The 57,671-nt window shown below is 41.5% G+C and carries 49 protein-coding genes and 1 tRNA gene (1 of these 50 running past the window's edge); 32 read left to right on the top strand and 18 right to left on the bottom strand.

Features of this window, described 5'->3' with window-relative positions:
• Positions 1 to 113: 113 nt before the first annotated feature.
• On the bottom strand, positions 114 to 710 hold the full coding sequence (locus ABJF57_RS11130; protein ID WP_462229011.1) for a mobile mystery protein B: 597 nt from the start codon (positions 708 to 710) through the stop codon (positions 114 to 116).
• A complete protein-coding gene (locus ABJF57_RS11125; RefSeq protein WP_462229009.1) occupies positions 701 to 1,162 on the bottom strand; it encodes a mobile mystery protein A in 462 nt (153 codons plus the stop codon). The genes ABJF57_RS11130 and ABJF57_RS11125 overlap by 10 nt, the downstream gene beginning before the upstream one ends.
• A 363-nt stretch (positions 1,163 to 1,525) precedes the next feature.
• Between ABJF57_RS11125 and ABJF57_RS11120 the strand changes: the two genes are divergently transcribed.
• Positions 1,526 to 1,774: a helix-turn-helix domain-containing protein gene (locus tag ABJF57_RS11120; RefSeq protein WP_462229007.1), complete on the top strand. Its 249-nt coding sequence runs from the start codon at positions 1,526 to 1,528 to the stop codon at positions 1,772 to 1,774.
• A 280-nt stretch (positions 1,775 to 2,054) separates the two neighbouring features.
• Here ABJF57_RS11120 and ABJF57_RS11115 read toward each other — a convergent pair whose 3' ends face one another.
• The 9 genes from ABJF57_RS11115 to ABJF57_RS11075 form a co-directional block, all read right to left on the bottom strand.
• Positions 2,055 to 2,354: a type II toxin-antitoxin system RelE/ParE family toxin gene (locus ABJF57_RS11115; protein ID WP_462229005.1), complete on the bottom strand. Its 300-nt coding sequence runs from the start codon at positions 2,352 to 2,354 to the stop codon at positions 2,055 to 2,057.
• Positions 2,354 to 2,584: a ribbon-helix-helix domain-containing protein gene (locus tag ABJF57_RS11110; protein ID WP_462229003.1), complete on the bottom strand. Its 231-nt coding sequence runs from the start codon at positions 2,582 to 2,584 to the stop codon at positions 2,354 to 2,356. Before ABJF57_RS11110 ends, ABJF57_RS11115 begins: the two co-directional genes overlap by 1 nt.
• Before the next feature lie 287 nt (positions 2,585 to 2,871).
• Positions 2,872 to 3,177: a HigA family addiction module antitoxin gene (locus ABJF57_RS11105; RefSeq protein WP_462229001.1), complete on the bottom strand. Its 306-nt coding sequence runs from the start codon at positions 3,175 to 3,177 to the stop codon at positions 2,872 to 2,874.
• A gap of 13 nt (positions 3,178 to 3,190) precedes the next feature.
• Complete coding sequence (locus ABJF57_RS11100; protein ID WP_462228999.1) at positions 3,191 to 3,472, bottom strand: type II toxin-antitoxin system RelE/ParE family toxin; 282 nt, start codon at positions 3,470 to 3,472, stop codon at positions 3,191 to 3,193.
• Positions 3,473 to 3,676: 204 nt separating this feature from the next.
• Complete coding sequence (locus ABJF57_RS11095; RefSeq protein WP_462228997.1) at positions 3,677 to 5,212, bottom strand: NFACT RNA binding domain-containing protein; 1,536 nt, start codon at positions 5,210 to 5,212, stop codon at positions 3,677 to 3,679.
• A gap of 64 nt (positions 5,213 to 5,276) precedes the next feature.
• Positions 5,277 to 6,038, bottom strand: coding sequence for an MBL fold metallo-hydrolase (locus tag ABJF57_RS11090; RefSeq protein ID WP_462228995.1), 762 nt, complete (start codon positions 6,036 to 6,038; stop codon positions 5,277 to 5,279).
• Positions 6,035 to 6,310: a hypothetical protein gene (locus tag ABJF57_RS11085; RefSeq protein ID WP_462228993.1), complete on the bottom strand. Its 276-nt coding sequence runs from the start codon at positions 6,308 to 6,310 to the stop codon at positions 6,035 to 6,037. Before ABJF57_RS11085 ends, ABJF57_RS11090 begins: the two co-directional genes overlap by 4 nt.
• The gene (locus ABJF57_RS11080) at positions 6,300 to 6,674 is read right to left on the bottom strand and encodes a response regulator (protein ID WP_462228991.1); all 375 of its coding nucleotides are present in this window, start codon (positions 6,672 to 6,674) and stop codon (positions 6,300 to 6,302) included. Before ABJF57_RS11080 ends, ABJF57_RS11085 begins: the two co-directional genes overlap by 11 nt.
• Positions 6,667 to 9,924 carry a PAS domain S-box protein gene (locus ABJF57_RS11075; RefSeq protein ID WP_462228989.1) on the bottom strand — a complete coding sequence of 1,086 codons (3,258 nt, stop codon included), beginning with the start codon at positions 9,922 to 9,924 and terminating at the stop codon, positions 6,667 to 6,669. The genes ABJF57_RS11080 and ABJF57_RS11075 overlap by 8 nt, the downstream gene beginning before the upstream one ends.
• Positions 9,925 to 9,959: 35 nt before the next feature.
• On the opposite strand from ABJF57_RS11075, the gene miaA reads away from it, so the two are divergent.
• From miaA to ABJF57_RS11040, 7 genes are all read left to right on the top strand, one after another.
• Positions 9,960 to 10,874 carry a tRNA (adenosine(37)-N6)-dimethylallyltransferase MiaA gene (gene miaA, locus ABJF57_RS11070; protein WP_462228987.1) on the top strand — a complete coding sequence of 305 codons (915 nt, stop codon included), beginning with the start codon at positions 9,960 to 9,962 and terminating at the stop codon, positions 10,872 to 10,874.
• Positions 10,875 to 10,907: 33 nt separating this feature from the next.
• A complete protein-coding gene (locus ABJF57_RS11065) occupies positions 10,908 to 12,188 on the top strand; it encodes a glycosyltransferase family protein (protein ID WP_462228985.1) in 1,281 nt (426 codons plus the stop codon).
• Positions 12,185 to 13,192 (top strand): Gfo/Idh/MocA family protein, encoded by a 1,008-nt coding sequence (locus ABJF57_RS11060; RefSeq protein ID WP_462228983.1) that lies wholly within the window; start codon positions 12,185 to 12,187, stop codon positions 13,190 to 13,192. Before ABJF57_RS11065 ends, ABJF57_RS11060 begins: the two co-directional genes overlap by 4 nt.
• The gene (locus ABJF57_RS11055; RefSeq protein WP_462228981.1) at positions 13,185 to 14,027 is read left to right on the top strand and encodes a hypothetical protein; all 843 of its coding nucleotides are present in this window, start codon (positions 13,185 to 13,187) and stop codon (positions 14,025 to 14,027) included. Before ABJF57_RS11060 ends, ABJF57_RS11055 begins: the two co-directional genes overlap by 8 nt.
• Positions 14,020 to 14,832 carry an N-acetylmuramic acid 6-phosphate etherase gene (gene murQ / locus ABJF57_RS11050; protein ID WP_462228979.1) on the top strand — a complete coding sequence of 271 codons (813 nt, stop codon included), beginning with the start codon at positions 14,020 to 14,022 and terminating at the stop codon, positions 14,830 to 14,832. The genes ABJF57_RS11055 and murQ overlap by 8 nt, the downstream gene beginning before the upstream one ends.
• 140 nt (positions 14,833 to 14,972) lie before the next feature.
• Positions 14,973 to 18,227, top strand: coding sequence for a TonB-dependent receptor (locus ABJF57_RS11045; protein WP_462228977.1), 3,255 nt, complete (start codon positions 14,973 to 14,975; stop codon positions 18,225 to 18,227).
• Between the two features lie 82 nt (positions 18,228 to 18,309).
• Positions 18,310 to 18,879 (top strand): hypothetical protein, encoded by a 570-nt coding sequence (locus ABJF57_RS11040; RefSeq protein WP_462228975.1) that lies wholly within the window; start codon positions 18,310 to 18,312, stop codon positions 18,877 to 18,879.
• Here the strand turns inward: ABJF57_RS11040 and ABJF57_RS11035 are convergent.
• Entirely contained in the window at positions 18,876 to 19,685 is an 810-nt protein-coding gene (locus ABJF57_RS11035) for a ParA family protein (protein ID WP_462228973.1), read from the bottom strand. The genes ABJF57_RS11040 and ABJF57_RS11035 overlap by 4 nt on opposite strands.
• 89 nt (positions 19,686 to 19,774) lie before the next feature.
• Positions 19,775 to 20,383, bottom strand: a complete 609-nt coding sequence (locus ABJF57_RS11030) for a SprT-like domain-containing protein (RefSeq protein WP_462228971.1) — start codon at positions 20,381 to 20,383, stop codon at positions 19,775 to 19,777.
• A 117-nt stretch (positions 20,384 to 20,500) separates the two neighbouring features.
• Here ABJF57_RS11030 and ABJF57_RS11025 point away from each other — a divergent pair, with 117 nt between their 5' ends.
• The gene (locus ABJF57_RS11025) at positions 20,501 to 21,652 is read left to right on the top strand and encodes a hypothetical protein (protein WP_462228970.1); all 1,152 of its coding nucleotides are present in this window, start codon (positions 20,501 to 20,503) and stop codon (positions 21,650 to 21,652) included.
• Position 21,653: 1 nt separating this feature from the next.
• Here the strand turns inward: ABJF57_RS11025 and der are convergent, their stop codons facing one another.
• Genes der through era form a run of 4 tightly spaced genes read right to left on the bottom strand, consistent with a single transcriptional unit; the run spans position 21,654 to position 27,557 of the window.
• Entirely contained in the window at positions 21,654 to 22,958 is a 1,305-nt protein-coding gene (der, locus tag ABJF57_RS11020) for a ribosome biogenesis GTPase Der (protein WP_462228968.1), read from the bottom strand.
• A gap of 51 nt (positions 22,959 to 23,009) precedes the next feature.
• Positions 23,010 to 24,755, bottom strand: a complete 1,746-nt coding sequence (locus ABJF57_RS11015) for a DUF885 domain-containing protein (protein WP_462228966.1) — start codon at positions 24,753 to 24,755, stop codon at positions 23,010 to 23,012.
• Between the two features lie 55 nt (positions 24,756 to 24,810).
• Positions 24,811 to 26,658, bottom strand: a complete 1,848-nt coding sequence (locus ABJF57_RS11010) for a S41 family peptidase (protein ID WP_462228964.1) — start codon at positions 26,656 to 26,658, stop codon at positions 24,811 to 24,813.
• Between the two features lie 14 nt (positions 26,659 to 26,672).
• Complete coding sequence (era, locus tag ABJF57_RS11005; RefSeq protein WP_462228962.1) at positions 26,673 to 27,557, bottom strand: GTPase Era; 885 nt, start codon at positions 27,555 to 27,557, stop codon at positions 26,673 to 26,675.
• A gap of 207 nt (positions 27,558 to 27,764) precedes the next feature.
• Between era and ABJF57_RS11000 the strand changes: the two genes are divergently transcribed.
• Positions 27,765 to 27,837: transfer RNA gene (locus tag ABJF57_RS11000), tRNA-Met, on the top strand.
• Between the two features lie 36 nt (positions 27,838 to 27,873).
• Here ABJF57_RS11000 and ABJF57_RS10995 read toward each other — a convergent pair.
• Positions 27,874 to 28,893 (bottom strand): metallophosphoesterase, encoded by a 1,020-nt coding sequence (locus ABJF57_RS10995; RefSeq protein ID WP_462228960.1) that lies wholly within the window; start codon positions 28,891 to 28,893, stop codon positions 27,874 to 27,876.
• 202 nt (positions 28,894 to 29,095) lie between these two features.
• On the opposite strand from ABJF57_RS10995, the gene ABJF57_RS10990 reads away from it, so the two are divergent.
• From ABJF57_RS10990 to ABJF57_RS10885, 22 genes are all read left to right on the top strand, one after another.
• Positions 29,096 to 30,208, top strand: a complete 1,113-nt coding sequence (locus tag ABJF57_RS10990; protein WP_462228958.1) for a hypothetical protein — start codon at positions 29,096 to 29,098, stop codon at positions 30,206 to 30,208.
• Between the two features lie 53 nt (positions 30,209 to 30,261).
• The gene (locus tag ABJF57_RS10985) at positions 30,262 to 30,951 is read left to right on the top strand and encodes a hypothetical protein (RefSeq protein ID WP_462228956.1); all 690 of its coding nucleotides are present in this window, start codon (positions 30,262 to 30,264) and stop codon (positions 30,949 to 30,951) included.
• A gap of 101 nt (positions 30,952 to 31,052) precedes the next feature.
• Positions 31,053 to 31,622, top strand: a complete 570-nt coding sequence (locus ABJF57_RS10980) for a Pvc16 family protein (RefSeq protein WP_462228954.1) — start codon at positions 31,053 to 31,055, stop codon at positions 31,620 to 31,622.
• Positions 31,619 to 32,458 carry a hypothetical protein gene (locus tag ABJF57_RS10975; protein WP_462228952.1) on the top strand — a complete coding sequence of 280 codons (840 nt, stop codon included), beginning with the start codon at positions 31,619 to 31,621 and terminating at the stop codon, positions 32,456 to 32,458. The genes ABJF57_RS10980 and ABJF57_RS10975 overlap by 4 nt, the downstream gene beginning before the upstream one ends.
• 24 nt (positions 32,459 to 32,482) lie before the next feature.
• Positions 32,483 to 34,063, top strand: a complete 1,581-nt coding sequence (locus ABJF57_RS10970; RefSeq protein WP_462228950.1) for a phage tail sheath family protein — start codon at positions 32,483 to 32,485, stop codon at positions 34,061 to 34,063.
• A gap of 37 nt (positions 34,064 to 34,100) precedes the next feature.
• The gene (locus ABJF57_RS10965) at positions 34,101 to 34,562 is read left to right on the top strand and encodes a phage tail protein (protein ID WP_348278137.1); all 462 of its coding nucleotides are present in this window, start codon (positions 34,101 to 34,103) and stop codon (positions 34,560 to 34,562) included.
• A gap of 4 nt (positions 34,563 to 34,566) precedes the next feature.
• Positions 34,567 to 35,025: a phage tail protein gene (locus ABJF57_RS10960; RefSeq protein ID WP_462228947.1), complete on the top strand. Its 459-nt coding sequence runs from the start codon at positions 34,567 to 34,569 to the stop codon at positions 35,023 to 35,025.
• Between the two features lies 1 nt (position 35,026).
• Positions 35,027 to 35,194 carry a DUF5908 family protein gene (locus tag ABJF57_RS10955; protein WP_462228945.1) on the top strand — a complete coding sequence of 56 codons (168 nt, stop codon included), beginning with the start codon at positions 35,027 to 35,029 and terminating at the stop codon, positions 35,192 to 35,194.
• Positions 35,194 to 35,853, top strand: coding sequence for a CIS tube protein (locus tag ABJF57_RS10950; RefSeq protein WP_462228943.1), 660 nt, complete (start codon positions 35,194 to 35,196; stop codon positions 35,851 to 35,853). The genes ABJF57_RS10955 and ABJF57_RS10950 overlap by 1 nt, the downstream gene beginning before the upstream one ends.
• A gap of 4 nt (positions 35,854 to 35,857) precedes the next feature.
• Positions 35,858 to 37,648, top strand: coding sequence for a type VI secretion system tip protein VgrG (vgrG, locus tag ABJF57_RS10945; protein ID WP_462228941.1), 1,791 nt, complete (start codon positions 35,858 to 35,860; stop codon positions 37,646 to 37,648).
• Between the two features lie 5 nt (positions 37,649 to 37,653).
• Positions 37,654 to 37,953 carry a PAAR domain-containing protein gene (locus ABJF57_RS10940; RefSeq protein WP_462228939.1) on the top strand — a complete coding sequence of 100 codons (300 nt, stop codon included), beginning with the start codon at positions 37,654 to 37,656 and terminating at the stop codon, positions 37,951 to 37,953.
• A 1-nt stretch (position 37,954) separates the two neighbouring features.
• Positions 37,955 to 38,380: a GPW/gp25 family protein gene (locus tag ABJF57_RS10935; RefSeq protein ID WP_462228937.1), complete on the top strand. Its 426-nt coding sequence runs from the start codon at positions 37,955 to 37,957 to the stop codon at positions 38,378 to 38,380.
• Positions 38,381 to 42,379 carry a hypothetical protein gene (locus ABJF57_RS10930; RefSeq protein WP_462228935.1) on the top strand — a complete coding sequence of 1,333 codons (3,999 nt, stop codon included), beginning with the start codon at positions 38,381 to 38,383 and terminating at the stop codon, positions 42,377 to 42,379.
• A complete protein-coding gene (locus tag ABJF57_RS10925; RefSeq protein WP_462228933.1) occupies positions 42,376 to 45,000 on the top strand; it encodes a hypothetical protein in 2,625 nt (874 codons plus the stop codon). The genes ABJF57_RS10930 and ABJF57_RS10925 overlap by 4 nt, the downstream gene beginning before the upstream one ends.
• Positions 44,997 to 48,245 carry a contractile injection system tape measure protein gene (locus ABJF57_RS10920; RefSeq protein ID WP_462228931.1) on the top strand — a complete coding sequence of 1,083 codons (3,249 nt, stop codon included), beginning with the start codon at positions 44,997 to 44,999 and terminating at the stop codon, positions 48,243 to 48,245. Before ABJF57_RS10925 ends, ABJF57_RS10920 begins: the two co-directional genes overlap by 4 nt.
• A complete protein-coding gene (locus ABJF57_RS10915) occupies positions 48,242 to 49,576 on the top strand; it encodes an ATP-binding protein (protein WP_462228929.1) in 1,335 nt (444 codons plus the stop codon). Before ABJF57_RS10920 ends, ABJF57_RS10915 begins: the two co-directional genes overlap by 4 nt.
• A gap of 42 nt (positions 49,577 to 49,618) precedes the next feature.
• Positions 49,619 to 52,465, top strand: coding sequence for a hypothetical protein (locus ABJF57_RS10910; RefSeq protein WP_462228928.1), 2,847 nt, complete (start codon positions 49,619 to 49,621; stop codon positions 52,463 to 52,465).
• A 21-nt stretch (positions 52,466 to 52,486) separates the two neighbouring features.
• The gene (locus ABJF57_RS10905) at positions 52,487 to 53,329 is read left to right on the top strand and encodes a hypothetical protein (protein ID WP_462228926.1); all 843 of its coding nucleotides are present in this window, start codon (positions 52,487 to 52,489) and stop codon (positions 53,327 to 53,329) included.
• A gap of 22 nt (positions 53,330 to 53,351) precedes the next feature.
• The gene (locus tag ABJF57_RS10900; RefSeq protein WP_462235924.1) at positions 53,352 to 54,287 is read left to right on the top strand and encodes a hypothetical protein; all 936 of its coding nucleotides are present in this window, start codon (positions 53,352 to 53,354) and stop codon (positions 54,285 to 54,287) included.
• 6 nt (positions 54,288 to 54,293) lie between these two features.
• Complete coding sequence (locus ABJF57_RS10895; protein WP_462228922.1) at positions 54,294 to 55,394, top strand: hypothetical protein; 1,101 nt, start codon at positions 54,294 to 54,296, stop codon at positions 55,392 to 55,394.
• Between the two features lie 14 nt (positions 55,395 to 55,408).
• Complete coding sequence (locus tag ABJF57_RS10890; RefSeq protein WP_462228920.1) at positions 55,409 to 56,803, top strand: eCIS core domain-containing protein; 1,395 nt, start codon at positions 55,409 to 55,411, stop codon at positions 56,801 to 56,803.
• Positions 56,804 to 56,835: 32 nt separating this feature from the next.
• A protein-coding gene (locus ABJF57_RS10885) for an eCIS core domain-containing protein (protein ID WP_462228918.1) crosses the window boundary here: on the top strand, positions 56,836 to 57,671 show its 5' end (the start). The gene runs 943 nt beyond the window's last position; the window shows 836 of its 1,779 coding nt (coding positions 1-836); its start codon is at positions 56,836 to 56,838; the stop codon falls past the right edge of the window.

Below are 57,671 nucleotides of genomic sequence, written 5' to 3'. Positions count from 1 at the left end.
TCCCTCGATACGAAAATTGAAGACTTCTTTGGGCTTGATGCCTGATCATTGACAGGTGACATCTATGTTCTCGCATATGAGTCGTTTTTAATGACTTATGGACATTGTTGGCTTTAGTTTTTTGCAAATTCTATTAGTGGTTCTACATTCCCATTATCGGCTTCCTTCAAGGCATTTATATATTCCTTCCTAGTTTCATCCTCTTTAACCATATTTGATTGATGCCAAGCAAATAAATCTTCATCAAAAATAGACTCCATAATGATATCAGCCATCATTCTGGAATGTCTTCCATTGCCATTCGGGAAACAGTGAATTGAAACTATTCGATGTTTAAACCTTATGGCTATTTCATCTGGGGAATAGGTGTTATTTTCAATCCAATATTTCGTGTCTTCCAGCAAGTTTTTTAATTCAATTCCTATTCGGATCCATGAGATGCCGATGTTTTTTTCAGATTTACGGAATTCTCCAGCCCACTTCCATACATCGCCATACATTTTTTTGTGTAAACCTTTCACAAAGTTTTCAGTCAATATTTTCTCAGGATTTAGTTTAGCATGGATAGTCCATTCTACGGCTTTTTCAATGTTTAACTGCTCAAATTCATCCAGTTCTCCTTGAGTTGTAATCGACTTGATTTTTAGGCCTTCCTTTTCTTCATCATCTAAGGGGGTCTGTCCACCTTCATGTTTTAGCTCTAATCCCATAGAGATTTTCTTACCTCTCTTTTTATTTCATAAGCAAGGTCTTTAATTGTTTCATTTATCTTTTCATCTCCAATTCCTTGATTCTCTAATTTCATATTTTGATTGGTTCTCATGACTATTTTTCGAGCCAACTTTTCTGATTGTACACTAATTAAATTATCAATGGATCCCTTATTTGGAACAAACCCATAAACAAATTTCATATCCAATGCTTGACCCACATCCCTCATTTTGTTAATGGTTATTTGACCTGAAGCTTCTCGTTCCTCAATCTTTTGTATAGCTCCTTTTGTCATTTTAAGTTTGGTTCCTAACTGGTCCCGAGTCATATTAAGACTGGTTCGAATAGCATTTACCCATCCCTTGGATGGGACCAGTACCATTGCTGAATTTTTAAAATTCTCCAATTTTTGATCCAACTGTTCTATCAGAAGTTGTTTCTTGTTTCTCATCGTTCTTTAAATAAAATACGTATTAGTATAAAATTTTATATAAAAGTATACAAATATGTATAATAAAAATATATAAAAACATACAAATAAGTATTCTTTAATTACTGAAAACTGCTTTTGAAACTATTCTGTGGTGGAAACTTCATCCAGAAAGTCAAACAGGAACTTCATGTCTTCAATGAATTCGCCATAGTCAGAGGGTAATTCTTCATGCTCGTTTGTCAAATAGTAAAGAAGCAAACTTCTGAGCCGTCTCCTGAACTTAGGAATCTCAACCAGTCCTAAGAAGTCGTCAAAAGCAGAAATTGATTTGGGCGTTGCGAAGACAGGTTTGGTTCCACTAGAGTCTACCTTTGAGTTCTTATGGCGAATTCAGAGAACCCAAATAATGCACTTGAACTTCAAAGAAAGATTGGAAAAGGAATTCGCTCACTTAGAGAGTCTAAGGGAATCAAGAACTACGAAAAGTTTGCGATCCAAAATGGTTTCAGTAGATCACACTATTGGAATATAGAGCAAGGAGAAGTCAATCTGACTTTAAAAACGTTGACGAGAATTCTCAACTCACTTGACACAAAAATGGAGGACTTCTTTGGGGAACTTGATGCCTGATGATCTGGCTCCATGGCATCTAACTACTAGCTAGCAGGAGTGCGCCCGAACTAGCAGAAAGACACGAAGATAGCGCAGCTACCCAACACCCACAACGGCATCTACGAAGAAGTGCATTCAGAAGATCAAATCCAGAAGCAAGACAGTTGCTAAGAGAGAAGATGCTTGCAGAACCTGCCTGCCGGCAGGCAGGTGGGTAGCGGAGCGGTGAAGATCAGATGAAATTTGTAGAAAGCACTCAGGCGCATTCGTGCTAGCAACTGTTACCAATAGTCATAGCCTAATCAAATCCACGCAATGTTTCGATTCGGTCCTGTCTTCCAATTATCGTCATGATTTCAGCTACGCCACTATTAACTCGATAAAAAATTGTATCAACACCACAAACACATTTTCTATATCCTGATTTAATGAAGTCGACAGACTCAAAAGCATATGGTCGTTCTGCTATTAGTTCGAATTTGTCGAAGAAAGCGTTGAAATACTTATCTGCTTGCTCGGGTCCAAATTTTTCGTCTCCATATCGATGAATTCTTATCAAGTCCTCCTTGGCTATGTTACTGATTCTATATTCAGCCATTATTGAGATTTTGCTTGTCTAAGAATATCAGCTCTGGAGTCGTTAGTGAAGCCTGATTTTTCTGCTTTCTCTAACTTCATTCGGATATAGTCAATTTCTTGTTGTTGTTTTCTTGCTTGACGAATTAGGTCGTTTACAAGTTCACTTTTACTAGAATATTCTCGACTTTCAATTTGAGCTTTTAACCATTCGTCATTTGGTTCTGTGAAAGATATACTTTGTCGTCCCATAATTATACTTTGGTGCAAATTTACACCAAGTTGTTGTTAATTCAGCCATATGGAGTTACTGAAGAACGATTATTGATAACGTCCATGTATGAGGCGTGTGCTCACACTTGGATCGAAGTAGCAAAATAGTGAAATCTGCCGGTGCTTCCAAAGTATCAGAAAGCACTGCGCTTAGAAAAATGAAAACTCCTGCGAACTATACTCTATAGAAGCACAAAACTTTCCTCAGCGGGAGATTCACGGTGATGTTTGCAAGAAAGTTTGCTAGAAGCACTCAAGCACATGCCTCATACATATTGTTGGGCTGTCGTCACTTTTTCTATTGTTTCTAGTTCGTCAGTCTTCGTTCCAAGTTCCTCTTCAATATCATAATCATCTTGAAGACCAAGCCAGAATTTCGGAGTTGTTCCGAAGTACTTACTCAATCTTAAAGCTGTGTCAGCAGTTACACGTCTATTCTTTTTTAGTATTTCGCTCACTCTTGTTTGGGGAATATGCAAATCCTTGGATAATCGATAAGCAGAAATTCCCATAGGTCGCAAAAATTCCTCTGATAAAACTTCGCCTGGATGTATGTTCGGTAGCTTTTCCATATTCTTCATTTTTCTAGTGATAATCAATTATTTCAACGTTGTTAGCATTTCCATCTTCCCATTGGAAAATAATTCGCCATTGGTCGTTAATTCGGATGCTGTAGAAGTCTTTTAAGTTTCCACTTAGTTTCTCAAGTCGGTTGGATGGTGGAATTCTTAAGTCGGAAATGTTTTGAGAGTTGTTTAACATTCTCAATTTTCTTCGTCCGGCAGTTTGTATTTCAAAGGGCCACTTTCGTACTCGTTCTCCGTTCCATACTTTTTCAGTTTCCTTAGATCCAAAAGATAAAATCATACTAACTCCATGCGTTACTAACGTTAAAGGTAGGTAAAAAGTTATTGTTTAAGAAAATCATCTTGGTTTCGGGGAGAGGAGATGCAGCCCAACTATAATGTAAACACCACAAACCCGTGCAAATAATTGTTTTACACAATCCATAACGTTCAAATGGAAAACTAAGAGTTTTCATATTCAGAACATAACGGTTCTTAAAAATCCTCAGCTTAACGTCTGCGGCTCCACCATCACCACTTCTTCTTTTTCTACAATCACCTGGCCTGCAGGCGTGCCTTTCATCTTCCGGACGAATTTCTTCTGTGTATAAATCACCGGGCAGAGGGTGTCTGTTTTGCGCTTGGAGTTGGCTGCTGCCAGAGCGGCCGCTTTTTCGATGATGTGATCGGGATAGTTTTGTCCCGGCTTTTGTCGCACAACCACGTGCGAACCGGCTACATCTTTTGCATGGAGCCAAAGGTCATTCTTATTTGCGACTTTCAGCGTGAGTTCATCGTTGGCTTTGGCGTGCTTGCCAAGCAAAATTTGCCAGCCGTCAACTTCAAACGTGTGATACGGAAGGATTTCTTCCTTTACGGCATCTTTCTTAGTCAGGCCATGATCCTTGAAATATTTTCTGAGTTCCTTGGTATCTTCAATGTCCTGAATGTGCAGAATTTGTCTACTTAACTTCTCAATGAGGGCTTCTTTGGCCGAAATGTTTTCTTTCAAAGCGTCAATTTCCTGGTGCCTGTTTTTTGATTTCCGATACAGGTTTTCAGCGTTTTTCTGTGGGCTTAGCTCGCGATTGAGCTTTATCTCTATGGGCTGATCGGTATAAAAGTCATGGAGCACGGCTTTGGAAAGGCCTGTTTGTAAGCTATTCAGGTTGGCCATGAGGATGTTGGCGACTTCCTCCGGACTTCTTGCATTTGCTACTTGCGCCAGCTTGCTTTTGGTTTTGAAAATGTAATTTTCTGATTTTTTTATTCGCTGTTTGAGCTTATTGATGCCCTCCGTTTTTTCTTTTTCAAAATAGAAACTGCGTACGGTTTTATGGTAAAGGCTATTGCATGCGGCTATTGCGCTTTCTGTTTTTTCAGGACTTTCCTTGATCAAGCTGAGTGACGGATCATCGTGCAGGAAAATCTCCTTTCCATCGAGTTGAGTGAGTAGTTGTTGGAATAATCTCCACTTGCGCTCATCCGGTTGACCATAAAATTCGCTTTGTTCCAAAACGATTTTTACCTCTTTGCCCAGAGCCGGGATAAGCATCATCGGATCGTATGCGCTGGAAACAAATTGCTGCTCAGTAACGGATATCTTTTTATGAAGGTCTGCAGGATTGATTTCTAAATCCTGATGTAAGTTTTTCCGGAAGAGTTTGACAATTTCGCCACCTGCGGAAAGCAAAATATTTGCCCTTCGTGCATGCATCTTGAAGATGAGCGCTTGCTGATTAAAAGTTATCTGAAATGATCGCTCATAGCTAAAGACAGACACCCCTGTTACGACCTGGTCGAGCAATTCAGGAAACAAATCCACACTGTTTTTCCCTGCACGCGCAAAATCATCAGGAAAGGAGAGGAGTGATACGTTAGGATCAAGAGTTGCTCGGATGTAAAATTCCCTCTCTCCATCACCAAATCCGAGAATCAACTCATCCTTGTTTTGCGAAAAGCATTCGAGTAAGGTCAACCCGATAAGTTCTTTTGCTAGTTCAGGGGTAAGGCGCTTTAGAAAAAAGTAGTTATGAAACATGCGGATTTATAGATATCAAGTTCCTGTAGCTTTTTATGGCATGAAAGTAACTAGAAACCGGCAACTAGATCACTAGTTGCAACCCATCCCAGGCTAGCTCAACGTTCTCCGGCAATTCATTGGACACCTCCATGTGTAGGCCCAGTCGATGGCTGATGTGAGTGAGATACCCTTTTTCTGGATTCAATTCCTGCATGAGGCTCACGGCTTCATCAAGTGTGAAGTGACTGATGTGATTTTCTTTTTGAAGGGCATTGAGTACGATTACTTTGGAGCCCTTTATCTTTTCTTTCTCCTCCTCAGAAATGTGATTTGCATCCGTGATGTAGGTGAAATCGCCAAATCGAAAGCCATATACAGGAAGCTTGTGATGCATAACTTCAATAGGAATGATTGATTGACCTTGCACTTCGAAGGGTTCTCCGGTGAGTGTGTTGAGGGCTACCTTTGGAATGCCAGGGTATTGACTTTCAGAAAAGATGTAGGAGAATTCCTGCTTCAGCTGATCTTGTACTTCCGTCCTCGCATAGATCGGCATATCTTTTTTCTGAAGGAAGTTGTAGCTCCGGATGTCATCCATGCCAGCGGTATGATCTTTATGTGCGTGCGTAAAAAGTACGGCATCCAGCTGATCGATTCGCGCTCTAAGCATTTGCTGACGAAAATCGGGTCCTGTATCCACTACGATGTTTACGCCGTTTAGCTCAACGAAAATGGAGGAACGCAGGCGGTTGTCTCGGTAGTCTACGGATATGCAAACATCACATTTGCATCCAATGACGGGTACACCTTGTGAGGTGCCTGTGCCGAGGAAAACAATCCTCACAGCTGCAGCTGATTATTGGTTATTTCTGCGTAGAGTTTTTTGTTGTTATCGCTGAGTTTAGCGCTATCTACTTTGATGGATCGAATGATTTCAATCAAGCTATTCACCTTTCCTTCCAGGGCAAAAAATTTATTTATTACTGCAACTTTGCTTTCATTGAGTATACAATATCCTGATTGGAAGTTTCCTTTTTCGTACCGAAGTATATAGTCTGTTTCAGACATAATATCTTCCAGCTTGTTCAAAAAATGGTTGGTATACTTAATTGTCATCCGTATATTTTTTCACCATCTCAACTACCGAATCATAGTTGAGCGGCTTAGGAATGAACGCATTGATTCCTACCTCTTCAAAATCATCCATCGAGTAGTTATTTGCATTTCCTGTGATTGCCACTATTGGAATTTTTTGATTATTCCCGGCTGTGCTGCGGATTTGTTTAGCACATTCCATTCCATCCATTACGGGCATGTGAATGTCAAGCAGTACGAGTCCAAATTTTTCTTTGGCGAGCAGATCCAAGACCTGTTGTCCATTTTTCACAGAAGAGATTTCATAGTTCAGCTGTGAAAGTATCTTTTTCGTAAGATTTTGAATTACACTGCTGTCTTCGGCTACAATTATTTTTTTACTCATCTGTGACTAATAGGTTTTGGCTACTCTCTTTGAACTCCTGAAACAGTGCCTTCAAGTCTTGCACTTTGCTCTCCAGTTCCTCAAATTTATTTTCTTTTAACCTTTTTTCAATGTCGGCGGCTTGTTTAGATAACTTTTCTACACCTAATGTGCCTGAATTGCCTTTAAGCGTATGAAGTTCACCCCGCATTTTCTCATAATCTTTCACTTTCAAATATTTTTCGGTGTTTTTTACCAGCTGCACTGCCTCTTCTTCAAACTCCAATAGTGTTGCTTCTATCAGCTCCTGACCACCAAATTTGGCAAGCTGATTAAGTGTGTTTTGATTAATGACAAGATCTTCTGCCTTCTCAACAATGGAATCGATGGAAACCTCTATTGGCTTAAAGTCTACCCACTTTTTAATTTTATCAATGAGCATTTCCGCTTTTATTGGCTTTGCAAGGTAATCGTCTAAGCCAGCGTTGAGAAAGCGTTCGCGATCTTCTTCCATCGAGTAGGCCGTCATTGCTATGATCGGTGTATTGCCTCCAAATTCAAGTTTTCTCACTTCCTGTGTTGCTTTTATACCATCCATTTTTGGCATTTGAATATCCATGAAGATGAGGTCGTAATTTTCTTCCTTCACCTTTTCAATGGCGTGAAACCCGTCGTATGCCTCGTCGATCTGGCAACCTGATTTAATCATGATGCTACTTGCCACCTTCCGATTCACGTCATTATCGTCAACCAAAAGAATTTTGGGCTGCTTACCAGTAAACTCTTTAGTAAAAGGTTTGTCCGGTTGTATGGTTTCAACCTCACTTTGAGATACTTCTTGACCCATAAAGGTGAACCAAAAAGTGCTACCCAGTCCAGGAGTTGACACTACCCCGATTTCACCTCGCATGGATTTCACCAACTCCCGCGAAATAGCGAGACCAAGCCCCGTCCCTCCAAAATTCTTGGAACTACTGTTGTCCAGTTGATGAAAGCTTTGGAAGAGGCTCTTTTGATCCTCCTCCGATATGCCGATTCCTGAATCCTTGATGGTGACCTTAAACACAAACTGCTTGCCGCGTTTTTTCACCAGACGTATGCTCATGTTGATGTTTCCCTTGCTTTCACTGAATTTAATTGCATTGGAAGTTAGGTTCGAAAGAACCTGAATGAGTCGGGTTTCATCGCCAAGTATCCAATCCGGGATTTTTTCGTCTATGTGGTAGTAAAGGTTATTGTCTTTGGATGAAGCTTGCTGAGAAAATAGATCGTAGACCTTTTCAATGGTTTTTACCAAATGAAGTGGCTGTTGTCTTAGGTCCATTTTTCCTGCCTCTATCTTCGATAGGTCCAGAATGTCGTTGAGGATGTTGAGTAACGTTTGCGATGATTTATTGATGGTCTTCACATACTCGGATTGCTCACCATCCAGGCTGGTACTGGCCAAAAGGTCGATCATCCCAATGATCCCGTTCATCGGGGTTCGTATTTCATGACTCATGTTTGCTAGAAACCGCTCTTTGATCTTTAGGGATCTCTCCGCCATTTCTTTGGCACGCTTAAGCTCATCGTTGGTCTTCTTGAGCTGAGAGATGTCTCTCGCTACGCCCTCAATTTCATCTGTGCCGTCATCCTTGTTGATGAGCCGGATGTTGAAGAAGAATTGCAACCTCTTACCATCGGCTGTCTTGAGCGTACCCTCGACGTTTTGTATTTTATTCTCTTTGTTAATCCGTCTTCCAATCTCCAGTATTTGTGGAGCTCTTACCGCATAATCCAGGACATTGGTGTTGATCACTTTTTTGGTTTCATAGCCAAGTACTTCCTGCACAGAGGGGCTGATCATGGTCACTTTACCTTCGGTATTGCACCTGAAATAGATGTCTTGAAAGGATTCGAAAATCGTACGGAATTTTTCTTCGCTGGCTATCAGTGCGCTTTCAGATTCTTTTTTCTCTGTAATGTCATTTGCAATAATGGAGAGTTCTTCTATGCGACCATTCGGCAAGAAAATGGGATTTGCAAATACTTCACGCCAGACCATTTTGCCAGATTTATCCAGTGTGTTGGTTTGGAAGTTTACAAACTTGCCGGTAAATGCCTCCTCATATTTAGCCACCCAAAAATCCCGAACTTCATCAGGCACCTCGTTGGAGACCTCCCTTATACTGGTGCCTAGTTTAGGCTTGAGTCCGTAGTATTTTTTAAATGCTGTTTCATAGTTCTGATTGAAGGAAGTGAATCGGAATTCCTTATCAACGGACCATATTTCATGTGTACTACTATCGAAGATTGCACCTAAAGTCGCAGCTTGATTTTCGATTTTTTCTTCTTTGTGCTGCCGTTCCATTGCCAGACTAATTTGACCGGCGATGTAGTCTAGAAGTTCTAAATCTTTGTTGTTGAAAGCACTTTGATCGTTGTAACTGCATATGGACATGACTCCCATCTCAGAGGCGGTCCTAATGATTACCCCTAACCAGATTTTTGGAATTGGATCTTGAAATTCAACCCCGATTTGCTGACTTATTTTCTCAATGCCGTCACTGTATACAATGAGCGATCTGTCCCGCTGCACGGTATACTCCATTAGCTCATGGTCTACGTCAAAAGCGAAATTACTCGTCTCTGCTTTTTCATTGATGTTGAAGATTTTGCGATAGTCTTTGCCTTCTTTAAGAGCAATATGAAAGTTTTGAACTTTCAACATCTGGTTTAGCTGACTGTAGATATTTTTATAAAGCTGCTCAAGGTCATTTTCCGTGATCGTAATATTGGCAATCTGATAATACAGACTTTGAGCACTTTCAGCTCTGATTCTTTCGGTAATATCATAGAATACACATCGATATTCCACAGGTTCCCCATTTTCAAAAACAGAGGTCAATTTGCCTGTTACGTAAATGTTTTTTCCTGTTTTTGAGATCAATACGGTTTCGAAGCGTTCGAATCGGCTGCCGGCGGTTATTTTAAGAATATTTTGAAGAGTACCTCTGCGGTAGTCCGGATGAACCACCTCTAGAAATTTAAGATCCGTTATTTCATCCTCGGTATAAGTGAGCTTATTCTTTACAGCCTCGTTAGCAAAACGAATTTCTCCGGTCTTTCTGAATATGGTGATAAGATCGTTTGAATTGTCAAAGAGATCTTTCAGGTTTTGATTGGTCTTTTCTACCAGTGTATAATAGTCACGCTGGGTATTATCCAATTGAGCTTGAAGATTGGCATTTTTCTTCTTTAGTTCATCAATATCGTTTTCCACCTCGGCCATATCGAATAAAATTAGGCATTTTAGCCATTCAAAAGATGGGTATTTCGAGCAAACCTTTATTAATATCTATTGTAGGACCAACAGCCGTCGGTAAAACGGCATTGGCAATTGATTTAGCACAATGGCTTAACACGGAGATCATTTCCGCAGATTCCAGGCAGTTTTATCAGGAAATGACTATAGGAACCGCTAAACCAACCGTGGAGGAGCTTGAGAGAGTGCCTCATCATTTCATTAATACACATTCCATCGAAACACTTTACAGCGCGGGTGAATTTGGGAGAGATGCGATACAAAAGATTGAAGAATTGCACCGTACGAACAAGTCCCTAATTGCAGTCGGAGGTTCTGGGTTGTACTTGAAAGCCATATGGGAAGGTTTTGATGAGATGCCTGAAATAGCCACTGAGGTGAGAGAGAAGTTGAATAAAGAACTGCTGCAGGGAGGTCTTTCACCTTTACTTGAGGAGCTGGAAAAAAGGGATTTGGCCTATTTTCAAGAAGTAGATCAGCACAATGGTCAGCGCGTCATCCGAGCGCTGGAAGTCATCCGAGGAACAGGTAAACCATTCTCTTTTTATAGGAAAAACAAGAAAAATGAGTTGCCGTATGCCAATTTAAAAATTGGTTTGAATATGGATAGAGAAAAACTGTTTGACAGAATAAATCTCCGCATGGATCAGATGATTGAGCAAGGCCTGTTTGACGAAGCACAAGGACTGCACACCTACAGAGCACACAATGCGCTGCAAACTGTCGGGTATTCGGAAATATTTGAATTCATGGATGGAGTATACGACAAAGACGAGGCGATCAGGCTATTGAAAAGAAATAGTAGAAGATATGCGAAAAGACAATTGACTTGGTTTGGACGTTATGATGACATTCATTGGTTTGAGTCAGATAAAATTGAGGAGATAAAAGATCTAATTTCAAAGACACTTCTCTGAGTAACCGGATTTATGTTGATTTGCCTTTGAATCATGGAACCTAACCGCAAAATCCTCATCATCTCATATTATTGGCCTCCTAGCGGAGGTGTTGGAGTCCAGCGTTGGATGAACTTTGCGTTACAGTTGAAAGAGCGAGGGTGGGAACCCATCGTGCTAACTCCGGAAAACCCACAATTTGAAATCAAAGACGAGAAGCTGCTGGAGCGGGTGAAAGACATTCAAACAATTAGACTCCCAATTTGGGAACCATTTAATCTTTTTCATAAGCTTACCGGCAATAAGGAACGAAAAAATGTGCAGCAAGGGTTGGTGCTTGAAAAATCTGAAAAGGGCTTGAAAGACAAGTTGATGGTTTGGATTCGAGGCAATCTATTGGTTCCAGATCCACGTACTTTCTGGGTGAGGCCAGCCGCTAAAAAAGCAATTGAGGTAATCAAGGAGCAAGGTATTGGGACGATCATTACCACAGGTCCACCTCATAGCATTCATTTAATTGGCAGAAAGACAAAAAGAGCAACTGGTGTAAAGTGGCTAGCTGATTTTAGAGATCCCTGGAGCAAGTGGGATGTGCTGAAAAAATTGAATACCTCCACCTACGTATTGAGCATACACAAACGTCTGGAGAAGAGCGTGTTGTCTGAGTCAACCATTGCAACCACGGTAAGCAAAAGATTGGCCAGTGCATTTGGAGGAATAGATATTCTACACAATGGGATTACAGTCAATAATGAGTCTAATGTCGAACCTAACGAATCACACTTTACCATTGGTTATTTTGGAATGCTGAATGAGATGAGGAACCCTCGTCAATTATGGCACTTGCTGGATCAGATGTGTCGGGAGAGTCAGGTATTCGCTAACAAACTTAAAATCAGAATTGGAGGCATAGTCTCCGAATCTATCAAAAGCGAGATAAACGAATTGAATGAGCTAAAAGACAAAGTTCAGTTTTTGGGTTATTTACCCCATGAAGGTATTCAAGATGAATACCGAAGGTGTAATGTGCTGCTTTTGCTTTTAAACAAATCGGATAACTCTGAATGGATATTACCGGTAAAATTCTTCGAATACCTGGCAGCTCATCGGTTGATTTTGGGTTTAGGTGAGCGTAAAAGTGATTTAGGTGATTTGATGAATGATAAGGATGTAGGGGAAATTTTGGCATATTCTGAAATTTCCAGCATTAGAGGGTTTATTGAAGATATCTTTGAAAATGATCGGCTGCCAACGAGAGAAGACTCAGAGATATTGCTGGATCAGTTTTCACATAAGCACTTGGTGGAAAAATTGGAGAAGCTACTACTGAAATGAATAAAATAAGAGTCGGATTGATTGGTTGCGGACGGATTGCTCAAAGGCATGCAGGTCACATCGCAGAGCAGGGTGTATTGGCTGCTGTCTGTGATGTAAACATTGAAAAAGCTCAAAGGTTAGGCGAAGAACACGAGATTCCATTTTTTACGGATGTTGAAACCTTTCTGAATTTTAAAAACATGGATGTTGTGTCCGTATGCTCGCCCAATGGATTGCATGCAGAACATACCATCAAAGCATTGAATGCCGGATTTCATGTGTTGTGTGAAAAGCCTATGGCACTATCTTCCTCCGATTGCGAAGAAATGATCAAGACCGCTGAAAGATGCAACAAGCGCCTCTTTATTGTCAAACAAAATCGGTTCAATCCGGCCATTGAGGCCGTTAAGGAAAAAATTGATCAGGGAGCCTTGGGAAAAATTTACTCGGTTCAACTCAATTGTTTTTGGAATCGAAATTTTGATTATTACCAAAAATCTGATTGGAAAGGAACTAAAGGATTAGACGGAGGTACGCTTTTTACCCAGTTTAGTCATTTCATAGATTTACTCTACTGGATGGTGGGAGATGTAGAAGAATCGTCAGCAATGATCCAGAATTATGCTCACGAGGAGGTTATTGAATTTGAAGATACAGGAGTGGTGTCATTGAAGTTCAAGAATGGCGTGTTGGGTACAATCAATTACACGGTCAATGCTTTCGATAAAAATATGGAAGGATCGATTACCTTATTTGGAGAGAAAGGAACAGTAAAAGTTGGAGGCCAGTACCTGAATAAGCTCGAATATCAGTCATTGGAAGGTGAGGAGATAGGCGATTTACGTAAAGGAAACCCTGCCAATGAATATGGTGAATATCAAGGGAGCATGAGCAATCACGATCGTGTATATGAAAACTTGATTGATGTACTTCAGCACGGAGGAAGCATTGCTACCAATGGACTTGAAGGGTTAAAAACCGTTGAAATAATCGAAAAAATATATAAGTCAGCACATGGCTAATCAGTCATTCATTGTGGGAGATGCCGGAGGGTCAGGCACGCAATGGCGTGTTGTTAATGGAGATTCCATTGCTCAATTTGAAACAGTGGGATTCAACGCATACACCCACAGCATGGACGATCTCAAAGAAAGTATCCGCAGTACTTTTGGTGACACAATACCCTTTGATATTCCCACATACTTGTATGCCGCTGGAATTGATACCACCGAGCAATCTGTCGATACGAAAAAATCACTCACAGATATTTTTGGTGAAAATGTCTCTGCTAATAATGATTTAGTAGGAGTGGCCAGATCACTTTTTGGCAAAGAAGCAGGAAATGTTTGTATCCTCGGTACCGGAGCGAATGCCTGCTATTACGATGGTGAAAAGGTAAATAAGGTAAGCGCCTCTCTTGGCTATGTGCTTGGCGATGAAGGAAGCGGTGCATATTTAGGCAAGCAATTACTTAAAGGTATTTTTAGAAAACAGCTAGCTATTGACATCATTGATTCATTCAATGAGCAGTTTAATCTCACCTCACATCAAGTCATTCAGCGTATTTATGATCAGCCGAAACCCAATCATTTTTTAGCATCATTTGCGCCATTCATTTTTGAAAATCGCAATCATCCAGAGGTTCATGAATTGATCAGATCCACTTTTGATGATTTTTTTGATGCTTTTTTCAGTAATCATCAAGGAGGAGAAACCCCTTTTTGTTTCTCTGGGTCAATTGCTTTTCACTTTTCGGACATTCTGCGTCAAGTAGGAGCTGATAGAGGTATTCTCACGAAACATATCGTACAGTCCCCAATTTCAGGACTAGTTTTATATCATCAACAATATGGCTAAGAAACCACTTACCGAGTCTGATTCTCACTACGATCATTTAGAGCAGATGAGTGTAAATGAGTTATTGATGAGCATCAACGAGGAGGATCAAACAGTCCCTTTGGCCGTGAAAAAATGCATCCCTCAAATTGAAGCCTTTGTGCTGCAAATTGTACCTCGAATGAAAAAGGGAGGCCGACTGTTCTATGTGGGAGCGGGTACAAGCGGAAGGTTGGGAATTGTAGATGCTTCAGAGTGTCCTCCAACGTTTGGGGTAGATCATGGGGTAGTAGTGGGGCTGATTGCTGGCGGTGATGAAGCCATTCGAAAAGCAGTTGAGTTTGCCGAAGATGATTCAGTGCAAGGCTGGAAGGATTTGGAAGAATGCACCATTGGTGAGAATGATAGTCTCATTGGGATTGCTGCTTCAGGCAGAACGCCTTATGTTATTGGAGCCATAAAGGAAGCGAGGCAACATCAAATTTTGACCGGATGCATCACATGCAATGAAAATTCAGTTTTGGCAGCCGCAAGTGAATACCCCATCGAAGTGTTGGTTGGGCCGGAGTTCGTTACCGGGAGTACCCGCATGAAAGCAGGCACTGCTCAAAAACTGATTTTAAATATGATCTCTACCACTGTAATGATACAGCTGGGTCATGTGGCCGGCAATAAAATGGTTGATATGCAACTCAGTAATGAGAAGCTGGTGGAGCGCGGAATACAAATGGTGATGGACAAGTTGCGGATCTCCCATTCGGAAGCGGAAAAAATGATCCTAAAGCACGGTTCTGTGCGAAATGCGATTGATTCTGTAGAAAATTAACTTTTCCTTGAAATAACAAAATTTTGTTTGTTATCTTTTTGTTAAGCCAAATGTGGAAAACTTAAACCTGAAAGAATGCTTAGTTGGGAAGAAGATTCTACTTTTGCGACATCAATATATAAACCATATAGAAAGATAGAATGAAAAAAGTTTTACTAGTCCTAGTTCTTTCCATACTTGGAGTGTCGGCCTTTGCACAAGGGGTCACCACAGCTTCTGTGAATGGAAAAGTAGTTGACGGTAACGGTGAAGCTCTGATAGGAGCTACTGTTGTTGTCTTGCACCAGCCTTCTGGTACCCAATATGGAAACATTACTGATGTAGACGGTTACTTCCGAATTCCTAATATGAGAATTGGAGGTCCCTACAAGGTAACGGTTTCTTACATCGGTTTCGACACTCAAGCAATCGAAGGAATAAACCTTGGTTTGGGAGAAAAAAGAAATTTGAATTTTACCCTAGCTGAAAATGCACAAGCACTGGCTGAAGTTGTTGTCACAGCTCAGACTGATGACGTGATCAATTCAGGTAGAACGGGAGCATCTACGAATGTTTCTACCGAGACCATCAATCAAAACCCTTCTATTAGTAGATCCATTGAAGATTTTGTGAGGTTAACTCCTCAAGCTGCATCAGGTGTGGGTAATGGAGGAGTTTCCATCGCCGGAAGCAACAGTAGATACAACAACGTAACAATTGATGGAGCTATCAACAACGACGCATTTGGCTTGAATGCCGATGGTCTTCCTGGGAGTAGTTCATCTGCTGAGCCTATTTCTTTGGATGCAATTGAGGAAATTTCCATTTTGGTTGCTCCGTATGATGTAACAAAAGGTTCATTCACTGGAGGAGGCATCAACGCTGTAACTCGAAGTGGTTCGAATGAATTTGAAGGTTCGGCATATTACTACACGAGAAATGAGAACTTAGCGGGAAAAACCATTGGTGATAATCCTGAAAAACAAGCACCATTTTTCAATAGACAATATGGAGCGAGAGTAGGGGGACCAATCATCAAGAATAAATTGTTTTTCTTCACAAACGTTGAGAGACAAGTAGCAGAAACTCCGATACAGGTAAACCTTGTTTCGCAAGCTGAATTAGATGCTTTTGGTGGGAACGTTCCTTCCAATGTTTCAAACATTAGTGTAGAAACAGCTCAGTCTGTCAGTGATTACCTCTTAGCTACTCACAACTACGATGCGGGAGAATTTGGTTCTCTTTCCCCAAAAACGGAAAACACAAAGATTTTTGGTAAGCTGGATTTCAATTTGAATGAAAACCATCAGATGAGCTTAAGACATAGCTACTTGAAGGCTACTGATGAAAACATTAGCAGAAATCAGAACTTTCTACAGTTTTCAAATAATGGTTACCTGAATGATGTGGTTAGTAATTCAACCATTTTCGAACTGAGGTCAAGAATCGGAGACAACAAATCCAATAACTTGATCATCGGATATACATCCATCAACAGAAAGAGAAACCTTGATGCATATGGAGAATTGTTTCCTCAGGTAGAAATTGATACAGATGACGGAACCACCATTATTGCTGGATCTCAAAGAAGTTCAGTTGGAAACATTCTGGAGCAAGGAATAGCTCAATTGACGAACAACTTCACGATTTACAACGGTAAGCATACGATCACTTTCGGAACGCATAACGAGATGTTCGATATCTTCAACTCATTTGTTAATAGATATCCAGGACATTACGAGTATGACGGACTGAGTAGTTTCTTAGCTGATGACCTTGGTAATGGAGGACGCTTTAGAGTAAGATACTCTCTGGATTATTACAATGATCGTTTCCAACCGGCTGAACTTAGGTTCCTTCAAAGTGGATTCTATGTTCAGGATGAACTTGAAGTTAACAACAGGTTGAGGTTGACTGCAGGACTAAGAGTTGATATTCCATTTTTCCTCGACAAGCCGGAAGCAAACCCATTGTTTCAGCAAGAATTCGGAAGAAGTACTACCAACCTTCCCAGTGGGCAGTTATTGTGGTCCCCGCGAGCAGGATTTAACTTCGATGTAAATGGCGATCAAACACTACAGATACGTGGAGGAGCCGGAATATTTACTGGTCGAGTACCGTTTGTTTGGATTTCTAACATCTACACCAACGCAGGAGCGACTACCTCACTCGTGAGTGTTCGATCAGAAGGAGGAACGAACAATGTTTCACTTTTTGATGATGGAAACAGGACGTATGAGTACTACATAGCTGAGGTTCTTGGAGTAGATGTTGATGATCCATTGGTGAGACAAGAAATCGAGTCTAGACAAGCGAATGCTCCTCGTTCACAGATTGATGCACTTGATGATAACTTCAAGCTGCCACAAAACTTCAGACTTAACTTGGCAGTTGATGCAAAGTTGCCTGGTGGACTTACAGGTACTTTCGAAGCGATCTACTCTAAGACAATCAATGCGATACAGTACCAAAACCTGCAAGTACCAAACCCAGATGGAACAATTGCCATTGAAAATAACAGGCCTACTTATTCATCAAATCAGATAAACGCTAACTTCAATGATGTTTATCTTTTGACGAACACAAATAAGGGGCATCAGTACAGCTTTACGGGTCAGTTAACTAAGACCTGGGATAAAAACCTGTCTGCGATGATGGCCTATACATATGGAGTTTCGAAAGATGTTAATGGTGGTACACACACTACTGCTAACTCTGGATGGGAGTTTAACCCTACGCCGGGCAATCCAAACGATGCTGATTTAAGCTTCTCTGTTTGGGATCTTCGACACAGAATAGTGAGTAACGTGAACTATAAATTGGAATATTCTGATTTCGCTTCAACATCATTCGGAGTGTTTTTCAACGCACAGTCTGGATCCCCTTTTACTTACATGGTTAATGGTGATTTGAATGGAGATGGGTCAAGAGGAAATGATCAAGCGTACATTCCGATTTCAAGCGATGAGATACTTTTTGGTACGGATGATATACCTGCAGATGCAGCAACTCAAGCAGCACTTTGGGCACAGCTGAATGCGTTCATTGAGCGGGATGATTACTTAAGAGAAAACAGAGGTAAAATCGCAGAGAGAAACGCTGCAAGAACACCTTGGACTGCTCAGATCGATTTTAGAATCTTGCAAGAATTTAAATTGCAAACAGGAAAGTCGACTAACCGTATTCAGGTTTCATTGGACATTGAAAACGTAGCTAATTTCCTTAACAACGATTGGGGAAGGCAGTATACTGTTGGATTCAACACGTATAACCTATTGCAACTTGAAGGTTTTGAAGCTGGAACAGGTCGTCCGGTTTATAACTATTCAGATAGAGATGAAGCGTGGACCATTGACAATGCCCCTTCAATCTGGAGAATGCAACTTGGCCTACGATATATCTTTGGAGGGAACTAATTCTCATTAGTTTCTATTGATGAAAACCCTGACCTGAGGTCAGGGTTTTTTTGTTTCTATTCTCAAAAAGTACATTTGTTGCATGCATACCATAGCTCCATATGATCGGTGGAATCAATACTACAATTCCAGTTTGGATGATCGGTCTCCGTTTGCAGGAAAGGAGTATAATTACGATCTCTACTCCGAAAATATCTATGGATACTACATAGATCCAGCGTGGGATTTTTTTGGGTCGGAGACCCTCTATATGAAAATCCTTTTCGCAGATTATGATTTGGGATTTGCTACAATTGAGATGATAGGAGAGTGGAATGATGCACTCAACAACGATATCATGCAGTTTAAGCGAAACATTCTTGAGCACATGATGGGTTTTGGGATCGATAAATTTGCCATAATAGGAGAAAATATCATGAATTTTCATGGAAGTGATGATTGCTATTACGAAGAATGGTTCGAAGATGTGGAAGATGGGTGGATAGCGGGCGTCAATTTTCGCGAATTCATCATTGATGAGATGAAAAACTATAACATCGACAACTATGTAAATATGTCTGGAAGTCTGCAAGTAGAGAAATGGAGAACATTGCCTCCGATGCGTTTTTACGAATTGATCAACGGGTTAATCACCCGACGACTTGCCATTTAATTATTCACTTCTTGCTGATCCAATTGATGAAGCACATCTTCCAGGTTAAGCCGATTCATCTTTGCGATTACTTCCTCGCTAAGTTTTAAAAAATCTTCAGCAACTGAGCTTTGATCCGTAAACGAATAGAGTGAGTCGCAATTTTCATTTGCTTCACTTACTCGAATGGATTGCCGAATACGCTGATCAAAAATTAAACTGCCAAGTTCACGCTCTGCGACCCGTACGATTTTCTGATGGAGGCGGGTATTTTTTCTGTATTGGTTAAAGAAAATCCCCAATATATCCAGCGGCTTCTCCTTTTTGATTTCGTTCAAGTACGTCAATAATTTTTTGAAGCCCGATACGGAAAAAGAACCAGGTGTAGCTGGTATCAAAATGCTGTTGCTATTGGTGATGAATGACTTAACGGTAATCCCGAAATGAGTAGGACAATCCAAGATGATGAAATCATACTTATGACGGATGGTGGAGAGCAGCTTGTAAAAAATGATATGACCAAAAGAGATAAACTGCGTGTTTGACTCCACTTCACCCATGTGGTAATCTCCTGGAATCAAATGCAAGTATGGATGAATTTCTATGGGATTAATATCCGGTTGTTCATTGTGCATCAATTCCCGGGTGATGGTGAACAAGGTTTGCGGGTATTCTTGATCGGCAAGCGCTTGAGAAAGGTTAGCCTGAGGGTCACAATCAATCACCAGTGTTTTAAATGACCTGGACCAGCTGTGTGCTAAGCTAAGTGCAGTGCTGGTTTTACCAACACCTCCCTTAAAATTATATACCGCAATTGTTTGTGACATTCCTCTTTTCTTAAAACATACACTCCAAAAGCGGTGATTCTGGAATGTTAAAATACGGATTTTTTCTCAAAATGATCCTAAGATCAGATTTATATTGGATCGGCAACAACAACTTCCGCCAAGTCTGAAATCAGGTATTTCCGTTTAGACTTTACTTCCTGACATACTGACCTTGTGCGTTTCTTTTCAAGTTTCACGAATGTTTTATGATTAAATGCAAATGCCTCACCAATGGGTATGTCCTTGAGGAGTACTTTATTAGAAGGCTCATCAAATTGTTTCAAGATTTGATACAATACAGGGTCTGAGCAACTCGAAGCTTTTGGGTTTTTGAAATATCTCTGAAGTGCAGACAGCACGTTTTTAGGAAAATTCTTTTCCGTGAGCAAGGGCTCGGATACTTCTTTGAATGACTGCTTCCACTCTTTCCCATGTGGCTGAATTCTTCTCCCATACTTCTGAAATGCGATCAGGTGGCCCACCTCATGCAGGTAGGTAACCAGAAAGGCATATGGATTAAGATCATTGTTTACCGTAATGGTATGCCTATTCGTTTTTGGATTGAAGCGATAATCACCAAGCTTCGTTTGTCTGGCCTTCTTGATTTTAAATTCAAAACCAAGCCGTTGATAAAGCTTAACGCAGTAGTCTACAGATGACTCAGGCACAAATTTTTGAAAGACTTCTTTTGAAGTCATAAATTCGATTGTTTTAACACCTAAATAAAGCAATGCAGTTTTGTCCGATAAATCAAAACCTTATGATGTAATTGCAAAAGGATTGGTTAAATTTATCAGCCAGCTACAATCACCAGAATGAAAATTAGATCACTCACCGTTGCAATATTAATCTGTATGATTGGTATTGCATATGGTCAATGTCCCAGCTACTCCACTTCCAATATACAAACAGGAATCTGCAGTGAATCTTCTCGCGACATCAAGTTGCAAGGAGAAGGTAAAGTAACCCTGATCGTAAATGGAAACCTTACCATCAATGGTGATTTGAATGTACTCGGCGAAACCTTGATTGTGAATGGGGAACTAACAGTGGTTGGCGCTTTCAATGCTGGTCAGGGGTCTTCTGTCATTATTAAAAACGGTGGAATTGTGAGTGTGGTGAGCATGATAAGCGGTTTTGGGTCGGCAGTTACCGTAGAGCAGGGAGGCTCTATGGCGATTTCTCAAAACGCTGGATCAGGACTTTATGCCGCATTCGAAGTAGATTTTGGCGCCTCTGTTTATGTGGGGGGTAGTTTTGTTTCGGGAGGAGTTGGCATATCTGCGATTGATGGGGATATGCGTGTGGATGGCGATTTTACCAACACCGGAGGCGGCGTGGTTGAGGGCAATGGAGTGCTGATGGTAGGAGGAGAATACATTGATAATGGGGATGCTTCCAGTTATTTAGGAATATGTAACGGAACGTTGCTCCCAGTAGAATTCGCGGACTTTACTGGTAGAAAAGAGAAAAAGAATATCATACTTGACTGGCAAACAGCTGGCGAATTAGATAGTCATGGTTTTGAAATTGAACGAAGCAGGGATGGTGAAAACTTTGAAGTAATTGGGTGGACTCCGAGTGATGAGAATAGAACAGAGGCTGGTAAATATTCATTTACAGACAATGATGCAGCTCAGGAAATCTCCTATTACAGGTTGCGCAAAGTAGAATATGACGGTCAATATGAGTATAGCCCGGTAGTTAGGATCGATGAAAAAGGTAATTCCAGCATGCTAGCCGTTTATCCAGACCCCTCAATTGGTCGTGTCAGGAAGCTAAATGAACTCTCGGAATTCCAGTTGTATGATTCAGAAGGCAAACTTTTGCTGGAAAAGAAAAACATCATACGAGTGGAAGCCGAAAGACTGATCTCGCAGCAGATAGCGGAAGGTCCAATTGGCGTTTATACCCTCTCCGCAAGAGTTGGCGAAAGTACCGATCAAATTAGGTTGATAAAGAAGTAACCTATTTTTTCCTGAAAACCATCTTTATAGGCACACCCCTAAAATCAAAGTGCTCCCGCATTCTGTTAGTCAAATAGCGATGATACGGTTCTTTGATATACTGCGGGAAATTGCAGAAAAAGGCAAAAGTAGGCGTGTGGGTCGGCAGCTGGGTAATGTACTTGATCTTGATGTAATGCCCACGAACCGCTGGAGGTGGATAGTGCTCTATTTCCTTCCCCATGATCTCATTCAACTTTGAGGTAGAAATTTTTCGCGATCTATTTTCAAATACGGTCAATGCCAATTCGAGCGTTTGCATGATTCGCTGTTTATTGGTTACCGAAGTAAATATGACAGGGATGTAGTTTAATGGGCCCAGCTTCTCCTCAAGAAACTTCCTGTAGGTGTCAGCAGTCTTGGAGTCTTTATCCTGTAGATCCCATTTATTGACCATGAGGACTATCCCTTTCCTGTACTTATGCGCAAGCCCGATGATATTCATGTCCTGGGACTCCAGTCCTGTTTCCGCGTCTATCATCACAATGCATACATCCGAATCCTGAAGTGCTTGAAGCGCTCTCAAAACCGAGTAAAATTCAATGTTCTCTTTTACTTTGGATTTTTTTCGGATACCCGCAGTATCTGTAAGAATAAAATCTTTCTCAAATAGATTGTACCTCGTATTTATTGCATCACGTGTGGTTCCAGCAATATCGGTCACGATACTTCTTTCTTTGCCTATCAAAGCATTTACAAAGGATGATTTACCTACATTCGGGCGCCCAAGAATGGCAATTCTTGGAACATCATCCGCCTGAAGCTCCTCGTCATCAAATTCTTTCACCACTTCATCAAGAAGATCTCCTGTGCCGGTTCCGCTAGCCGCGGCGATAGGGAATAGATCAGCGTCCATTCCAAGGTTGTAAAACTCGTTGGAGGCCAGATGCTTTTCCTGGTTGTCGGCCTTATTGGCTACCAGGAAAACAGGTTTTTTGATTTCTCTCACAACATTGGCAAAATCCTGATCCAGTCCATGAAGTCCGGTATCACAGTCTACCATAAACAGAATGGCTGTTGCTTCTTCCAACGCCTCCTTCACCTGCGTGCGGATGGCACCTTCGAATATATCATCGGATCCTTCAACGTATCCACCAGTATCAATGACCGTAAACTTCTTACCATTCCATTCGCCATAACCATAGTGACGATCCCTGGTCACGCCGGATTCATTGTCCATGATCGCTTGTTTACTTTCTACCAAGCGGTTGAAAAGTGTCGATTTCCCTACATTCGGTCTACCTACGATTGCTAGAATATTAGCCATTAATTTGAAGGATAAGTATTAAAACGCGAAGATAACCAAAACAGCCGCCAGTTAGTCTCCCTGAGCTAAAGATATGTATTTAGCTACCTGTTCTTCCAGAATCGGCAATGGCACCGAACCATTGCGGAGAATCACATTGTGAAACTCTTGGATGCTAAAATCCTCACCAAGTGCGGACTCAGCTCTCCTTCTCAACTTCTTGATCATCAACTCACCGATCTTATAGCTCAGCGCTTGCCCGGGCCATCCGATATACCTATCGATTTCTGTATTTACTTCGTGCAAAGAAAGAGCGGTGTTTTTTGACATGAAATCAACAGCTTCTTCCCTTGTCCAGCCTTTGTAGTGCATGCCAACATCTACGACCAGTCTACAGGCACGCCACATCTCGTAGGTGTATCTTCCAAATAGGTCATACGGGGTTTCATACATGCCCATTTCTTCCCCTAAGTATTCGGCATATAGTCCCCAGCCTTCGCCAAAGGCACTTATGTAATAGGTTTTTCTGAAGTTGGGAATACCCTCAAGTTCTGAAGCAATTTGAATCTGGAGGTGATGCCCTGGTACTGCTTCATGTAAGGAAAGTGCTGGAAGGGTGTAAAGGGTGCGACTGGGTAGGTTGTAGGTATTTACCCAGTAGGTTCCTGGTCTATTCTGTATACGACTTCCACCAAGGTATCTTCCGCCGGTATAATTTGGTGCAATGTCATCAGGTACCGGTGCTATCGTAAATGGGAGTTCATAAAGCTTGGAAAATAGTTTAGGTAGCTGCCCTTCAGCTTTCTTACTCAACCATGAGGCATAGTTTAGCAATTGTTGCGGGGTTTTAGGGAAGAACTGCTCATCAGTACGAAGAAATTGCAAAAATTCGGCAAATGAACCTTCAAAATTTAATTCTTTGATGATGTCTTCCATTTGCTTGCGTATCCTGCGCACTTCAGCCTCACCGATGGAAAATACGGAGTCTGGCGAAATGTTTAAGGTGGTGAAATGCCTCACTCTGTTTTCATAATATGCTTTGCCGCCCGCTATTCCACTGATGCCAATATTCTCCGGAGCTGAAGCTAAATATGCTTCTTGGAGAAATGTTTTGAGCTCGAGGTATGAGGGGAGGATTTGATCCCTGATGATTGCTTGAGCCTGGTCTTCAATTCTTTTTCTTTCTCCAGCGGAAATGCCCGATGGCATATTTTTTATCGGCTGATAGAATGGGTTTGCATAAAGGTCTGCAGCCGTCCAGGGATCAAGCAAAGAGATGATGTTCTTGACAATGACTTGCGGAGCTTGAATGTTTTCGTCCATTCCTTTTTTGAGCAGCCCTTTATTGTATTGGATGAAAGTAGCAAATGAAGGCAACCATTCCAGATAGTCATCAAAATCCTGAGCTGAGTTGAATGAGAGGTTGGGCAAGAAGAAAGAAGGAGAGTTGAAAAAACCACCTTCTGAATTGAACGGGATCAGGTAAATCTTGAAGTCAATTTGACTGATGACATTTCGCAGTTGGAGAATTTTTATTTGCTTATTGATCTTGCCCTGTTCAGATAGCTTTTCATCAGGTATTGCAATGAGTGCTTGAAGCTTTTCACGAAGCTGATCCGCTTGTTTGATTTGTGAATCAATGTGTTGAAAAGCGTATTCCTTTGGGTGCTGACCGCTCCAAATGGAATTTTCGATAGCGTAAGAGGTGTTTACCTTCCTTATTTCGATGAAAAGCTTGTTGAGCTTCTTATCCGACTGGCCCGAAAGCGTAGAGTTGAGCAAGAGTAGGGCGGCGAAAGAAAAAATGATTTTTCCCATGAGATTGAATTTTATACTGAATCAATTTACAAGATAATCAGCGATCTCCTTTGGGCTAATTATCTCCGTTACGGTTGTCCACTTTGAGAGAATCTATGCCTAACGAATCCATGGGAAGTGTGTTCATTTGAAGCGAATCCATTCTCATGGAATCCAGTAGTGCGAGTGAGTCCAGTACTGCTATTGAATCCATCTTGGCTTTGGCCAGAGCCGCTTGAAAAGCTGCCATCTCCTCTGCAATTTGCTCTTTGGCTACTTCCATGGCTTTTTCGAGTACTTCGTCCCTGCCTTCAATGATCCCGGTAAGTGTCGGTTCAACATAGATATCAGGAACAATGCCTACACGTTGTGTTTCGCTTCCGTCGGGATAGTAAACTCCTATTCCAGACATGGCGGTGTACAACCTCGACACCAGTGCAAATCTGGAAACCTTGCCGTCAGTTCCGGCTGTCTCGCTTCCAACAACCACCACATTTGGTGCAGTTTGTAAACACATGCATGTGAACTCAGCATGGCTTTGTGTGTTTTCATTGACAAGCAGTACTACCAACCCCTTGAAGTAGTCCGGATTGTCTCCTCCACAGGAAGCTTCACCCTGCCACACGAACTTGCCTGGATAGGTATAATCAGGTTTGGTATAGCGTACAAAGATGGTGTCCGAAGGGTTTAGGTATTTTGATATGGCTCGGTAAGTCCCTCTTGGACTGTTTCGAATGTCAAAAATGATGACTGTTTTATCCATCAACTCACCCATCATCTGATCCACGTCTCCAACGACCAGCTCCCCCATGTTTACATACCCGATGGAATCAGAAGGGGTTGTCCATTTAGCTTTAGGACCGGTTTTGGTGTAGGTGAGATCAGCATACTTGTAGAGCGTAAGACTGGTGGTTTTTGTAGATCCATCCCGTTCGATAGTGGCTTGTACAGGTCCTTGAATACCCATAAACAGTGTATGATAGAGGCTTCTGTTTTTTACAGACTCGTTGGATCCCCAGATGTATTTTTTATTCGAATCATGCAAATCGATGGCCGATTCATTGTTGATGGTTTTGATGATGTCACCCACTTGCAAATCTGCCATCTGAGCCTTTTGCTCATCGATGATTTCCGTGATTACCAATTGATCTTCAATCATGTCAAAACGTGCGGGCAAGTAATTGTAATAGGGCATTTGCTCGAGCGTTGGAGTCATAAATCCGGCATGACTGTCATCAACTTTTACTACCAATTCCAGCATGGCCAAGTGAAAGTCCAGCTTAGTTTTAGCTGCTAAAAATTTCGGAATCATTTCTTTCAGCACATCATCCCATGACTGCTCAGTTTGATATTTGTATGGATAGAAGTATTCGATGTAATTCCAATAGCGGAAGAGCGGGAGCAGGCGCTGATTTTCATCTTTCCAATTGAGGTCTTGCTGTGGAAGCTCATTTTTTGGTTCAAATTCCTGAATCTTCCCTTGTCCTATATAATAGTGATCTCCTTGAAAGCGATTTTCCTCAACCCCTTTCAAGGTCTCTTTCAGCTTATCAGTAAATACGCTACTCTGTGTCCAGGACAGGTCAAAATTTTTCAAAAATGGATCGTAAGGAGCTGGCTGGCAGCTGGTGCAAGGCTTGATTGCACCCAGGTTATAAATCCAACGAGCCATGTAGTCGGAGAGCTGAGCATGTGTTTGAAAATTTGACGTAAAACCCAAAACCTTTTGCATCTTATCATCCCAGTCAAATGCACCTCGACTCACGAGGGGATGGTAATATTTCAAAAAACCCCAAACCTTGCAGGTATAGTATATCCGATCAATCTTAGATAGGCTCTGTTCTTTCTCGAGCGGTGCAGGCTGAGCCGTGAGATTCGTGAGAAATAGACAAAAGAGGATTGTAAATAATGACAGCTGACGCATGGCTTTAAGGTTTATTAGTAACCAAACCTACGCAATTTTCGGTCATCTTTTCGCCAATCCTTCTCCACTTTTACAAAGGTCTGCAGATGAATTTTCTTGCCGAAAAAGACTTCCATGTCTTTGCGTGCCTCCATGCCCACCTTTTTTATCGACTCTGCTTTTTTCCCAATGATGATTCCTTTCTGACTGTCTCGTTCCACGAAAATTTCTGCATCTATGTGAATGATTTTATCCTCTTCTTTGAATGAGGTCACCACTACTTCGGAGCTGTAGGGAATTTCTTGCTGGTAGTTCATGAAAATTTTTTCACGAATGATTTCGGCAGAAATGAATCGTTCACTTTTATCTGTTATCTCATCCTCTGGGAAGAAGGCTGGATGATTTGGGAGAAGCTCCAGGATTCGATCAAGGAGTTCATTGGTGCCATGCTGCTCGAGCGCTGAGACAGACATGATTTCGAGATCTGGATAAAGTTCTTTCCAATAGGCGGTCTTGTCAAAGGTTTGAGAGCCTTTATTCTGATCCGTTTTGTTGATGAGGAATAGCACGGGTGCTTCGGCTTTTTGAGCCATTTCAATCAGTTGCGGATAGTCGTTTTTGTCTTCCAAAGCGACCATGAACACAATGATGTCTGCATCTTCTAAAGCTGTGCGGACATAGCCCATCATTTTTTCTTGCAACTTATACGCAGGGTCAATGGCTCCAGGGGTATCCGAGAAAACGATCTGATAGCTTTTATCATTCAAAATGCCGAACATCCGGTGGCGGGTGGTCTGCGCTTTACTACTCGTAATGGCAATCTTCTCATTCATCAAGGCATTGAGCAGGGTGGACTTGCCCACGTTTGGTCTGCCAATGATATTCACAAACCCAGCTTTGAAATCTTGCGTGTCTTTCATCTAAAACAAAATTATGCGGTTAATGCTTAGCATACTAGCACTACCTGCAATACTCTGCGGAATGGACAGAATAAGGAAGTTCGCGAAAAAGGCAAATGGAAGCGGGGTGATTTAACAGGGATATTTGGAATAGTATCAAAAGTGTGTAAGTATATATTCAATTCTATTTGGTCAGAAAACATAAGCGACGTAATTTTGCACTCATATCGCGGGGTGGAGCAGTTGGTAGCTCGTCGGGCTCATAACCCGAAGGTCACTAGTTCGAGTCTAGTCCCCGCTACTGGATAGCCTCAGAGAAATCTGAGGCTTTTTTTGTTTACTCAAGCCTTACCTTCTCGCCTTCTTTTGTCCCTCGATAAAAATTGTCCTTTATCAGAAAAAGCACCTCTCCGTACTTTCCTCGCTTAATACTCGAATCCACTCCAAACACTTTGTTGTCAAACAAGCTGACCACCTCATCGTTGGAGCAATGACCTACAACCATATGCTCGCTATTGGTTCGATTCAAAACACTATCTATTGACTGATCGGATAGGTTTCCGTAAAAATATCCACGATACCAAATAGGGCCGTTACTCCCGTAGTAGGTGCTATAGAAATCAGTAGACTTCATTTCTTCTTTGCTGCGATCGATGGATTCACGCATGGTTTTGTTGATCTCTTCAATGTCAAAGCCAACTGCTGAAAGGAAATCATTGGAAACTCCGCCGTGTAGAAAGACATGCTCGTTGATCTTCACTAAGGTTGGTTTGGTGCGTAACCACCTCCCCAAGACCGTCTGCTTACCGAAGAGCTCATCATAGCTTATCCCTAAGAGATCGGATGCCTTGACGTACTTTTCATGCAAGTACCTGAGGTCTTTGTGGAGGACCATGTATTCATGGTTTCCCAGTATGAAATGCACCAGTCCACCCGCTTCTTTGGCTTGCTTTTCCAACTTGTAAACCAGCCACAGCGTTTCCGTGACCTTAGGCCCGCGATCAAATATATCTCCGGCAATGACCAAATGCCCGGCACCAAAATTCCAATTCAGCTCCTCATCGATTACCTGATTGTTTTGAAGAATCTCTACCGCCAGGTCATACTGACCGTGGATGTCACTAAGTGCAACGATTTCTTCAACACCGCTAAAAATGGACTTTTGAGGCATAAAGGATGTATCATATGCATTTATTGCGATTTCTTTTGTAATCACTTCACCCGCAACAATGGATCGACTAATCAATTTACCCTGCTCGATGAATAGGTACGGGCCATCATTAATAACAGATTCTTGACTAAGTACCTGTATGGTGTTGAAGCATAGGCTGATTGCAAGTAAGGTGTATTTAATCATCCTGATTTTGAATTTAAAGTCGTTAAGAAAATCAAATATACGCTTGATTCGGCCTCTATTAAGAATAGAATATTGGGTTAGCAGGGTAACCATTTTGAAATTTGGGTATTGGTCAGTGTAATACACGTGTGATTAAAAAGATTTGGGCGGATTGAGATCCCCTCGATAATCATACAATGAAGATCGAAACACTTAAGGCTTTATGTTCACGCGTCAATTTGTTAGAGATAAAAAGGAAACGAGTAATCGCTCGGTTGCAAATAGTCAAAACACATTTAAGAAACTAGCGATTCAAAAGTCTATTTTTCAAAGAGTGGCCAACATGAGTCCTCAAGCGGCTCAATTGGCACACCATCAAAAAACGGTAGATACTTCTGTTCACAAGTCACGACCTGATCACGCTTCTTATTTGCATGCAACCAGTAATTCAGAGTCGATCCAATTAGCTGCCATTCAATTTGTAGGAGCAAGAAGTATTGGAGATCGTCATGATGACAGGGAGGAGTACCGTCAGATGTATAATTGGAGTTGGATAGAGGAATTAATCAATATGGGTTTGTTGGGCAATTACCGTGACTTATATCGGCTCTATTTTGAGCTACAAGATACCGAAGCACAATTTCATCAAAAGGTGGAGGCAATAATCAGGTATTTACAGCACCATCCTGAGATCTTCATTATTGCAGCATATGTTGGAATTCTGCCTGCTGGAATAACCTCGTGGGTGCCAGCCAAATTGCAGCCTTTTCTTTCTCGAGGGGTATTGTCTGATGCCATTGGTGGGCACATTGCTGGTCTTTTCAGTAAGCTTCAGCATCTGTTGGGCCCGGTTGGATTTGGCTATGTTTCACGAATGTTGGGAAGATTGGTTGGAAGATCCATCATAAACAGAGGGCTTCTTTTAATGGAGAGTATTGGAGGAGGTCTAGTATCGGGTTTGTCCAGATGGTTTCATGGTTATGAAATCGTACATGGAGCCCATCCTGCTGTAGGAGATCATGTGGGCCGTGCTGGCGAACGTTTTGATAATGATTCGAGAAGCCCTGCTTGGGGACAAGATCGAGCGCATTTACATTCGGCAGCTGCAGCGGGAAAGAGAGAGTACCGAGCCGATAACATTGTGATGACGAGCGCATCTACAAATAGCCTTATGAAAGCCCATGAAGATAATAATGCTGAGGATTGGGTAGCAATAAGAACACCCTCAGGTTGGGGAGAAGCAGTTGGAACAGACCGGGGAGCGACAATGATTCGAGCTCAAAGACCAGCCCCAGGAAGGACTGAAGTTGAAATGGCGAAGAAAGGGTATGCTTAGAAGAGAAAAAAATATGCAGGGTAACCTTTTACTGAATTAGATATAAATGAATTATGATATATCGCTATAAAGATGAAAGATCCCATAATAGGTCTGTAGCTTCCTCAATATTTCAATTTGCTAAGAAAGAGAAGCCAATAGATGCAAAAAAGAAAACGAAATTAAGTCAGACTGACATGAGTAGAAAAGCACAACATACGGTTGCTGCAGTTTTTGTAGATAATTACTCAGAAAAGTTTCAAAGTGGTGATGGATGGCATGCAGAAGATAGAGCGGTCTCAGCTGTTAGGAATTATTTACAGAATATTAATCCTGCCAATGTACTAACCCAAAAGAACGTCACACTTTATGTTTCTAAATCACCATGTTATGGAGGAGATGCTGACAATAACGCAACTTTTGTACCCAAGGCTGGAGGAAGTAAAAAGGTTAGTTGCACAAATGTTCTGAATACACTCAATGGTCAAATAATCAATGGATATAAAGTCCACTTGAAGGTAAAAGTATGGAGAATTTATCACGGAAAGAAGGTCAAAAAGGCTGAGCAATCATCTATACACTCGATGGCAATTCTAGCGAAGGATGGAGCAAGCGTTGATGGAATAAGTAGTAATAATAGTGTCTTAGGAGGTATTTCTAATACTTCATCAGCTAGAACCTGGAGAAAGAAACAGCGACAAAAGATTCAGCAAGCAGTTAAAAAAGGCAAGTTATTGCGACATAAAAAAGCAAAGAAAGCCTAGTGAGAGTTTGAAAAATAGCAAAACCCTGAGTTCTGATTTTTTTTGAGTTAGCAGGGTAACCTTTTCTTCATTTGGGTATAGAGGGTCAGAATCTATTGTGAATGATCCTTGAATCACTAAAGTATATCGCCACCGATCTTGACCTTCATCTGAAGAAGAAATACAATTCTTCCGAAAGCAAAGTAAAGCTTGCCAACATTCTTGATCAGGATGGATCCATCCCTGAAGCTAATCAGAATAAGGTCATTCTTTCACTCTTGAGTTTAGAGCATGAGGCCGTCACTCAAAATGCGATAAGTGGATTGAACAGTAGTTCTTCTTTCTTCCGAGTCAATCCACCCTTGAGTTTCAATGTGAACATCATGTTTTCAAGTCTCTTCAATCAATATGAGGAAGGCCTGAAATTTCTATCAGATACGATCTACTTTTTTCAAGCACGATCACTGTTTAACGCGCAAAACTCACCTCGATTGGATGAACGAATTTTCCAACTATCCCTGGAGGTTATCAAGTTGAACTACAGTGAAACCTACAACCTATGGGCATCACTGGGGGCAAAATACATTCCGTCTATTCCTTTCAAAATGAGGATGTTGACCTTCCAAGGAGATGAGCTTACTAAAAAGACAGCCAAAATTGTTAGTCAGGGAGTGGGGGCCCTTACTTCATGAAAAGCCAGAAGTACACACTGCTTGCTGAAGTGACCCTACTTCACAACTATTTCGAAGATGGTTTTTTTCGTGACATCCGGATCGTCCCGGATAAAGTGACGCAGACATTTATGTGGAATGCTGGTCTGCTGTTTCGACTGACAGATACTGGATTTTCTATATTCTACAGCGACCCATTTGATATCAGTTATTTGAAAGAGATCACTAGCTTTTTCAATAATCAATTGCTTCGTTTTCAGCTGTTTGGTGAATCCTCTGATTTTATGAATTATACGGATTCCCCTTTGGGTAGGTTGGTGGTATACAAATACAACAACCGGGACACGAAGGAATCCTCTTCTACACATTTAATGCTTCCAAAGCTGGAGCAAAGACTGTATTCTCAGAGTCCGCTGGGAGAAGTTGACTTCTACTTAAGTGAATTTCTCCATCAGGAAGAAATCTCATCGAAAGATTATATCATCATGTTTTCAGCAAGAAACACGCGCTGGAAATATTATGTAATGAATGTTGCAGAATCTGAGGCTGACAGGCTAGTCATTGAAGATTCAACGGGTAGTCGATTTGAAGGACCTGTAAGAAGAGAAATGCCTGGAGGCAAGTCAGCGTTTGAATTTAGCTCAGGAAATATGGTGTTTCCATTTCGAGAAAGGCCAGAATCTTTTTGCTCGCTCAAGAAGAAATCTTTGGTGGTATCTAATGATGAAGAAGATGGGGCGAGTCAAAATGAAACGTTGCTGCAAAACCTTCCGGTACCATCGCCACAAGCAATAACCACAATCGAAACGGATGAGAACGAGCAAGTAGCGTGCTCATCAGTATATATCTATTTATGAATAAAAATCTAAAAAAATAAAATTATGTCCGTATCTCCATTAGCATCACAAACCCCCGGCGTTTATATAGACGAAGTAAATGCCTTTCCGAATTCAGTCGTAGAGGTGGCCACCGCCATACCGGCATTTATAGGATACACACCTCGCGCCTCATATGAGGGGAAATCTTATTACAATCAAGCCGTTAAGATTACTTCTTTCAACGAATTCAAAGCTTTTTTTCTCAATCCAAACCTACCTGCACCAGCAGATCCAGCGTCTCAATACCTGCCGGAATATTATGTAGCGCAGCAAAAGAAGAAACCCGAAAAGGGGAAATCTTATGAAATAAATGGAGATATCTACACGATAGAACCCGATCCAGGTACTATTTACTACCTCTACAACAGTGTGCGTCTCTTCTATGAAAATGGTGGAGGGACAGCCTACATAGTTTCCGTTGGTTCATATGGAGAACCAACCAAAGCGCCAATTACACCAGGTGACAACATCATAAACCCCAATGTGAAACTCTCGGATTTATTAGGAGGGCTGGCACAACTGAAGCAGGTTCCGGATGCCACCATGTATATCGCTCCAGAAGCTACCCTGCTATCTGTTGATGAAAATAGCACGCTGATGGAAGAAATGCTTTTACAGAGTGGAGATTTAGGTACTACTGTTTCCATCTTTGATATCATTGGAGGCCATGAGCCGGATCCGATTCTGTACACACAGGATATTCAGAATTTCAGAAACAGTACAGGCAACAACTCACTCAAATATGGAGTTTCCTATTACCCTTTTCTAAAAACAACAGTAACCGAAGCTGGAGAAATAAGCTATGCGAACGTCAATGGAGGAGATGCAGGAAGCTTGGCTGATTTGGTAAATCCTCCAGCAGCCCCAAACCCAGCAGCGGAACAAATCCTGGGCAATATCAAAAGCCCACCGGCAGGAATGACAGCAAGCCGCTTAAACGAAGCACTCATGTTGGCCAGCAAGCCTTACAAGCAGGTGATGGGCATTATTCAGGAGCGAATCAATACGCTTCCCCCAAGTGGAGCTATGGCGGGAGTCTATACACAAGTAGACAATACAAAAGGGGTGTGGAATGCACCTGCAAATGTGACCCCTTTGGGGGCAGTAGGCCTAACGCTAAATATTAACGATCAGATGCAAGCAGGGCTCAACGTCGATGCTGTAAGTGGAAAATCTGTGAATTGCATTCGCTTTTTCAATGGCCAGGGAATCTTGGTTTGGGGGGCACGAACACTCGATGGTAACAGCCAGGATTGGAGGTACATCAACGTGAGACGAACGGTCACCATGATTGAACAATCTGTGAAGTTGGCAGCAAGAACTTATGTGTTTGCACCTAATGACGCCAATACCTGGGTGTCAGTAAAAAGTATGATTGAAAACTTCCTCACCATTATTTGGAAGGAAGGTGCGCTGCAAGGAGCCAAAGCTGAGGATGCATTTAATGTTGCTGTCGGGCTTGGAACAACGATGACCGCAGAAGACATCCTGAATGGAAATATGAAGGTGGCTGTGAAACTCGCAGTAACACATCCTGCAGAATTCATCATTGTCGAAGTAGAGCAGGAAATGGCAAAATCTTAATCAATTAAAATATTCTAAAACTTAAAAAATTATAATTATGGCTGTAGATGGAAGTAAGGAAAACAACGTTTGGCCAATGCCAAAATTCCGGTTCTCTGTTGATTGGGGAACCATCAAGCAAAACATCGCTTTTCAGGAAGTTTCCGGATTAGAAGCAGAAACACAGATCATTGAGTACAGAGCGAGCAATAGCACCGTGTTTAGTACGGTAAAAATGCCCGGTATTGCGAAGTATGGCAATGTGACCATGAAGCGAGGCGTGTTTGTCAAAGACAACAGTTTTTGGAGCTGGTACAATCAGATCAAGATGAATACCATCAAACGACAGTCTGTTGTGATCAAACTGCTCGATGAAAATGGAAAGCCTACCATGACCTGGACGCTGAAAAACGCGTGGCCTACCAAAATCACTGGAACAGATCTCAAATCGGACGGAAACGAGGTAGCAGTAGATACCATAGAAATTGCGCATGAGGGTCTAACCATTGCTAATTCGTAATTGAATGGGAAAGAGCGCCACATACTATCCGCCACCCACTTTTTTCTTTCGGTTATCCTTTAGCGGGATTTCGGGGCAAGCAGATGCAGGTTTTCAGGAAGCCACTGGATTAAGCACAGAAATAGCAGTGGAGGAGGTTGCGTGTGGAGGTGAAAACCGATTCAAGTATCGCCTACCTAAGCAGGCTAAGTATGGGAATCTGGTGCTAAAAAGAGGGCTGGTTACAGCCAGTTCTCAGTTGGCAAAATGGTGCCAGGATACCCTCAATTCAGATTTTACCACAGCAATCCAGCCAAAATCAATCATGCTGTTTTTGCTTGGACCTGACAACAAGCCTTTGATGACTTGGAGTTTCATAAATGCATATCCAGTAAAGTGGTCCTTGTCTGACTTCAAGTCTCAAGAGAACGCTTTGGCCATAGAGTCACTCGAATTTGCCTATAACTCATTTAAAAAAGTATGATATGCCAGTTGAAATAAAAGAACTGATCATTCGAACCAATATCGTCTCAGATGCCGGACAGAATCAACAAACGCCGGAAGGTGTGATTTCCAAAAAGCAGATGCGCAGCATCGTGGATGACTGTGTGCATCAGGTAATGAAAGCGATGGAAAGGAAAAACGAAAGATAATGGGAGTAGCGAAGCTTCAGCAGATGACCGTCGTAGGGTATAAGGACGAAAACTTTAGTAGTAAAGTTGGCGCTTATACCGCTATGCTCAACCCTGAAACCTATTCGCAAAACTTTGATGTTCAGTACAATGTAGAGCAGGGGCAGGGGACGCCTGACGCGACGATTAAGTATGAAAAATCCACACCATCGACCGTCAATTTTGACTTGATATTTGATGCCACAGGCGTTGTAAATAGTAAGCGCACCAATCTGGCAAGTGAGATTTCGAAGTTCAAAAAAGTCGTGTATGACTACAATGGAAATATACACAGCCCCAACTATCTCAAACTCATATGGGGCAAGGCAATGCTATACAAATGCAGACTTACAAGCCTAAAAATCAACTATACACTTTTTAAACCGGACGGCTCCCCTCTCAGAGCAAAGCTGACTGTAGCCTTCAAAGAATTCCAAACGCCATCAGCTGCATTGGATAAGAATTCTCCGGACATGACACATGTGAAAACAGTAGTCGCCGGAGACCTATTGCCATCGTTGGTTTATGATGTCTATCGCGATGAAAGTCACTTGCTAAAAGTAGCAGAGCATAATAAGCTAGACTCAATACTACACCTGGCCCCTGGCGCTAAGCTTTACTTTCCACCACTAAAAAATTGATGATATGCTAGCTTCACCAGTCACAGAAAAAACAAATTTGGTCTCATACGAGGTGCTAGCCGGTGGCAGTCCGATCAAGGATACGTACAACGTCATATCCATTTCCATCATCAAAAGTGTAAATCGTATTTCAGGATGTGAAATTGTGTTACTCGATGGAAGTGTATCAGAAGAAGATTTCCCAATAAGTGATTCAGAGACTTTTCTTCCGGGTGCCGAAATAGAAGTCAAACTAGGGTATGATGAAACCAATGAATCTGTATTTAAAGGAGTAGTTCTTCGTCAAGCTCTGAGAGTACAAAGTGGTCAAGGACCTGTTATTGAAGTGGTGTGCAAGGATGAGGCCATCAAAATGACTGTGGGTAGGAAAAATGCCTATTTCAAGCAAACAACTGATAGCGATCTCATCACAAAGGTGATTGGAACTTATAGTGGACTTAGCTCAGAAGTGGATAGCACTACTGGTGAACTTCCCGAGGTGGTCCAGTACTATGCTACTGACTGGGATTTTGTCCTTTCCAGAGCAGAGTTTAATGGAATGGTGGTGATCAATGACGGAGGCAAGTTATCTGTAAAAGATCCCAATAATGAATCAGATGCTGTTGTGGAGGTGACCTATGGTGAAGATATTTTGGGATTTGAAGCAAGTTTGGATGCTACCAATCAGTTCAAGTCAATCAAATGCAATGCCTGGGATTTAAAGAATCAAAAGATTGTAACAGGCCAGTCTTCGACCTCAAACTATGAGCAAGGCAATGTTTCCGGTAGTTCTCTGACGGATGTTATTGGAATCAGCGATTTTGAATTGCAAACGACTGCTCCACTAGATGAAGGAAGCCTCAATACTTGGGCAAAAGCACAGGCTACAAAATCAAAGTTTTCAAAAATATTGGGAGACCTGAGCTTTCAGGGAAACGCTACGCTATTACCTGGAAAGCTGATAGATATTCAGGGCATGGGCAAAAGATTCAATGGGAAAGCCTTTGTCTCCGGTGTAAGGCACACCCTAAGAAATGGGAACTGGGTGACTGAAGTTTCCACCGGAATGTCTGCAGAGTGGTTTTCTTCTAGGGTAGACCTTCAAGCACCCTTAGCTTCAGGACAACTGCCCGGCATTCAGGGTTTACAAAATGCTACCGTAAAGCAGATAAATGAAGATCCGGATGGAGAATTCAGGGTGCTGGTAGATGTACCAATCATCAAGGAAGGTGGAGATGGTATTTGGGCCAGACTATCAAATTTTTATGCCACCAACACTGCAGGCTCCTTTTTCTACCCCGAAGTTGGAGACGAAGTAATCTTAGGGTTTTTAAACGAAGATCCACGATACCCTGTCATTCTAGGCTCGCTTTACAACAGCAACAGCAAGGTGGCTCCCTTCACCCCAGATGAGACCAATAGTAAGAAAGCCATTGTAACAAAAAATCAATTGAAACTGATTTTCGATGATGAAGATAAAATAACCACCATCACCACTCCCGGAGAAAATAAAATGATCTGGAGTGACAAAGATGAAAGCATTACGATCCAGGATCAGAATGAAAATTCCATTGTCATGGATTCCTCTGGAATCACGATAAAAAGTGCTTCCAACATGACACTTCAGGCTGCTGAGGCTATTTCAATCAAAGCAGGAACAACACTCTCTGCCGAGGCAGGAGAATCAGCCACCATTCAAAGCGCGAGTGTAACCATACAAGCCGATGAGGAAGCTCAAGTACAGGGAGGAATGACGACAATGGTATCGGGAGGGGAAGAAGTATCAATTAGTGGAGCAATGGTAATGATAAATTAAAGAATATGCCCCCAGCAGCACGAATAGCAGATTTTCATGAATGCCCGATGCAGACCCCTGCGCCGGTTCCGATCCCGCATGTTGGGGGACCAATTGTAGGACCGGGAGCACCTACAGTATTGATTGGGGGCATGCCAGCTTCGGTGATGGGTGATGAGCTGATTTGCGTAGGTCCACCGGATGTGATTGTGAAAGGAAGCACCACGGTCATGATAGAAGGACGGCCTGCGGCCAGAATGGGTGATGAAACTGCTCACGGAGGAACCATTCTTATAGGAGCACCAAATGTAGAAATAGGAGGATAAGATGATAATTAAAAACGAAAGCGAAGCATTGATAGGTATTGGATGGAGTAACCCGCCCAGGTTTTTTAAGGGGGCCAATCAAGTTCATATGACCAAGGATGTGGAGAACATCAATGAAAATCTGAAAACACTCTTCTCAACACATGCTGGTGAAAGAATATCCGACAATCAGTATGGGACACGTCTAAAGGATCTCATTTTTAGTTCGCAGGACATCATGCTTGAAGTTGAGGTAAAGGAATCATTAACTACAGCTATCAAGCTATTCGAACCCCGAATTTTAGTAGATGATATTATCATCGATTCATCCAGTCAACAGGACGGGTTCATAGCCATACATGTGAGTTACACCATCCGAAAGATCAACTCCAGACACAATTTTGTATATCCTTTCTATATAAACGAAGGCTCAAACCTTGATATCTAGATGCAGGACAATAACCATATCGTCCGGTTATTCGCTGCAAGTCAACGCACGCTCAGCAGCCAATACCTAGATCCATCATCGATCAAGATTGATGACCGATCCACTCAGGAATTGCTGAGTTTTATGGCTGAGCTTTCAAAACAATTCTGGTATTACAACGAAAACGGTCATAGAGATGGGGACTGGAGCAGTTTTTTTCAGACTGACTTGACCTCCTTGCTAGCACTCATCAGCGAATCATATGATGAAAACGACTACAGGATTGTACTTGATTTCATCAACTCCATAGAGAAAGTTGCAAGCAGGAAAAATCACAAGCAATCCAAAGATTTGTCAGTGACCTTATGGGAGCTTTTTCATCAGGCCTTCAAACCCATTTTTAAAATCAATGATTGGTATAAGACTTTTACCAGGCTTCATGTAGATACGGACTTTCATACATATCTAAAAGAGCTTATCTGGAGAAAGCTCAGTTTTGGCCTTAGAGATCTCTATGCTTTTTACTATTTCTCAGTACAAGCCGGACTATTAGATGATAAGGAGAAAGTAGACAATGAGTTTAAGAAATTCCAAGATTTAGATGTCCTCTGGAACTTCAATCCTTTTCCAAACATTGCTAAATCGAAGGTGGAAATGTTCGATTTTGAGAACCATGAACGATTCCTGAATGGCTTAAGAGAAGCAGTAAAGAACCTACATAACCATGAAAAAGCAATCTCGAGAGAAGCCAAAATTGCCTTTTCAAAAAGCTTGAATACCAAAAATACGGAACCTCACATTGCTCTTATTCTTGGTTTTTTGAAGGCCTATAGTTTTCAGCAAGAGGCCATCAATCAAATCTTGCCAAGGCATTTAAATTTCTACTACAAGGATGCATTACAATTTGAAAAAAGAGGAGCAATAGGGGATGATGTGTTTCTTTTGATGAAGCTGGGCAAAGGCGAGAACGCCATAATGGTTCCTAAATCGACTCCTCTTATGGGTGGAACCGATACCAGCGGGAAGCCTATTTTATTCGAGACCGCAAATAACCTGCAGGTCACCCCTTCGGTGATTGCTGATTACCGCACACTCATTCTAGATCAATCAAAACATTCAAAAGAAGTATTTAAGACCTTTAGTTTGAAAGGATTTGATCAGCCAGTAATAAGTAAAGAAACTGGAGTATACGAGTCATTCAATATGTTCGGGGATGCATCGACAGGAAATGCGACCGCTGTTGATTCTAAGATTGGATTTGCTGTCTCCTCACCGGAGTTATTTCTAGAAGGGGGCAAGCGTGGGGTTGAAATCAAATTTTTGAATGATGGATCTAAGTCTGATGATTTTTGCCAAAAGCCTAAAATATTGTTGGATGACCTTGTAGAACTGAAAATCACAGGATCGAAAGGGTGGATAGCTCCTGACTATGAAGAAGTTAAGGTCGTAAATGGAAGCCTTAGAATACGATTTGGCCTTAAGAAGTCCAGTGCTGCGATTGTTAACTACAATGAAAAATTGCATGGAAAGGGTTACAGCGCCTCATGGCCAATAGTTGTGTTAACCCTGAAAAATCAGGCGGACTCAAACGGCTTAAATCCATATGCTGTATTCAGCAAACTGTCCTTTACTTCTTATCAAATAAAAACAACGACAAAAGAGCTAAGTATTCTTTCCCTCATTACCGGAACAGGAAAGGCTGCTTCTACTGGTGTGGCTGCACCATTTGGTGGAAATCCGACCCCTGGGTCTCAACTAATTATCGGCTGCTACGAAGCATTTATAAAGCATACAAAGCTGCTCAAAGTAAATGTCAACTGGTTGAACCTTCCAAAGTTCTGGAAATACTATTTCGCTTACAATGAATACCAAATTGAGCACATTTCTCTACCTACTTTTTTTAAGAAAAGTTTTACCTGTGTACTATCATGGCTAAACTTTGACTTGGGTCGGTGGGAAACTGCGGAAGAAGATGTAAGGCTTTTTAGCGGAAACGATCAAGGATTGTCGTTTAGCTCTGCATGTGGTGGGCCTCCTTGCAGTTCCTCCAAACCTATAAGCAGTAGCAAAGAACTGACAAAAAAGCAGGCAACAAAAAGTCCGCTTACAGAAGTTAATTATGCTTTCAATATCCCAGTTAAGCCGGACTATACCCTCAAATACCCGCTTGCCTATTCTGATAAGAGCAGGTCAGGATTTGTTTCCCTTGAGTTGAGCGGACCCGAGGAAACGTTTGGACATAACCTTTATCCGAAGATTGTCTCAGAAGTGACCTTGCAGAATACCATAACAGCTGCAAAGAAGGCCACAGGAAAAACAGTAAAAGTAGAAATTGTAAAAGCCCCTCATTCAAAGGTGGCTTCAGTTCAAACTGTTGATAAAATGGTTCAGGACAGCACATCAGCAAATGCACGAGTAAAACGTACCGAATCAGGATTGAAAAAATGGTTAGGAAAAATTCTTGGGGGAATAGTGAAATTTTTTCAAAAAAATCTTGGCCCGATTTTAAAAAAAATGAAGGTCGTTCTTGGATGGATTGATGAAAAAATTCTTAAAAAGCTAAGTCCAATTTGGAGCTGGATTTCTAAAATATTTCAGACCATTCTTAAAAGGTTTAAGAAGAAAGAGAAAGAGGTTCTAGCTTTTAAGCCAATGCCGAATAAGCCTTATGTTCCAAAAATTAAAGGCGTAACCATTGACTATTGCTCATGCCTCAAAATTGTACCCGGTTCTGATTCAGAAAACAAACTCTTCAGAATTCATCCTTTTGGGATTGAAGAGATGGATGCCAAAGAAAAGTATTTGCTTCCGCAATACCAGAAGGACGGATATGCTTTGCTTGGATTTTCTCAGTTAGATAAAGGAGCTACGCTTTCCATTTTTTTAGCTGTTGAAGACTTGAAGAAAACGGTGATTACGGGGAGCGATGAAAGCATATCAGTAGAGGTCTTGGGTAATCAAAAATGGGAAAAAGTGCGCCTGTTATCGGACACCACTTTGGGTTTAAAGAAGGCAGGAATTTTACGCGTATTTATAGTTAAGCAACCCGATAGCTCCAATCCAATCATGCCTTTGAAAAGCTACTGGCTAAGAATTTCGGCCTCTGCTAAAAGCGTGGAGACCTGCAAATTGAGAATGATTGGGACAAATGCCGTTTCAGCGGGACGAATCATTGATAGTGGAAATAGCAATAATGCCTTGACGAACCTCAAGGCAGGTGCAATCACAAAGTTTGCAGAGCCAATTCCTCCTGTGACAAAAGTTGTGCAACCTTTTCCATCATTTGGCGGAGAAAATCCTGAAAACGATGAAGTATTTAATCATCGTGTCGCAAGACGGCTTTTCAATAAAGACAGAGGCGTTTCTATCACCTATTTAGAATCGATTGTTTTGGATTCTTTTCAGCAAATCTATCAGGTGAATGTTCATCAGGCAAAGCCTAAATCAAAAGCGGCTCCCAATGTTCGCATTGCTATTTTGCCTAAGGCACTAACAGGAGGACAGTTAGATCCGTATCATCCAATCGCTTCAGTCAATCTGCTAAATGAAGTAAAACTACAACTGCAAGACAAGGTATCTCCGCACGTGCGTCTGGAAGTAGAACATATGCGGTTTGATAAGATACATGTATCATTGGAAGCAGTGTTTTCGGATTCTACTTCTGGGAGATCTTATAAAGAAGAGCTCAATGCAGATTTGAAAGATTACTTATCTCCCTGGATAGAAGACAATGAGTTGGCATATTCACATCAGGCACTCTATGTCAATGACCTCTTGCAATTCATTGGATCAAGATCATACATCACCTCCTACGAAAACCTAAAAATCAAAATTGGAAAGAAGCGTGTATATGGAACTTTTCATATAGATGGAGTGACCAGAGAGTACAACGAACATCAGCTTTTACCAACCAGCCCTTTGAGTGTACTTGCCTCAGCAGAAAAACATCACATAGAAGATGTTACAGCGAATGTCACCGAAAATTTTCAACAACCTGAATTTGAAGAAGTAGCTATATGAATGATGTTTCACATATCGATACAATAGCAGAGTCAATTGATTCTTCCAATCATGTGAATTACAAAAACATGATTTGGGAGGCGATTGATGCAATCGAGGAATCAGGCGGTGAAAAGTGGTCCAACTATAATTCTTCAGATCCCGGAAGAACGATTCTGGATATTCTCTGCTTTGCTTTGCTTGACCTTGGATACAAGTCAGATTTTCCTATCGAAGATCTGTTTTCTGGCAAGGATGGCAAGATTCAGACAGCTGATAAATTATACACTGCAAGAGAAGTACTCTTCACGAATCCCGTCACACTGCCAGACTTTAGAAGGTTGCTGATTGATCGATCAGATGCCATAAAAAATTGTTGGATTGAGCCTGCTTCAAAAAAGCTGTTTCAAGGAAGCTTCCAGACATATTATGAATTATGTGATGAACTAAAAATTAGCTTTCTCAAAAAGCATCTTCAAACATCTTCTGGAAAAGCAACTGATCCATTTAGTGAAGAATTGACAAAACTTTGGCGTGGCATCAACGGCCTGCTCTACCAGCACAGAAACCTGGGAGATCTGTTTTTAAAGCCGATCATGCTAACGCCTGTAAGCTGGAACGTAAAAGGAAAATTCTACTTCAACTCCGGCATTGATATTGAAAGTGAAATTGCCAATATCTACTATCAGCTAAATGATTTTTGGTCTGCTTACATCCATTTCCATACCTATGAAGAGCTTAAGGAACAAGGAAAAAGTGTGGATCAAATCTTGAATGGTCCGAGGTTAGACAATGGGTTTATCCTGGATGAGGATCTTAAGCCTCTAACAAGGTGTTTTGATTTGAAAGAGCTGAAGTCTTCGTTGACAGAAGTTGAAAACCTATCTAATGTATTTTCATTCGGTATAGATGCGCTCAATGTCAAGTCAGCCAACGGCAAAATAGCGATACCTTCGGGGACCTCTCCATTTTTTGATTACACCCGAGCTTCGGAAGTCATCCAAAACACCAAAGAGCTTCAATTCTACAATGGAGATCAATTGGTCAGAAGGGTGGATCAGGCAAAAGTCAATACCTATTATAACCTGCTGGCGGACAGGAAGGCAATTGGTGGAAATGTCTTTCCAAATGACTTGGGACCTGAACTGCCAAAGGGAAAGCATCGCAAAATTAAGTCCTACCACTCTCCCCAATACCTTTTCTCTCAGCAGTTTGGACTGAATGTGGATCGGTCATTTGAAGGAGTTTCAGCTTCGGAAAAAGGACGTATTAAGCAACTAAAAGCTTATTTAATGTTATTTGAGCAGCTGATAGCAGATCATCAGGCTCAATTAGCTCATGCGGGCGAATTACTTTCCTTTGATTCAGGAGTGAAAGTTGGAAAAGGATTGTGTAAGACGTATTACTCACAAGGGCTTTACAAAGCGCCAGGCGCTCGTTTCATTTTAAAAGCTTTCGATAATTATAAGAGAGACAATCAATACCTCAGAGAGCACCCTGAGAAAACATGGGAGCTTTTCAAAAAAGATAAAAGCAATGTCTACGAGTCGTTCCTGGAAAATCATAAGAACAAAGTAGATAAGAATATCGATCGGAAGAGTAAGATCATGGAGCATCTGCTGTCGCGCCATGGAGAAAAATATGATGAATCATGTGCTCCTATCTTAAACCCACACTATGGAAATTATTCACTGGCTAAGGTGGAAATTATCAGCTCATTGTTGAGGAAGTTTCCAGTTTATAGTGAAAACATTGGAAGGTCTTATTTCAATCAATCAAAGCAGGAGGAAGCGAAAGAATTAAACCTCTTCTCAGGTTTAGAGCTAAGGCTGGAACTTCTTTTCCAGCTCACAGCATACTATCAGGAAATTATCGATTTGGTGCGAGAAAATCTCAAAAAAATTGAGAGTGAGATGAATATGGAAATTTATCCTGAACGGACAGCAGAGGGTCATATGATTGTGGTGAAGTATCAAAAAGAGGAGATACTCAGGATGCCTTTCATAAAAGATACGCTGCATGAAACGATACTTTATCATTTAGACGTGCTTCAGCGGCTCTGCGACGAGACCAAAGGATTTGTTCTGATCGATCACCAGCTGTTAATCACTAACCTGCAAGGGTGCAAATGGAATGTGATAAGGAAAGAGCAAGTGCAGGAGTTTAAAAGTGGCGGCAAGCGAATAATGGATTTTACCATGCAGACCGCCATACATCTCGCGAATAAATACGAGACCGTTTGGATCGAAGATGATGTACATATCCGACTATCTGCTACCAGTAGAAAAATCAGAAAATTTCCTGTTGAAAAATTACATTCAAATCATCCGGTATTTAGACCATCTTCTTCCATCTTTCTTCCATCCTGGGTAAGCAAACTGAGGGACCCCGCTTTTCATGAATTGTTTAAAAACAAATGTTTCAGGGAAGGGCCTGTGTACCTGGACTTTTCATTTCATCGCATACCAGCCAACCTGATGGAGGACCTCCTCACAGTTAGGGAAACATGGCTCGAGGATCTTAAAGCAATTCAAGAAGGTAATGCTGGTTCTTCCGTATCGAAATCATACATGGGAAGTGTGGCCAATGGGATTCTCCTCGACCTCATTCTTCAATCTCAAAAAAGATCAACGCCGGAATGAAGCCGTCAGCGCACCATATCAAGAGTAAGGTTTTTGAAGTGTCCTTCAATGATGAAAGCGAAAGCTTGAGGTTTCAAAAGTCGTTTAGCGATTTCATCAGAAATGAGCTAGTAGAAATCACCGAAAAGTGCCTTTCTGAATACGACGGACCTACACTCAAAATCATCAATAAGCTTGAACTCAACTTGGGTGATATTCCTTATGATGGATACGAGAAGATTCTAATGGAGCGGTATGAAGAAGCGCTAATGCATGCGCTCTTCAATAAGCTGGAGTTTGAAGGGCCAGACAAAGAGGAAGGAGAAAATTCTACAGCGAGTATTCTATTCATGATTCGTCATTTCCTACTCAAAGGATACATGCCCTGGAATTATGATGAAAACAATTGGGAGTCTTTCAACCAAATGTATGAACATGCTGCAGCAATTGATGGAAATGCACTGATCAATGAGCTAAACGAGCTTTTACCAGCTGTTCAATCCAGAACACGCTTGATTCATCAGCTGGAAGAACAGGCTATACAAAATACGGTAAAAAGGATTGAACCTTCTCAAAGCCAGCTTATTCTGAATTACCACAAAAACTGGATGACCACCGAAAGAAAGCATAGTTTGTTTGGAGAAAGCACAAATCAACTATCCAAAAGCTTTTGGTTATTCATTTTCAATTACTTGTATGAGGAGAGGGGATCTTATTTCAATACCAAGGCCTTTTTGATCAGTACACTTAAGCAGATCGCAGGTCATTTCAACCTTTCCTATGAGGAGGTGATTGGCCACCTGCGAATTGTACACCAGGAAGTGGCAAATACGCGATCGAATAATCTACATCATCTATTGGAGGAAATGCTCAAACTAGATGTGGCCACTCTGGAAAAAGATGTTGAGAGCCAATCTACGGACGAGGATACAAAACGATTTAAAACCTCAGATCTTTCCCATTACTTGAAAAATGGAAAATGGCCTTCCAGTGTTGATACTTATGCCTCATTTGCTGAAGTTTTTGTTGATCTGGCAGCTAGCGAGCCAGAAAATTTGATACGGTTGATAAATGAAGTAGCAAAGGATTTGTCCAAGCTCGATAAAATGGTGAACCTGCTTGGTGAACAACGTTCAATGAGCCTTTACTCCCTAATGCAACCCCACAGCTATGAAGCCTTCGTAGCATACGATCAATTCTTCAGAGAGCTAGTGTTGGACACTTCGATAAGAGGAACAGCGAATAACCTCACTTCCATCCTCGTGCAAACACTTTCTGAAACAAAGAATGATGTGCTGAATCATCAGCGGTTGTTGAAAAATCTACTTCAAAAAATAGCCAGTCAGTCGGGTAGTGATTACCAAATGGTTGTAAAACATGTCTATGAAAGGCTCCAGTTGGACAATGTCAAACTTGGTGGTACGCAAACGGGTAGATTCCTCGAAAAATTTCTCCTATCAGAGATGAGTGAGCAAAGCACTCGGATGAAACCACTAAGAATCAATGAGATAGATGTCACATGGATTGAAGAAAGCATCGTTTCTGGTCAGGTTCATCCACTTTTAGAAAAAGAAGGCTACCTATCGATTCAGGATGTCTTGAAATTCTTTGCAAAGGAAGATCATAAAGCATTTGATTCATTCATTAAACAAAGGCTAGATAAAAAGAAGTTTATAGAGAATTTTTCTGAAATTTTAGACGCTAATCTCTTCCATCAGCTTCAACCAGCCTTTATAAATAAAAAGAAAGACTGGGAGCAACTATTTCGATCCATCGAGGAAATACCTCCTTCTCAACATTTGCATCAAAAAGCGCTGGTTCTAGCGTTGAGGTCACTGACACTGAAATGGATGTATGGTGCATTCACACCAAATGGAACAAATACAGAAAACGCACTCATGCGTATTTCCAGTGAATTTGGTGTTGATTTCAACCTGTTACTAAAAGCACTGATTCAGCTTTCCGATCAAACGATGATTCGAGACTGGAAAGATGAAGTTGTGACCATCGCAAACAAGCTCGGTATTCAATCAGGTGCTAAAGAGCATTTATCAATAGAGGTTGATGCACAGTTAGGAAAATCCGAAAATCAATACCTGGAAAAACAGCTGGCTATTGTACTCTCCGCGATCAACGGCATAGTGAACAGGGAAGAGTTGGAGTTACTCGGATTTCGTTCTGCCGACGAAGTTCTAAGACAATTGATGAAAGCACATCCAGGCTTGCTCAAGGAAAAACTATGCGCTCTTAGCGCATGGGGGCAATCATTTCTTGGAATTGGCAGAGAAATACCAATTTCCACCTTTTACGCATTGCTTTCTATGCTCAATGGTACCGGTGGAAAGCAGGTGATCACCATATTGAGAAAACTAGAAATTCAATTGAACGAAGGATCTCAATCGATCAATCGCTTCTTGAATATCACAAGATCGCTTGCACTTTATAGATTATCTGAGCAGACATTTAGTCCGGGCAGCTTTACTGACGACTTTGTGCAGCTCATCAAGGACTCATCTCCAGCTATCTACACCCAGGTCATTCCTGTGCTTTCTAAGAATATCTCTATGATTAGCCTACCGGCAAAAGGGAATGTAGATGAGGTCATCACCAATCTGGAAGCTCAGCTCTATCACGTAGACGATAGCAACTTTCAGATGGATGAAAAGGTGTTGTCCAAACTCATTATCGAAGAATATTTCGGCCAATCCTTAGAAAAAGAGTCGACCATCATTCCATATTTTGATGAGACTGCTGATGTGGTTTATGACGAGATATACATTGAAAATGCAGGCCTGGTCATATTGTCTTCTTACTTCTCCATCCTTTTTGAGCGATTGTCGCTACTGGAAAATGGGAAGTTCTTATCCTCCAATAAGCAGGAAATGGCTGTGCTGCTGCTGCAATACCTCATGCTGGATGAACCACCGTTAAATGAACACCATTTGCCACTCAATAAGATACTGTGTGGGTTAGATGTTGGTCACCCCATTCGTACGGATATTCAAATCAACCGAAAAGATCGCGAGGTGATTCATGGACTTATTGATGCGGTGATAGGTTACTGGTCTGCCATAGGGCACAGCACCATAGAGGGATTTCAGGGATCGTGGCTCTGGAGAAAAGGAAAGCTGGAAAATAAGGAAGAGTGCTGGGAGCTCAAGGTAGAGCAAAACTCCTATGACATGCTTTTAGATCGGCTGCCATTTACGCTCTCACCGATCAAGCTCAGTTGGATGGAAAAACCATTAATCGTAGAATGGAGATGAATGCGCACTCACACCATATCATAACAATAGAAAATGAACTGAAATGGTTTGCTTCAGTGCTTGAGTCAAGGTTTCAGTCCTACTTTGAGCAACAAGAGCGAAAAGATATTTTTCCTCCTTCATTTGAAAACGAAGACGCCAGCTATGCACAATTTGTAACAAGCAACAACCTGAATGCCGATGAGCGCTTACTGCTCATGCTTGCGCTTGCGCCACATGTGCAACCACATCTCTTGGATATCTTCTTTACCAAGAATGTCACCTTTGATAGAGGATTCACAGAATTTGGAGGCTATTTGGGCAAGTTCCATGGTGGTTTTTTACCTACTGGAGAAACAGCAGCCTTTCTCATAGCATGCGGCAGTGTGCAAAAAAGAATTGACGTCTACCGTCTGCTAAGTTCAGACCACCTGTTTCTGCGCGAAGGGGCAATTAACGTGGGTAGCAGTGGCATGGATGAGCCACCCTTATCCAGTCCGATTTTCATGCCTGAGAGTTACATCCAGCACTTTCTATTCAATAGTGAATTAAGTCAAGAGCGCACAGATACTTTTCCTGCCAGCAAAATTTCCACGCATTTGTCATGGAGTGACCTGGTCATAGATGCCTCCATCCGTGATGATATCGATCAGATTAAATGCTGGATAGACAATGAGGAATTACTTATGAATGATCTCGATCTAGGCAGCAAAGTGAAACCTGGATACAAATGCCTCTTTTATGGGCCTCCGGGAACAGGTAAAACACTGACTGCATGCCTACTAGGTAAAACCACGGGAAGGGATGTTTATCGAGTGGATTTGTCTTCCATCGTCTCCAAATACATAGGAGAAACGGAGAAAAACCTATCCAGAATATTTGACCTGGCAGAAAATAAGAAGTGGATTCTCTTTTTTGATGAAGCTGATGCCCTATTTGGAAAGCGCACACAGACTTCCAGCTCCAACGACCGCTTTGCCAATCAGGAGGTTTCTTATCTCTTGCAGCGAGTAGAAGATTTTCCAGGAGTCGTCATTCTGGCTTCCAACCTCAAATCAAACATTGATGAAGCCTTTTCCAGACGGTTTCAATCCACGGTATTCTTTGGAATGCCTGATGCTAAAAATAGGGAAGTCCTCTGGTCGAAAATTTTCGAAGGCCCATTGGAACTGGATCCGGAAATAAACATGCAATCACTCGCGCAGGATTATGAAATATCCGGTGGTGCTGCCATAAATGTCTTTCGGTACGGTGCGATAAAAGCAGTGAGAAAAGGATCAACCAAGATTGGAAAAGACGACCTCATTCAAGGAATAAAGAAAGAATTTCAGAAAGATGGAAAAACCATATAAAACACTAATTAAAAAATTGATGAACGATAAAAAAGTAATATTATGAGCAATGCATACAACAAAGAACTGAGTAGTTCAATTAAAAACTCCAACAAGGAGTTCATCAAAGAACAGTATAAGCTGGACCATAAAAAAAGTGCTTCGAAGGTGTCGTTGTACTATAGTCATGGACAAACCGAAAAAACGGAAAATAGCTTCATCTCTACCAAAGAGGATAGCTTGTCCGCAGAAGCGCTCAATGATAAGACCGTAAAAGCTACCAACCTGACTGAAAATGTGGTCTTGGCGTCAAAGCAATCACTGCAGGATTCGAGTAGTACTACGAGCAATGTATCCACAGCTGCAGCAAATATGCAGATTGCTGCCAATGCCATTACAAAATTGGCAAGTGATGTTGCAGCCTTAAAATCTGTAGCAAAAAATACAGCGAATGAAAGCAAAATATTGAAGCATACCAGCAAGGCCAATGACCTGATACAAGATGCTGCTAAAAAAGCTGAAGAGGTAAGTCTGGTTTCTATGCAAGCAACCATTGAGGCAGCACAAGCCACAGCAAGTACTGTGGTGACCAATGCTGATGCGAGCTTAGATGCGATTAAAAACCTTCATTCATCTACCGCTTCAAACTACAGCAATTTACAGGAGCTTACAGTCACTGATAGCGAAAACCTCACCACTGCAAGAAAGAACGAAAAACTAGCTTCAGCAAAATTTGATGTTACCAAAAGGCAAGACATGGCCATCAAAACGACCAGAGGTCAAATCAATAAGGTATCTAATCACAACCTTACAATGATAGATCCGCAGGTGAAAGAGGGTAAAAATGAGTCTTCTCTGGTTTCAGCGATTCCAGCAGGGGATTCATTTACGATAAGCTTCGATAGCTATGATAATGAAGATAAAATCAAAGACTATCGCCTGATTGTTGCAAAATATGACGATGCTGAAGCTTTTGATATCAATATAGCCAAGGATCTGGAGCCAGGTACCTATTATCAATTTGCTCCATCAAAACACGGCAATGATAAAAAAAGAACCTACGCCCATACGTTCTATTTACTGGATGCAAAACAGCATGCCATTCCAAGTCATCACCTGGAGGTTGTAAAGGAAGAAGGAAACACCTGGCGCATTGTCGATACGGATAAGGATGCGCTTGTTTTATTCAACAATGTAGTACATCACCTTGCCGTTGATTACAAAGGGAAGCCTATTGATAAAGGAACTCCCTATGTAGCATATGTTTATGTTGTTTACAAAAACAATTATCAGCATAGCATAGACAGTACTGTAGGAGACCTGTCCCAGCCATCAGAAAGGCTGACACTTCAGGAAATGTTATATGTTCCCGAAAAAGTAAACGTATTTAATCCGTATTTCAATTCCCGAAATCTGGCCGTGTCTTTCCAATTGCCAATCGAGCAATACGAGCCTAAAAGATTGGAATACAGGATTATGGCGGTAGAAGCTAAGAATGTTGAGGCTGAAAAAATCAATAAGCAGATTGAAAAAGCCATCAATGAACTGGAAGCAGCAGAATATCACTACAATGCTGAGAATAATAAGCTGATTCAGTACACGGCAAGATACAATGAGTTAAGGCTCAGGTTTATGAGTCTAAGCAATCAAATAGAGGAGCAAAAGGCAAACCCAGATCCAAATGTCGATCTCAAAGAGTTGATTAAGCAACAAGGTCAGGCGCAGAGCGAAAGGGATGCAATGAAGGAGTTGAAAGATACGCAGGATGGAGTTACAAAAGCGGCTAAAAAACAGTACCAAAAAGCCAAGACAGAGGAAGCCGAGATGAGTAGAAAAAAGATCAATGATTTCATTTTTGATACTGATCTGATGATGACTGTGACAGCAGCAAATTACTATGTTGCAGAGCCGATAAAATGGGATACTGAAACGGCAGGTATCAAGTGGGCAGAAAGTTGGATTTCTCATGAGATAGCCAAATTCAACTTATCCCAGATGATTCTAAACGATGAGCCGGATGCGGTAACAAAACTCAGGGGTAGTTACACGAAGCAACTGGCCAAAGTAGAAACAGCACAGTCTGTATTGGTTGAACAAGAGAATGCATTGGAAGATGCCCAGGCTTTGAATGAAAAAACGCCAAAATCAGATGATGGAAAAGCCGAGATTGAAGCAGCGCTGAAAGTTGCTGAGGATAATCTAAGGAATGCCAAGAACAACCTCACCAAAGAGGAAGACAGGCTGAATGACCTGGATCGTCAAATAGAAGTAGCCAGAGAGAAGCAAGAGGACGTGTCTACTTCTAAGATTTCAAAGCTTATCAATGAAATGATAGCCACGAAATATGACATGGAAATGTATCGGAACATCATCAAGTTGATAAGAACCAATTATGTAAATAGTGAAATCGTAGAGTTTGAAGAAAAATTTGAAGACCTACTCGATGATATCCTCGACTATCTCAATCTCAAGGATGAAATCGATAAAATTGAAGAGCTTCTGAAGGAAGGTAAACTACCTAAAGTAATTATTCCTGAAGAAAGATTTAAGCCCGAAGAAGAGCCGTTACCACTTGTATTGATGTACACTGAAATTGGCAATGACGCAACGGACAATTACGGAGAGCCATTGTTTCAAAATCAATCAAGTTTCATGAGTCAGGCACTTGCTGAATTTTTGAATCTCATCAATATTGAAAATGCAAAAGATAGAGCGGATGAATTTAAGAAGCTAGTGAAAAAATACGACCCTAAGGGTATGAAAAATGAGTTGCTAGAGACACCTCGAATTAGCTACAAAGCAGTAGTACTATCCGCTTTGGCATCCGCATATATACAAGATGCCAAAGAGTATAAAAACACCCATTCGGATTATTCAGAAGAACAATCAATCATTTACAAAACACAATAGAATCATTAAAACATTATAGATATGAGTACGATACATCCAATTTCCTCAGCACCATCAAAACCGGAATACAAAAAAGTATTTGAAGATGTAACTGCTGAAAAAACCTCCCGAATTGAACAACTCAAAAGACTGGTAGAAGATGCAAAAAAGCAGCTTGCCCAGGCAGAGGCAGGCTACGAATCTTTTCAGGCTAAATCAGAGTTGTTTGAGCAATTACTTGCTAAATCTGAAAACAAACTTAGCGTTGCCACGATGCAGGACAACCTGGCCGTAGATGCAAGTCAGAAAGCAAAATCGCTGAGCCAGACTGCTTCGGTCGCAACAGCCACTGCCGACGATACCTATGCCGACACCAAGAGCCTGTTGTCTCAGGTGCAGAAAGTCGTAGAAGCTACGTTAGAGGCTGCCACGCAGATAACGCTCACCGCTGAGTTTATCATGAATCGGAAATTTTCCAATCCATTGATATCATCACAGTTGGTAACAGATGCATCGCAGGCAGCGACAGATGCCAATAAAGCAATCTCACTGATCATCAATACCTTGACTTCTACATTCAATGCCTTATCTGCAAGTAATCAAGCAAAAAATACAGCTGGAATCGTGCAGGTTGAAATAGAGTATCTATTGCAGGTATTGGTCAGCTCGTTGCAAAACATTGAGCAAGGTGATGCTGATACCATTGAAGATACCGCTAAGTCGAATTATAAGGAAGCAAGAAGTTTAGAGAAGGAAGCTCAATCTGCATTAGATGAAGTAACTCAGGCTACCATTCAGGCTAAAAATGAGATGACAAGAGCAGCTGCTGATCTGGCAAATGCTGAAGCAGCACTTAATGCAGCAGAAGCGGCAGCAGGAAGCTAAACTTTTAAAAGCCTAGTTTGTGATGGAATTAAAAACGTTTGAACATCTGTATCGGAAAATGTTTCTACAGACCAATGGGTTCATGCTCAATTGGCCCATTGGTCAGCATGTAGATGTTGGGGATTTCTTTATCCTAAAACCTAACAAGCTAAGTGTGGTGGGACATATTCCGGTAGATATTCTCAATGCTGAAAAATCTTACGATGAAGAACCTTTAGAGGTGTTTGTCCCAGCGGCAGTTCCCGATAAGAAAAGCAGCAAAAATACTGGAACGTTTCCTGCAAATGCCTGGACATGGAGGATGATGGAAGGTTGCGCATCCGATTATGTGAGCAACAAGATGTTGAAACCACATAAGAGTAAGTTGCAGCCGCCCGATGTGAATCAGTACATCACGCATTTTGAAAATGAATCCAATTTCTTTTTCAGTGCCAAAGAGGCAAGTATTAAGAAGGTTTTAGATTTTCATAAACTGCATAAGCGAATCATCCGAATACTGGCAACCCAATTTTTTAACTATAGTGAGGTGTACTTTATCACGGAGGTGGCCATTCTTCCTAATTTTTCAATGGGTATCAGTAAGCGAGCAGATGCAAAGCTTATTATGTCATTGGACAATTTCTATAATGGAGATATCATGGATGTAACGTCCTCAGAAATTCCGTTAGGTATTGAAAAAACAGAGGGTCTTAGTCAACTGAAGATAAGAGAAAAAGGAGGCCCCATTGCCTTCAGAGCTCTTAAAATGTCCCTTTCCTTAAAGGCCAAAGATGAAATCATGAAGAAGTTAAAGTATACGGAAAACAAGGATCTTGAAAAGTATATCGCAGAGATTATCGAACAAAATCTGCACAACCTAGTGCCCAGCATCGAGATCAATCCTTCCAATGCAGGGGAGTTCTTCGAATGGAGACCCATGGGTTTGGAAGATGTGGAGGTGTTTTTGAGTGGGAATTAAAGGGTTATGAAATATCCCTTGAAAATAGGCAATGATGAAAAGTCGACTATTAGGGGTGTCGCTGTTGGACAATTAAAAGCAAAAAATGATTCACTAAAACAGGTTTCAGTAGCTCCTTATGTAGCTCAACTAGCACGGGGTAAATTGCCACGCCCAGCCAGAAAAGTAGGCGGCAGGAGAGTAAGAGATCCTTTCCGTAGACAAGAAAATATTATTGTCAAAATCCTCTCAAAGCCAAGGATAGAATCAGCGATTAGACGATCTCTTGAATCAAAAGTTTGGAGGAAAATGGTTGAAATGAACCCACAACACGATAGAGGCGATTTAAGGCAAAGAGGTCAGGAAACAAACAATATTCTTCATACGGGCAGACTAGAAAGAGTAGCTCCTCATGCCAGGAATCCTTATCAAGCAATGATGAGGCATTTAAGTACAGTACTTGCTGAAGGCAATATGGAGAATTTTGTGGAAGTCCAGGCAGCAATTACTTTTTCGAATGAAGCGAGGACACAGGGAACCGTTTACGTTTCAGCCAACGCCCATGAAAGAGATTTGATTGACAATTGGGATGGAATTAGGGACAGAGCACAAACATTTGACGGTTTAGGAAATACTCGATTAGAAAGACACAGTCGCAAAGCCATTGCAGAAATAGCCGCACTCAGAGACAACTTTAATATTCAGATTGTGAGCACAGGTGTTCAAAATCAGCATGCCGAAACACGAATCGATGACCATATTCGAGATCCAAATGCAATTTATGGCGGACTAAGAAGTCCCTGCGGCGCCTGCAGAATCAATTTCCAACTAAAAGGCAGAGCTCATGCACTTTACGATCATACAGGCCAGCTCTGGACAACCAAAGCAGCCAGTTTATCCATCGAACGCTTTGCTTTGCCTATAATATCGCGCAGAGTTGTTCCCGAGAGAGTGAGATTATTAATAACAAAAGACAATGTTACTGGCATTGTAAATCGATATGTGAATGAATGGATAGCGGGCAATGAAGATAGGTTTCGACTACCACATGAAACATATGTGCAGGGACAAGAGAGTGTTCGAGACGCACGTGGGCATGATACGGACAGTGAGGAAGAAGATGCATAATAATTAAGCCTACAATGGATACGGAATTTCAGAAAGATCAGGGTAATAAGTTGCAGACTCAGTCTGCAGCCAATCAGGTGGCTCAACGGAAGTCGAATAAAACAGGACTTCCCGACAACCTCAAATCTGGAATTGAAAACCTCTCCGGACATTCCATGGATGATGTGAAGGTTCATTATAATTCCAGTAGACCAGCACAACTTCAGGCCCATGCTTTCGCCCAAGGCAACCAAATTCATTTAGCTCCTGGTCAGGAAAAACACTTACCACATGAAGCTTGGCATGTGGTACAACAGAAGCAGGGAAGGGTGAGGCCGACAATGCAATTGAAAGGCAACTCTGGAGATAGAGATGTCGACATTGTTCAGAGACACATATTTGATTGCCTTTTTTCATGTTCAGAGCCAGCAAAATTCAAGACTGAGCGAGAGCTGATTAACGATCATCTCAAGGAGTTCCTCAAAAAAGTAGAGAAAGATCTCAATTGGGGTTGGTATTCAAGAAAGTCATACTGGGAATGGGCCTCACATCAATTGAAGAATTTAGCAACCCATAATCCAACGAACGATCAAGTGTACTATGACACTCTAGTGAAAACACTGACAAGTATAGAAAAGGAAATTAATACACCAGAAAAAGAGGAGGAGTATAGTGAGGCATATAAAAGCAGAAAAAAAAGTTACGAGAGCTGGAAAACTAATTTAGTGAGTTTATTAAAAGAGAGCGAATTACAGGCCAGTATGCAAAGATTAATTGATAATGATGGAACACGAGAGCATAGTGGAGGACCTTGGATAGATAGACCTTCTGAAGAAAGACCAATCGGTCAATTACCTTCTGGTCGATTTCCGAATGCGACCCTTCGTGATATACACGATAGCAAAAAGCCTAGACCTAGTTCATCTGTAGTTAAAGCGGCATACCTTAATTCTGCTATGGCCATTTCGGATTATAAACATAGCAGTAGGCTTTATCCAAATGAAGAATTAAAATTTGCCAGTGCTAGAAACCAGTTGCATAAATCATTAGTTTTTTTTGATGGCAGCAAAAACGTAAGCAATCAACAAGTAATGACTGATCATGGATGGACATTTTTTGGTGAGAAAGGAGCGGAAAATGTTAGCGGAAGTGGGTTGTTAACGATGAGAGTCAACCTTATCAAGGCGGTAGTTTACACCAATGAATTATTTTCGTCTCACGAAAGAGGTACAGAGTATGCAACCTCTCCTGGTTCAAAATTCAAATTTATAAAGCATGAACATGGCATTTACTATTTTGACCAAGTTGCTGTAGGAACAATCTCTAGCTTACCACAGCCGGCAACAAACAGTGCTGCTACAGCTGCCGCTAGTTCCACCAACTATAGTCCTCCTTCTGCTTTGGCAAGCAATGATTCTTTTGATTTATAGGTAACCTTTCTCCCTTTTTGGTATAAACCTATGTGAATCTACGCACCAACAAAAATCAAACGACAAAGTCCCAATCTGTTGCTGGCCATGTGGCTCAGCGAAAGGCCAATAATACCGGTATTCCTGACAACTTAAAATCTGGAATCGAAAACCTATCCGGTCATTCCATGGATGATGTGAAGGTTCATTATAATTCTGCACGACCAGCTCAACTGCAAGCGCATGCTTTTGCCCAAGGCAACCAAATCCACCTTGCTTCTGGTCAGGAAAAACACCTTCCACATGAAGCTTGGCACGTAGTGCAGCAGAAGCAGGGAAGAGTGAAGCCGACGATGCAATTAAGGTCAAGCGTGCCAGTCAATGACGATCCAGGTTTGGAGAAGGATGCGGATGTGATGGGTGAGAAGGCATTGCAAATGAAGGCAGTTTCTAGCGATCATTTGAAATCTGTTTCGATACCAAAAATTGTCCAGCGGAAGACCATTCTTGAGTTAAATGCTTTTTCACAACCTCGGATTGGTGCTCATGCAAATCTGGGCCAAATAAAAAACAACTATGCGACACTCGTAATTAGGGCTACTCATACAGGGGATATGTATCACCTAAAGGCAGCCAGAGCCTTATTTCCAAACCTCAACGTCTTGATTTGGGGCGTAACCCAAGCAAATAATCACGCTACTTTGAATTCAGCCTTTCAAATAGCGAGTTATATCAACAATCAGGGGCATTGCTACTACACTGATCTCCCTAAACCTACAACCGGAAACCCGCCAACCAATCAGCAGCTTGGAGCGGTGACTCACGGTAATGCCATTGGTTGGCACCGATGGATAGATGAAGGGAGGAGCACATCGATGATTATGGCCGC

The sequence above is a fragment of the Ekhidna sp. genome (genome assembly GCF_039940915.1).
GTDB lineage: Bacteria > Bacteroidota > Bacteroidia > Cytophagales > Cyclobacteriaceae > Ekhidna.
Note: the sequence above shows the minus strand (reverse complement) of the source record. Positions and strands in the feature narration are given on the sequence as shown.

Bases quoted from the DNA above. Each gene is read 5' to 3' on its own strand.
- ABJF57_RS11130 (WP_462229011.1), bottom strand. From the start codon at position 710: ATGGGATTAGAGCTAAAACATGAAGGTGGACAGACCCCCTTAGATGAT.
- ABJF57_RS11125 (WP_462229009.1), bottom strand. From the start codon at position 1,162: ATGAGAAACAAGAAACAACTTCTGATAGAACAGTTGGATCAAAAATTG.
- ABJF57_RS11120 (WP_462229007.1), top strand. From the start codon at position 1,526: ATGGCGAATTCAGAGAACCCAAATAATGCACTTGAACTTCAAAGAAAG.
- ABJF57_RS11115 (WP_462229005.1), bottom strand. From the start codon at position 2,354: ATGGCTGAATATAGAATCAGTAACATAGCCAAGGAGGACTTGATAAGA.
- ABJF57_RS11110 (WP_462229003.1), bottom strand. From the start codon at position 2,584: ATGGGACGACAAAGTATATCTTTCACAGAACCAAATGACGAATGGTTA.
- ABJF57_RS11105 (WP_462229001.1), bottom strand. From the start codon at position 3,177: ATGGAAAAGCTACCGAACATACATCCAGGCGAAGTTTTATCAGAGGAA.
- ABJF57_RS11100 (WP_462228999.1), bottom strand. From the start codon at position 3,472: ATGATTTTATCTTTTGGATCTAAGGAAACTGAAAAAGTATGGAACGGA.
- ABJF57_RS11095 (WP_462228997.1), bottom strand. From the start codon at position 5,212: ATGTTTCATAACTACTTTTTTCTAAAGCGCCTTACCCCTGAACTAGCA.
- ABJF57_RS11085 (WP_462228993.1), bottom strand. From the start codon at position 6,310: ATGACAATTAAGTATACCAACCATTTTTTGAACAAGCTGGAAGATATT.
- ABJF57_RS11080 (WP_462228991.1), bottom strand. From the start codon at position 6,674: ATGAGTAAAAAAATAATTGTAGCCGAAGACAGCAGTGTAATTCAAAAT.
- ABJF57_RS11075 (WP_462228989.1), bottom strand. From the start codon at position 9,924: ATGGCCGAGGTGGAAAACGATATTGATGAACTAAAGAAGAAAAATGCC.
- miaA (WP_462228987.1), top strand. From the start codon at position 9,960: ATGGGTATTTCGAGCAAACCTTTATTAATATCTATTGTAGGACCAACA.
- ABJF57_RS11065 (WP_462228985.1), top strand. From the start codon at position 10,908: ATGGAACCTAACCGCAAAATCCTCATCATCTCATATTATTGGCCTCCT.
- ABJF57_RS11060 (WP_462228983.1), top strand. From the start codon at position 12,185: ATGAATAAAATAAGAGTCGGATTGATTGGTTGCGGACGGATTGCTCAA.
- ABJF57_RS11055 (WP_462228981.1), top strand. From the start codon at position 13,185: ATGGCTAATCAGTCATTCATTGTGGGAGATGCCGGAGGGTCAGGCACG.
- murQ (WP_462228979.1), top strand. From the start codon at position 14,020: ATGGCTAAGAAACCACTTACCGAGTCTGATTCTCACTACGATCATTTA.
- ABJF57_RS11045 (WP_462228977.1), top strand. From the start codon at position 14,973: ATGAAAAAAGTTTTACTAGTCCTAGTTCTTTCCATACTTGGAGTGTCG.
- ABJF57_RS11040 (WP_462228975.1), top strand. From the start codon at position 18,310: ATGCATACCATAGCTCCATATGATCGGTGGAATCAATACTACAATTCC.
- ABJF57_RS11035 (WP_462228973.1), bottom strand. From the start codon at position 19,685: ATGTCACAAACAATTGCGGTATATAATTTTAAGGGAGGTGTTGGTAAA.
- ABJF57_RS11030 (WP_462228971.1), bottom strand. From the start codon at position 20,383: ATGACTTCAAAAGAAGTCTTTCAAAAATTTGTGCCTGAGTCATCTGTA.
- ABJF57_RS11025 (WP_462228970.1), top strand. From the start codon at position 20,501: ATGAAAATTAGATCACTCACCGTTGCAATATTAATCTGTATGATTGGT.
- der (WP_462228968.1), bottom strand. From the start codon at position 22,958: ATGGCTAATATTCTAGCAATCGTAGGTAGACCGAATGTAGGGAAATCG.
- ABJF57_RS11015 (WP_462228966.1), bottom strand. From the start codon at position 24,755: ATGGGAAAAATCATTTTTTCTTTCGCCGCCCTACTCTTGCTCAACTCT.
- ABJF57_RS11010 (WP_462228964.1), bottom strand. From the start codon at position 26,658: ATGCGTCAGCTGTCATTATTTACAATCCTCTTTTGTCTATTTCTCACG.
- era (WP_462228962.1), bottom strand. From the start codon at position 27,557: ATGAAAGACACGCAAGATTTCAAAGCTGGGTTTGTGAATATCATTGGC.
- ABJF57_RS10995 (WP_462228960.1), bottom strand. From the start codon at position 28,893: ATGATTAAATACACCTTACTTGCAATCAGCCTATGCTTCAACACCATA.
- ABJF57_RS10990 (WP_462228958.1), top strand. From the start codon at position 29,096: ATGTTCACGCGTCAATTTGTTAGAGATAAAAAGGAAACGAGTAATCGC.
- ABJF57_RS10985 (WP_462228956.1), top strand. From the start codon at position 30,262: ATGATATATCGCTATAAAGATGAAAGATCCCATAATAGGTCTGTAGCT.
- ABJF57_RS10980 (WP_462228954.1), top strand. From the start codon at position 31,053: ATGATCCTTGAATCACTAAAGTATATCGCCACCGATCTTGACCTTCAT.
- ABJF57_RS10975 (WP_462228952.1), top strand. From the start codon at position 31,619: ATGAAAAGCCAGAAGTACACACTGCTTGCTGAAGTGACCCTACTTCAC.
- ABJF57_RS10970 (WP_462228950.1), top strand. From the start codon at position 32,483: ATGTCCGTATCTCCATTAGCATCACAAACCCCCGGCGTTTATATAGAC.
- ABJF57_RS10965 (WP_348278137.1), top strand. From the start codon at position 34,101: ATGGCTGTAGATGGAAGTAAGGAAAACAACGTTTGGCCAATGCCAAAA.
- ABJF57_RS10960 (WP_462228947.1), top strand. From the start codon at position 34,567: ATGGGAAAGAGCGCCACATACTATCCGCCACCCACTTTTTTCTTTCGG.
- ABJF57_RS10955 (WP_462228945.1), top strand. From the start codon at position 35,027: ATGCCAGTTGAAATAAAAGAACTGATCATTCGAACCAATATCGTCTCA.
- ABJF57_RS10950 (WP_462228943.1), top strand. From the start codon at position 35,194: ATGGGAGTAGCGAAGCTTCAGCAGATGACCGTCGTAGGGTATAAGGAC.
- vgrG (WP_462228941.1), top strand. From the start codon at position 35,858: ATGCTAGCTTCACCAGTCACAGAAAAAACAAATTTGGTCTCATACGAG.
- ABJF57_RS10940 (WP_462228939.1), top strand. From the start codon at position 37,654: ATGCCCCCAGCAGCACGAATAGCAGATTTTCATGAATGCCCGATGCAG.
- ABJF57_RS10935 (WP_462228937.1), top strand. From the start codon at position 37,955: ATGATAATTAAAAACGAAAGCGAAGCATTGATAGGTATTGGATGGAGT.
- ABJF57_RS10930 (WP_462228935.1), top strand. From the start codon at position 38,381: ATGCAGGACAATAACCATATCGTCCGGTTATTCGCTGCAAGTCAACGC.
- ABJF57_RS10925 (WP_462228933.1), top strand. From the start codon at position 42,376: ATGAATGATGTTTCACATATCGATACAATAGCAGAGTCAATTGATTCT.
- ABJF57_RS10920 (WP_462228931.1), top strand. From the start codon at position 44,997: ATGAAGCCGTCAGCGCACCATATCAAGAGTAAGGTTTTTGAAGTGTCC.
- ABJF57_RS10915 (WP_462228929.1), top strand. From the start codon at position 48,242: ATGAATGCGCACTCACACCATATCATAACAATAGAAAATGAACTGAAA.
- ABJF57_RS10910 (WP_462228928.1), top strand. From the start codon at position 49,619: ATGAGCAATGCATACAACAAAGAACTGAGTAGTTCAATTAAAAACTCC.
- ABJF57_RS10905 (WP_462228926.1), top strand. From the start codon at position 52,487: ATGAGTACGATACATCCAATTTCCTCAGCACCATCAAAACCGGAATAC.
- ABJF57_RS10900 (WP_462235924.1), top strand. From the start codon at position 53,352: ATGGAATTAAAAACGTTTGAACATCTGTATCGGAAAATGTTTCTACAG.
- ABJF57_RS10895 (WP_462228922.1), top strand. From the start codon at position 54,294: ATGAAATATCCCTTGAAAATAGGCAATGATGAAAAGTCGACTATTAGG.
- ABJF57_RS10890 (WP_462228920.1), top strand. From the start codon at position 55,409: ATGGATACGGAATTTCAGAAAGATCAGGGTAATAAGTTGCAGACTCAG.